This is a genomic window from Streptomyces sparsogenes subsp. cuspidosporus (assembly GCF_039532705.1).
Taxonomy (GTDB): Bacteria; Actinomycetota; Actinomycetes; order Streptomycetales; family Streptomycetaceae; genus Streptomyces; species Streptomyces sparsogenes.
The window spans coordinates 1-57,671 of sequence record NZ_BAAASD010000009.1; the positions used below are offsets into that span (position 1 = coordinate 1).

Genomic DNA, 57,671 nt, shown 5'->3' on the forward strand with positions numbered 1-57,671 from the left:
ATAGTGTTTCGGTGGTCATTGCGTTAGGGAAACGCCCGGTTACATTCCGAACCCGGAAGCTAAGCCTTTCAGCGCCGATGGTACTGCAGGGGGGACCCTGTGGGAGAGTAGGACGCCGCCGAACAATTTTTACAGAGAGCCCTGTCGGGAACTTCGGTTCCCGACAGGGCTCTCTTTTGTTGTGCTGCGGGCCACTCGGTGTTCATGTTGCCTGGGCACGATGCCAGCCATGGGGACTTCTGCGGACGAGCTGTTGCGAGAGCTCACCGGGTCGGGCGTGCGGCCGGGTGACGAGGTGGTGGTGCCGTCGTACGGGACCGCCGAGGCCGCGGAAGCGGTCCTGCTGGCCGGGGCCCGGCCGGTGTTCGTGGACATCGACGCCAACACCTTCTGCATAGATCCGGCCGCGGTGGCGGACGCGCTGACCCCCCGGACCGCCGCCGTCATCGCGGTGCACACCTTCGGGCATCCGGCCGACATGGCACGCCTCGGTGAGCTCGGCAGGCGGCACGGACTGGTCGTCATCGAGCACGGGGCACGGCCCGAGCCGGCCTCGGAGGTACTGCGGCGGCAGGCCAACGCGGCGTATCTGAACGGGAAATTGCGCGGCGTGGTCACCCCGTGGGTGGCGCCCGGCGCCCAGCACACCTATCAGCAGTACGTGGTGCGCGTCCCCGGCAATGGCAGGCCGGACCGTGACGCCTTCGCCCGTACGCTGCGTTCCCGCGGCGTCGTGTGCCATGTGCCCGTACAGACGCCGGCGCACCGCACCGCGCGTTTCCGGCGGGACATGTGGCTCGCGGAGACCGAACGGGCCGCGGACGAATGCCTTGCCCTGCCTGTCGACGCGGCGATGTCCCGGCGGGAGTTGCACCGCGTGGTGTCCGCCTGCAACGCGCTCGGCGGGGTGCTTCAGGCGGCGGCTTGAGCAGCGGCTCTCCGGGTGGGCCGCCGGGACAGTGGTACGGAGCACCCTGATCTTCGGGGTATGATTTATTCCGTCGACGCGCCCCAATAGCTCAGTCGGCAGAGCGTCTCCATGGTAAGGAGAAGGTCTACGGTTCGATTCCGTATTGGGGCTCTCTCCTTTTGACAGAAGTCTTTGTGACAGAAGTCGCGGCACAAGGCCCTCGCCCATCGGCGAGGGCCTTTGTCGTGCAGGCGACGGTCTGTGGATACGGCGACGGCCCCTCAGGAGTCCTGCGGCTCGGGGACACGCATGGCGAGGATCGCCATGTCGTCGGACGGCGGCTCGGCGGCGAACCGCTCGACCGCCCGCAGCACCCGGGAGGCCACCGCGCCCGCCGTCAGCCCGGTGCAGGTCGTCAGCACGTCGACGAGGCCGTCGTCGCCGAGCATCCGGGAGCCCTCGCGGCGCTCGGTCACGCCGTCGGTGACGCACAGCAGGACGTCCCCCGGGTCGAGGGTGACGGTCTGCTCGTACAGCTCCAGGTCCTCCATCACGCCCAGCAGCGGCTGGGGTTCGGCCGCGGGCTCCACGGAGCCGTCCTGGCGCAGCCGCAGCGGCAGCGGGTGGCCCGCGCACACGACCTTCAGCACGGCGCTGCCGTCCTCCTGCGGCCACAACTCCCCGTACAGCAGCGTCAGGAAGCGGCTGCGGGCACCCTCGTCGAGGATCGCGGCGTTGAGGCGCTCGAGGACCGCCGGGCCGCCGAAGCCCTCGCGGGCGAGCAGCCGCAGCGCGTGCCGGGCCAGGCCGGTGACCGCGGCGGCCTCCGGGCCGGTGCCGCAGACGTCGCCGATGGCGAAGCCGTACGCGCCGTCGCGGATCGGGAAGAGGTCGTAGAAGTCGCCGCCGACCTCGTTGCCCTCGCCCGCGGCGCGGTAGATGACCTCGACCTCCACGCCGGAGACGTCGGGCAGTTCGGGCGGCAGCAGGCTGCGCTGCAGGGACTGGCTGATGGCGGTGCGCTCGGAGTACAGCCGGGCGTTGTCGAGCGCGAGGGCCGCCCTGCGGGAGAGGTCTTCGGCGAGCTCCAGGTTCTCCTGGCGGAAGTGCCCGTCGGTGGACTTGCCGAGGGTGAGCATGCCGATGACGCGGTTGCGGGCGACCAGGGGCAGCACCACGGTCTCCCCGCCGACCGCCGAGGCGGTCGCGAGCGAGGCGCTGGGGCCGGAGGAGGGGCGGGCGGCGTCGCCGAGGCTGAGGCCGCGCAGGGAGGTGCGCAGCGACGCGGCGTGGGCGGTCTGGGCGGGGGCGGTCCACAGGCGGGCGCCGCCGGTACGGACCTGCTCGGGCGGGTCGATCCTCGTCAGGAGCGCCTTGAGGCCGTCGATGCGTTCCTCGTCCTCGTGCAGGACGTAGGACAGTTCGGGGTCGGACGCCGGGTCGGCGACCGTGTAGACGGCGCACCAGTTGGCCAGGGTGGGCACGGTCATCTGGGCCATGAGGGCGAGCGTCTGGTCGCGGTCGAGGGTGCCGGCGAGCAGGTCGGAGGCCTCGACGAGGAACGAGAGGGAGTTGCGGCGCAGCCGCTCCAACTCGGTGAGCCGGGCGCGTTCGACCGCGAGCGCGATGCGGTCGGCGGCGAACTGCAGCCGCAGCGCCTCCTCGTTGCTGTACCGGCCGGGGGCCTCGGCCGCGACGCCGAGCGAGCCGGTGAGCCGGCCCTCGACCTTCAGCGGGACGGTGACGACCGACCGCAGGCCGGTGTTGGCGAGCAGGGGGACGGCGCCGGGCACGATGGACAGGTCCTCGTGGACCGCGGGCATCCGGGCGGAGCCGTAGCGGCCGGTGCCGGCCTCGACGGGGACGCGGGCGAAGCGCTGGCGGGCGGAGGTGAGCCCGGTGGAGGCGCGGACCTCCAGCTCGGTCTCGTCGTCGGTGGCGAGCAGCAGATAGGCGGCGTCGCCGTCGAGCATGTCGCGGGCGCGCTCGACGGTGCGCTGCAGCAGGCCGTCGAGGTCGTCGGGGGCGGGCGAGCCGATGGAGACCTCGAAGGCGTCGCCGGCCGGGCCGCGCTCGGCGCCTTCCGCGGCGTCGGTCCCCGGGCCGCGCTGCGGGCTCTGGAGCACCGCGCGCTCCCGCTCGCGCACCAGCAGACAGACGGTGGACGGATCGCCGTCGGCGTCGCGGACGCGGAGGTGGGAGGCGTAGACGGGGACGACCCGCCCGTCGGCGCCCCTGATGCCGTACGAGCCCTCCCAGCGGGACAGCTGGAGGGCCTCGGCGACCCCGGTGCCGGTGCCGGGGGTGTGCGGCCAGGCGGCGAGGTCGGTGAGGGGCTTGCCGATGACCTGCTCCGCCGCGTAGCCGAACAGTTCCTGCGCGTCGTCGTTCCAGGCGGTGATGAGACCGGTGCGGTCGACTTGGGTGACGGCGACGCGGACCCGGGCGTCGGTGACGGGCAGGGCGTCGGTGGGGAGGGCGGGGCCGGCCGAGCGGGTGCCGGCCGGGCGGTCCGGGAAGTCCAGGTGGAACCAGACCTGCTTGTGGGTCGAGGTGTACTCGACGCCCCAGCGGGAGGCGAGCGCGGCGCACAGCAGCAGGCCGCGGCCGCCCTCGCGGTCGGGGTTGCCGATGGGGCGGCTGGTGGTCTGGAGCGGGAGCTCTCGCTCCGGGTAGCGATCGGTGACCTCGATGCGCACGCCGCTGTCGGCGCGGACGCACACCACGTCGGCGGTCGTGCCGGAGTGGACGACCGCGTTGGTGACCAGCTCGCTGGTGAGAACGACCGCGTCGTCGACGATGTCGGTCAGGCCCCACCCCTGGAGGGTGTCGCGGACAAAGGTACGGGCGGAGGCGACCGAGCGTCCCACCGGCTCGAAGGTGGCGGCTGCCCGCGCGGTGATCACAGGTCTCCTCATGCGTGTCTCGGCGATCTGCTCACCCATGTCGCAGCGCCCCTCCGATGCCTGGCCGGATGCCAGGTTACTTACCTCCACCGCTTCAGCGAATGCCGGTGGGGGCTGATTCCACCCCAGAGTGTGCTGTCGGCGGTATGCGATGCTGCCGAACTGTTATGGCCTGGTAGGACCATGGTGAAACACTGGGGAAGCTGGAAGAAGAACCCGAGGACGATGGTCAACCCTGCGGGAGGGACACGGTGGAGTCTGGCGCGGCGACGCGAGGCACGAGCACGCGCGCGAAGGGCGGACGGTCCCGGAGCAGTGGGACGACCGAAGTGGACACGGCGGCCCTGAACCGGCTGCTGGCGGCGATGACGGCGATGCGGGACGGGAACTTCCGCAAGCGCCTGACGGTCTCGGGCGAGGGCGTCATGTCCGAGATCGCGGCGATCTTCAACGAGGTCGCCGACCGTAATCTGCAGCTCACGGGCGAGCTGGCGCGGGTGCGCCGAGTGGTCGGGCGTGAGGGAAAGCTCACAGAGCGGCTGGAGATGGGGGCCTGCGAGGGCTCCTGGGCGGCGGCCATCGAGGCGTCCAACGCGCTGGTCGACGATCTCGTACGGCCGGTGTCCGAGGTGGGCCGGGTGCTCTCGGCGGTCGCCGAGGGCGACCTGGAACAGCGGATGGACCTGCGCTCGCAGGCGGCGGACGGCTCGGCGCATCCGCTGCGCGGGGAGTTCCTCAAGGTGGGCCGTACGGTCAACGGACTGGTGGACCAGCTGTCGGCGTTCACCGACGAGGTGACGCGGGTGGCCAGCGAGGTGGGCACCGAGGGCAAGCTGGGCGGCCAGGCCCGGGTGCGCGGGATGTCCGGTTCGTGGAAGGACCTCACGGAGTCCGTCAACACGATGGCGTCGCGGCTCACCGCCCAGGTACGGGACATCGCTCTGGTGACCACGGCGGTGGCCAAGGGTGATCTGTCCCGTAAGGTCACGGTCCACGTGGCCGGGGAGATGCTCGAACTGAAGAACACCGTCAACACGATGGTGGACCAGCTCTCCTCCTTCGCGGCGGAGGTCACGCGGGTCGCCCGCGAGGTGGGCACCGAGGGCGAGCTGGGCGGCCAGGCGAAGGTCCCCGGCGTCGCCGGGGTCTGGAAGGACCTCACCGACTCGGTCAACCTGATGGCCGGGAACCTGACCGCGCAGGTGCGCGGGATCGCCCAGGTCACGACGGCGGTCGCCAATGGCGATCTGTCGCAGAAGGTGACGGTGAGCGCGCGTGGCGAAGTCGCCCAGCTCGCCGAGACGATCAACACCATGACCGAGACGCTGCGCACCTTCGCCGACGAGGTGACGCGGGTGGCCAGCGAGGTCGGGGCCGAGGGCCTGCTGGGCGGTCAGGCGCAGGTGCCGGGTGCGGCGGGGACGTGGAAGGATCTCACCGACTCGGTGAACACCGCGTTCCGTAACCTCACCGCGCAGGTGCGTGACATCGCGCAGGTGACGACGGCGGTCGCCAACGGCGATCTGTCGCAGAAGGTCACCGTCGACGTGGCCGGGGAGATGCTGGAGCTGAAGAACACCGTCAACACGATGGTGGACCAGCTGCAGTCCTTCGGCGCCGAGGTGACCCGGGTGGCCCGGGAGATCGGCGTCGAGGGCGAGCTGGGCGGTCAGGCGCAGGTGCCGGGGGCGGCGGGGACGTGGAAGGATCTCACCGACTCGGTGAACACCGCGTTCCGTAACCTCACCGGACAGGTGCGCAACATCGCGCAGGTGACGACGGCGGTCGCCAACGGCGATCTGTCGCAGAAGGTCACCGTGGACGTCTCCGGCGAGATGCTCCAGCTGAAGAACACCGTCAACACCATGGTGGACCAGCTCTCCTCCTTCGCCGACCAGGTCACGCGGATGGCGCGGGACGTGGGCACCGAGGGCCGGCTGGGCGGTCAGGCCCGGGTGGACGGCGTCAGCGGCACCTGGAAGGACCTGACCGACTCCGTCAACTCGATGGCGGGGAATCTGACCTCGCAGGTGCGCGGGATCGCGCAGGTGACGACGGCGGTGGCGCGCGGCGATCTGTCGCAGAAGATCGAGGTGGACGCGCGCGGCGAGATCCTGGAGCTGAAGAACACCATCAACACGATGGTCGACCAGCTGTCGGACTTCGCCGAGCAGGTGACCCGGGTGGCCCGCGAGGTGGGTACGGAGGGCCGGCTGGGCGGCCAGGCCCGGGTGCCCGGCGTCGCGGGTGTCTGGCGCGACCTGACCGACTCGGTGAACAGCATGGCGGGCAACCTGACCGCCCAGGTCCGCAACATCGCGCAGGTCGCCACGGCGGTCGCCCGCGGTGATCTGTCGCAGAAGATCGACGTCGACGCGCGCGGCGAGATCCTGGAGCTGAAGAACACCCTCAACACCATGGTCGACCAGCTGTCCTCCTTCGCCGAGGAGGTCACCCGGGTGGCCCGTGAGGTGGGTACGGAGGGCCAGTTGGGCGGTCAGGCCGAGGTGCAGGGGGTCTCCGGCACCTGGAAGGACCTCACCCAGTCCGTGAACGGCATGGCCGACAACCTGACCTCCCAGGTGCGCAGTATCGCCGAGGTGACCACGGCGGTCGCCAAGGGCGATCTGTCGAAGAAGATCACGGTGGACGCCAAGGGCGAGATCCTCGAGCTCGTCACGACCGTGAACACGATGGTGGACCAGCTGTCGTCGTTCGCCGAGCAGGTGACCCGGGTGGCCCGTGAGGTGGGCACGGAGGGCCAGCTGGGCGGCCAGGCGCGGGTGCCCGGCGTGACCGGCATCTGGAAGGACCTGAGCAACAACGTCAACCTGATGGCCAACAACCTCACCATTCAGGTGCGCAACATCTCCCAGGTCTCGGCGGCGGTCGCCAACGGCGACCTGACCAAGAAGGTGACGGTCGAGGCCCGGGGCGAGGTCGCGGCGCTCGCCGACACCGTCAACACGATGGTGACGACGCTGTCGTCCTTCGCGGACGAGGTCACCCGCGTGGCGCGCGAGGTGGGCACCGACGGCATCCTGGGCGGTCAGGCCCGGGTGCCCGGCGTCTCGGGGACCTGGAAGGACCTGACCGAGTCCGTCAACTCGATGGCGTCCAACCTGACCGGGCAGGTCCGCAACATCGCCATGGTCACCACGGCGATCGCCCAGGGCGACCTGACCAAGAAGATCGACATCGAGGCGCGGGGCGAGATCCTCGAGCTCAAGACGACGATCAACACGATGGTCGACCAGCTGTCGTCGTTCGCCGACCAGGTGACCCGGGTGGCCCGTGAGGTGGGTACGGAGGGGCAGTTGGGCGGCCAGGCGCGGGTGCGGGACGTGGCCGGCACCTGGAAGGACCTGACCGAGTCGGTGAACGAGATGGCCGGCAACCTGACCCGGCAGGTGCGCGCCATCGCCGAGGTCGCCACCGCGGTGACCCGGGGCGATCTGAACCTGAAGATCGATGTGGATGCCGCGGGGGAGATCCAGGTCCTCCAGGACAACATCAACACCATGATCGCCAACCTGCGCGAGACGACGCTCGCCAACAAGGAGCAGGACTGGCTCAAGGGCAACCTGGCCCGTATCTCCGGTCTGATGCAGGGGCGCCGCGACCTGGAGGACGTCGCCCGGCTGATCATGAGCGAGCTGACCCCGGTGGTCTCCGCGCAGCACGGCGCGTTCTTCCTGGCGGTGCCGACCGACGAGGGCGTGGAGGCCGGCGCCGAGGTGGGCGGCGACGGCGACGAGGACGCGTACGAGCTGCGGCTGATCGGCAGCTACGGCTACTCCAAGGGCACCATGCCGACGACCTTCCGGCCGGGCGACTCGCTCATCGGCACGGTCGCGGTCGAGAAGCGCAGCATCCTGATGGAGCGGGTGCCGCCGAACTACCTGAAGATCTCCTCGGGTCTCGGCGAGGCTCCGCCGGCGAATGTGATCGTGCTGCCGGTGCTGTTCGAGGGCCAGCTGCTGGGTGTGATCGAGCTGGCCTCCTTCCAGCCGTTCACCCAGATCCAGAAGGACTTCCTCAACCAGATCGCCGAGATGATCGGCACCAGCGTCAACACCATCAGCGTCAACACCAAGACCGAGGTGCTGCTCAAGCAGTCGCAGGAGCTGACCGAGCAGCTGCGGGAGCGCTCGGCCGAACTGGAGAACCGGCAGAAGGCGCTCCAGGCCTCCAACGCGGAGCTGGAGGAGAAGGCGGCGCTGCTGGCCCGGCAGAACCGCGACATCGAGGTCAAGAACACCGAGATCGAAGAGGCCCGGCAGGTGCTGGAGGAGCGCGCCGAGCAACTCGCCGTCTCGATGCGCTACAAGAGCGAGTTCCTGGCGAACATGTCACACGAGCTGCGCACCCCGCTGAACTCGCTGCTGATCCTCGCCAAGCTGCTGGCCGACAACGCGGACGGCAATCTCTCGCCCAAGCAGGTGGAGTTCGCCGAGACCATCCACGGCGCGGGCTCGGACCTGCTGCAGCTGATCAACGACATCCTGGACCTGTCGAAGGTCGAGGCGGGCAAGATGGACGTCAGCCCGACCCGTATCGCCCTGATCCAGCTCGTCGACTACGTGGAGGCCACGTTCCGGCCGCTGACCGCGGAGAAGGGCCTGGACTTCTCCGTCCGGGTCTCCCCGGAGCTTCCGGCGACGCTGCACACCGACGAGCAGCGGCTGCTGCAGGTGCTGCGCAACCTGCTGTCCAACGCGGTGAAGTTCACCGACACCGGGGCCGTGGAGCTGGTCATCAGGCCGGCGGGCGCCGATGTGCCCGACGGCATCCGCGAACAGCTCCTGGAGCACGGCGCGCTGCGCGACCCGGACGCCGAGATGATCGCCTTCTCGGTCACCGACACCGGCATCGGGATCGCGGCCAGCAAGATGCGGGTGATCTTCGAGGCGTTCAAGCAGGCCGACGGCACCACCAGCCGCAAGTACGGCGGCACCGGCCTCGGCCTGTCCATCAGCCGGGAGATCGCCCGGCTGCTGGGCGGCGAGATCCACGCCGCCAGCGAGCCGGGTCGCGGCTCGACCTTCACGCTGTACCTGCCGCTCCACCCCAGCGAGTTGCCGCCCCAGGGCTACCCGCAGCTCGGCCCGGGCAGCGAGGGGGCGCCGGCCCTGGAGGCCGTGCTGGACACCGGCGCCGAGGGCGCGGCCGAGGAGGGCGCCCTGCCGCAGGAGTCCGCGCAGGACACCTCGGCGGCGCAGCATCGGGTGCGCGGCGCGGGGACCCTCGGGCGGCGTCGGCGGGCCCAGCGGGAGGCGGCGGACGGCGGGTCGTCCGTGGCCCGGTCGGGGCGCCGCCCGGCCCCGCGGTCGGCGGAGGCGCCCGAGCCCTGGCTGCTGGGCGGCCAGGACCTGGTGGTGCCGGAGCCGTCGGGCGGGTTCCACGGCGAGAAGGTGCTGATCGTCGACGACGACATCCGCAATGTGTTCGCCCTCACCAGCGTGCTGGAGCAGCACGGGCTGCAGGTGCTCTACGCCGAGAACGGCCGGGAGGGCATCGAGGTGTTGGAGCAGCACGACGACGTCGTCCTCGTGCTGATGGACATCATGATGCCGGAGATGGACGGGTACGCCACGACCGCCGCGATCCGCCGGATGCCGCAGTTCGCCGGGCTGCCGATCATCGCCCTCACCGCGAAGGCGATGAAGGGCGACCGGGAGAAGAGCATCGAGGCCGGCGCGTCGGATTATGTGACCAAGCCCGTGGACACGGATCATCTTCTCGCGGTGATGGAACAGTGGATGGGCGCGGAGTGACCGGTGAGAACGCGGCCCCGGCGGGGCTGCTGACGGAGTGTCGCCGAACACGTGTGGGAACACGGGATTCGGGGAACCTTCTGGTCTCTTACCGCGTTTCTGCTATGTGCACAGTGACATCGCGGTGACAGGGTGTGGCGAACAGCGGGGTGCGGCTACCATGACCGGCACAAGGACGGGCGGCGCAAGGGAGTCGTCCCCCGGGGCGGCGGCCGGCGCCTCCCCGAGCTCTTCGAGCAGGGGAGGCCCCATGCCGGGGCGAGGAGGACGGGCCATGGTGCAGAAGGCCAAGATCCTCCTGGTCGATGACCGGCCGGAGAATCTGCTGGCGCTGGAGGCCATTCTCTCCGCGCTCGATCAGACACTGGTACGGGCATCGTCAGGGGAGGAAGCGCTCAAGGCGCTGCTGACGGACGACTTCGCGGTGATCCTGCTGGACGTCCAGATGCCGGGGATGGACGGATTCGAGACCGCCGCGCACATCAAGCGGCGGGAGCGCACCCGCGACATCCCGATCATCTTTCTCACGGCGATCAACCACGGTCCGCACCACACCTTCCGCGGGTACGCGGCGGGCGCGGTCGACTACATCTCCAAGCCGTTCGACCCGTGGGTGCTGCGCGCGAAGGTCTCGGTGTTCGTCGACCTGTACATGAAGAACTGCCAGCTCCGGGAGCAGGCCTCCCTGTTGCGGCTGCAGCTCGAGGGCGGCCAGCCCGCCGCCGGGGAGGACGCCAAGGAGTCGGCCGGGCTGCTCGCCGAGCTGTCCGCGCGGCTGGCGGCGGTGGAGGAGCAGGCCGAGGCGCTGTCCAAACAGCTCGACGAGTCCGCGGACGCGGCCGCCGTGGCCACCGCCGCCCATCTGGAGCGCAAACTGACCGGGCTGCGGCGGGCGCTTGACGCGCTGGAGCCCGGCGCCGGCGGCGGAGCGGGCCAGGCGCCCTCACAGAACTGAACAGCTCGGAGCGGAGTGACGCCCCGTCGCCCTGACGTCCCGTCATCCCTTGTCCCGCTCCGCACGCCGCCGCGGGCGGCGCCGTCACGGGTGTGACGTGAGTGACGCCCGGCACCGCGGTATGCGTGCTCCGTACGGCGGACGCGGGTAATCTCGCCCCCATGGCCTCTCGTACGTCCGGCAAGGGTTCCCAGAGCACGGCGGGCACCTCGAAGAAGCGCGCCGGGCCGTCCGGGGGCGCGGCCAAGAAGGCGCCCGCGAAGAAGGCGGTCGCCAGGAAGGCGCCCGTCAAGAAGTCCGCCGCGCCCGTGAAGAAGGCCGCGCCGAGGAAGGCGGCGGCCAAGGCCGCGCCGCCCAAGCCGGCGCCGAGCCCCACCAGCGGGGTGTTCCGCGCGGCGCGGGCCGTCTGGATGGGGATGGCGCGCGGTGTCGCGGCACTGTTCCGCGGCATAGGGCGCGGCGCGAAGGGGCTGGATCCGGCCCACCGTAAAGACGGCAGCGCGCTGCTGCTGCTCGCCCTGGCCCTGATCGTCGCGGTCGGCACCTGGTCCAATCTGCGGGGCCCGGTGGGTGACCTGGTCGAGGTGCTGGTCACCGGCGCCTTCGGGCGGCTCGACCTGATCGTGCCGATACTGCTGGGCGCCATCGCGGTCCGGCTGATCCTCCACCCCGAGAAGCCGGAGGCGAACGGACGGATCGTCATCGGCCTTTCCGCGCTGGTGATCGGCGTGCTCGGGCAGGTCCACATCGCCTGCGGGGCGCCGGGGCGCGGCCAGGGCACCCAGGCCATCCAGGACGCGGGCGGCCTCATCGGCTGGGCGGCGTCCCGGCCGCTGATCGTCGCGATGGGCGAGGTGCTGGCCGTACCGCTGCTGGTGCTGCTGACCGTCTTCGGGCTGCTGGTCGTCACCGCCACGCCCGTCGCCGCGATCCCGCACCGGCTGCGGCTGCTCGGCATCCGGCTCGGCCTCGTCCGCGAACACCCCGTCGGCTACCAGGTCGACGACGACTACGCGGCCTACGAGCGGGACGACGCCGAGTACGCCCAGGAATGGCGCGAGACGCCCGCCAGGCGGCCTCGGCGGGCCTCCCTGGACAAGGGGGGCCCGCAGGGCGCGGACGACCCGGAGCGGGCCGAGGAGGAGGCGCTGCGCAAGCGTCGGCGGCCGCGCCGCGGTCGGTCCGCGCAGCCGCCGCTCGACCGCCCGATGGACGCCGTGGACGTGGCGGCCGCCGCGGCCGCGGCCCTGGACGGGGCGGTGCTGCACGGTGTCCAGCCCTCACCGCTGGTCGCCGGGCTCAGCAGCGGGATCTCCACCACCGACCGGATCCCCGGCTCCGACACCGGCGGGGTGCCGGGGGCGCGCGACGCCGAGCAGGCCGGCGCGCCGGGCGCCCCGGCGGGCAAGGGGAAGCGGCCCGGCCGGCCGAAGGCGTCCGAAGGGGCCGAAGGAGCCGAGGGGGCCGAGGGGGAGCGGACGGCCCTCGTCCCCGACCTGACCCGGCCCACGCCCGAGCCCTCCGAGCCGCTGCCGCCGCGCGCCGAGCAGCTGCAGCTCTCCGGCGACATCACCTACGCCCTGCCCTCGCTCGACCTGCTGGAGCGGGGCGGGCCGGGCAAGACCCGCAGTGCGGCCAACGACGCGGTCGTCGCCTCGCTGTCGACCGTCTTCTCCGAGTTCAAGGTGGACGCGTCCGTCACCGGCTTCACCCGCGGCCCGACGGTCACCCGCTACGAGGTGGAGCTGGGCCCGGCGGTGAAGGTCGAGCGGATCACGGCCCTGACGAAGAACATCGCCTACGCCGTCGCCAGCCCCGATGTGCGCATCATCAGCCCGATCCCCGGCAAGTCCGCCGTCGGCATCGAGATCCCCAACACCGACCGCGAGATGGTCCGGCTGGGCGATGTGCTGCGCTCGGCCGACGCCGTCGGCGACGACCACCCGATGATCGTCGCGCTCGGCAAGGACGTCGAGGGCGGCTATGTCTCGCACAACCTGGCGACCATGCCCCACGTGCTCGTGGCCGGCGCCACCGGCTCCGGAAAGTCGTCCTGCATCAACTGCCTGATCACCTCGGTCATGGTGCGCGCCACCCCGGACGACGTGCGGATGGTGCTGGTCGACCCCAAGCGCGTGGAGCTCACCGCGTACGAGGGCATCCCGCACCTGATCACCCCGATCATCACCAACCCCAAGCGGGCCGCCGAGGCCCTGCAGTGGGTCGTGCGGGAGATGGACCTGCGCTACGACGACCTCGCGGCGTTCGGCTTCCGGCACGTGGACGACTTCAACGCGGCGGTCCGGGCCGGCAAGGTGAAGCAGCCCGAGGGGAGCGAGCGGGAGCTCAAGCCCTACCCGTATCTGCTGGTGATCGTGGACGAGCTGGCGGACCTGATGATGGTCGCCCCCAGGGACGTCGAGGACTCGATCGTCCGCATCACCCAGCTGGCCCGCGCGGCGGGCATCCACCTGGTGCTGGCCACCCAGCGGCCGTCCGTGGACGTCGTCACCGGCCTGATCAAGGCGAACGTGCCCTCACGGCTCGCGTTCGCCACCTCCTCGCTGGCCGACAGCCGGGTGATCCTGGACCAGGCGGGCGCCGAAAAGCTGATCGGCAAGGGCGACAGCCTGTTCCTGCCGATGGGGGCGAGCAAGCCGGTCCGGATGCAGGGCGCCTTCGTCACGGAGGATGAGGTCGCCGCCGTCGTCGAGCACTGCAAGGCCCAGATGGCGCCCGTCTTCCGCGACGACGTCACCGTCGGGACGGCGAAGAAGAAGGAGATCGACGAGGACATCGGCGACGATCTGGATCTGCTGTGCCAGGCCGCTGAGCTGGTCGTCTCCACCCAGTTCGGGTCGACCTCGATGCTCCAGCGCAAGCTGCGGGTGGGCTTCGCCAAGGCGGGGCGGCTGATGGACCTCATGGAGTCGCGCGGGGTCGTCGGCCCGAGCGAGGGCTCCAAGGCGCGCGATGTACTGGTCAAACCGGAAGAATTGGATGGCGTGCTGGCCGTGATCCGCGGGGAGGCTCACTCATAAGGAATCGGCGGGCAACCGTTTCCCCTGCCGATACGTCAAGTTGAGGGAGGTGGCGGAGCGATGTCCCACGATCGCGGTCATACGGCAATCCTGATGGCGGACAAACTCCGCCCTCCCGCTTGCCCGACCCTTTCGCCCCACCCCTAGACTGAACCTCCAGCAGGTGGCTACACGCTCGAAAGGCGCCCCCGTGTCCATCGGCAACTCCCCCGGCAACTTCCCAGAGGACGAGCGGCCTTCCGTCGGCCGCGCCCTCCAGCAGGCCCGTATCGCCGCCGGGCTGACCGTCGACGAGGTCAGTACCACCACCCGGGTGCGTGTTCCCCTCGTGCGAGGCATCGAGCAGGACGACTACTCCCGATGCGGCGGCGACGTCTACGCCCGGGGCCACATCCGCGTGCTCGCCCGAGCGGTCGGCCTGGACGCGGACGCCCTGGTCGCCCAGTACGACGCCGAGCACGGAGGCCGCCCCGAGCCCACCCCCGCGGCGCCGCTCTTCGAGGCCGAGCGGATCCGCCCCGAGCCCCGGCGCCCCAACTGGACGGCCGCCATGGTCGCGGCCATCGTGGCGGTCGTCGGATTCGTCGGCTTCACGCTCTTCAGCGGCGGCACGGGGGACGACGGCTCCACGGTCGCCGAGGAGACCACCACGGCCAAGCCGTCCACCACCCCGCCCAGCACCAAGCCCGCCCCCACCAAGCCGACCGACCAGAAGCCCGAGCCCTCCGACAGCGCCATCGCGGGGGTCCCGGCGGACAAGGTCACGGTCAAGCTGACCGCGGAGGGCGGGCAGAGCTGGATCTCCGCCCAGGACCACAACGGACGGCTGATCCACGAGGGCCTGCTGCGCCAGGGCGACTCGAAGACCTTCAGGGACAGCGAGCGGATCGACCTGGTGCTCGGCAACGCCCAGGCCATCAAGCTGTTCGTGAACGGCAAGGAGGTCAAGAACCTGGCGGCCAACGGGCAGGTCCAGCGGCTGAGCTACACCAAGGGAGACCCCGAGGCGGGCTGACCCGGCGGCCGGACGGGAGCCCTGGCAGCGGGAGGTGTCGCTGCGACGAAGTAGTCTGAGCCCATGTCCGAACGCCGTACCGTCGCCCTTGTCACTCTTGGCTGCGCCCGTAACGAGGTGGACTCGGAGGAGCTCGCAGGCCGCTTGGCGGCGGACGGCTGGGAGCTCGTCGAGGAAGCCGCCGACGCCGACGTCGCAGTCGTCAACACCTGCGGATTCGTCGAAGCGGCCAAGAAGGACTCGGTCGACGCCCTGCTGGAGGCCAACGACCTGAAGGACCACGGCCGCACCCAGGCCGTGGTCGCCGTCGGCTGCATGGCCGAGCGGTACGGAAAGGAGCTGGCGGAAGCGCTGCCCGAGGCCGACGGGGTGCTCGGCTTCGACGACTACGTCCACATCTCGGACCGGCTGCGCACCATCCTGTCCGGCGGCGTCCACGCCTCCCACACTCCCCGGGACCGCCGCAAGCTGCTGCCCATCAGCCCGGCCGAGCGGCAGGAGGCAGCCGAGGTCGCCCTGCCGGGCCACGCGCAGGCCGAGGCCGCCCCCGCCCCCGAGGACCTGCCCGAGGGCGTGGCCCCCGCCTCCGGCCCCCGGGCCCCGCTGCGCCGCAGACTGGGCACCAGCCCGGTGGCCTCCGTCAAGCTGGCCTCCGGCTGCGACCGCCGGTGCTCCTTCTGCGCCATCCCGTCCTTCCGCGGGTCCTTCATCTCGCGCAGACCCTCCGATGTGCTGGGGGAGACCCGCTGGCTCGCCGAGCAGGGGGTGAAGGAGATCATGCTGGTCTCCGAGAACAACACCTCCTACGGCAAGGACCTCGGCGACATCCGGCTGCTGGAGACGCTGCTGCCCGAGCTCGCCGCGGTGGACGGCATCGAGCGGATCCGGGTCAGCTATCTGCAGCCCGCCGAGATGCGGCCCGGCCTGATCGACGTGCTGACCTCGACCGAGAAGGTCGCGCCGTACTTCGACCTGTCCTTCCAGCACTCCGCCCCCGCGGTGCTGCGCGCCATGCGCCGCTTCGGGGACACCGACCGCTTCCTCGAGCTGCTGGACCGCATCCGGGCCAAGGCGCCGCAGGCGGGCGTCCGGTCCAACTTCATCGTCGGCTTCCCCGGCGAGACCGAGGCCGACCTGGCCGAGCTGGAGCGGTTCCTCGGCGAGGCCCGGCTGGATGCCATCGGTGTCTTCGGGTACTCGGACGAGGACGGCACCGAGGCCGCGACGTACGAGGACAAGGTCGACCCGGACGAGGTCGCCGAGCGGCTGGCGCACATCTCGCGGCTGGCCGAGGAGCTCACCGCGCAGCGGGCCGAGGAGCGGCTGGGCGAGGTGGTCGAGGTGCTGGTCGAGGAGATCGGTGGCCCTTACGCCGAAGCCGACACCGAGGCCGGCGCCCGGGACGGCATCGAGGCCGGTGAGGGCGGGGGGTCCGTGGTGGGGCGCGGTGCCCACCAGGCGCCCGAGACCGACGGCCAGACGATGCTGACCCTGCCCGGGGCCGGCCCCCGGCCCGCCGTGGGCGACCTGGTCACGGCCAAGGTGGTGGCCGCGGAGGGCGTGGACCTGGTCGCGGAGGTGCTGCCGCGGGGCGAGCCGGCGCGGGCCGGCGCGTGTTCCGAGGAGGCGGCCAGATGAGCGGAGTCCCGGCCTCCGCCGCGGGGGGCCACCACCGCCCGGCCGCGGCCGTGCGGCCCGCCGGGCTGTGGAACATCGCCAACATCCTCACCATGGTCCGGCTGCTCCTGGTGCCCGCGTTCGTGCTGCTGATGCTGCACAACGGGGGGTACGACCCGGCCTGGCGCTCCTTCGCCTGGGCCGCGTTCGCCATCGCCATGATCACCGACCTCTTCGACGGGCACCTGGCGCGCCGGTACAACCTGGTCACCGACTTCGGCAAGATCGCCGACCCGATCGCCGACAAGGCGATCATGGGCGCCGCGCTGATCTGCCTGTCCGCCCTCTCCGACCTCCCGTGGTGGGTCACCGGAGTGATTCTCTTCCGCGAGATCGGCATCACCCTGATGCGCTTCTGGGTGATCAAGCACGGAGTGATCCCGGCCAGCCGGGGCGGGAAGATGAAGACGCTCGCCCAGGGCACCGCGGTGGGCATGTACATCCTGGCGCTCACCGGGCCGCTGGCCACCCTGCGGTTCTGGATGATGGCCGTGGCGGTGGCGCTCACCGTGCTCACCGGCATCGACTACGTCCGGCAGGCGGTCGTGCTGCGCCGGGCCGGTCTGGCCGCGGAGCGCGAGCGGGCGGGGCGGGAGTCCGTGGGGTGACCGGGGGGAGCGGGGGAGTGGCCGCCGAGGCGCTGGGGCTGCTGGCCGGGCGCGGGGAGACCGTGGCCGTCGCCGAGTCGCTGACCGGCGGGCTGCTGGCCGCCGAGCTGACCGCCGTGCCGGGCGCGTCCCGTTCGTTCCGCGGCTCGGTGACCGCGTACGCCACCGAGCTCAAGCGGGAGGTGCTGGGCGTGGACGGGGCCCTGCTCGACGCCCGCGGGGCCGTGGACCCGGGGGTCGCCCGGCAGATGGCCCAGGGTGTGCGGCGGGTGCTGGGCGCGGACTGGGGCGTGGCGACCACGGGTGTCGCGGGCCCCACACCGCAGGACGGACAGCCGGTGGGCACGGTGCACGTGGCCGTGGCGGGGCCGTCGGGGGCGGCCACCGGGGCCGCGCTGCATTTGGCCGGAGATCGCGCCGGAATCCGTGGACAGACGGTGGAGGCAGCGGTCAAGCTGCTGTTGAGGGAATTGATCGCGTCGTCGAGGGCACAGGATACGGAACAACACGGGGGGATTTGATGTTTGCAGCCCTGAGTGAACACGACATCGCTCCCCGCACGGGCGCAGCAAGAGGCGGTACGGTGGGGCGTGAAGGATCCGGATCCGAGGTCCGAGGAGGGAGCCAGCGATGATTCTGCTCCGTCGCCTGCTGGGTGACGTGCTGCGCCGGCAGCGCCAGCGCCAGGGCCGTACCCTGCGCGAGGTGTCCTCCTCCGCCCGGGTGTCCCTCGGCTATCTCTCAGAGGTGGAGCGCGGCCAGAAGGAGGCTTCCTCCGAGCTGCTGTCCGCGATCTGCGACGCGCTGGACGTCAGGATGTCCCAGGTCATGCGAGAGGTGAGCGACGAGTTGTCGCTCGCGGAGCTCGCGGAGTCGACAGCGGCGAGCGAGAAGGTGCCCGCACCCATGCGGCCCATGCTCAATTCGGTTTCCGTGACGTCCGTGACGGGTGTCCCGGAGGAGCGGGTGACCATCAAGGCGCCTACGGAGGCCGTGGACGTCGTGGCGGCCTGACGGTCGTCGTCGCAGCCTGACAGCGCAGAGCTTTCGAGCCCCGGTCGGTGTACCACCGACCGGGGCTCGACGTTTGCCAGGTTGTTTGCGGGACACACGTGGGAAGGTGGAGGGAGGGGTTCAATAGGCCCCAAATGGTTCAAAACGCATTCAAAGGTCAGTCAACAGGTCGAAAAGGAGGAGATGGATGTCTGTGGTGAAGAGCCCCCTCTCGGAGGAGAACCTCAAGGTCGTCGGTGATGCGCTGCAGGGCGCCCTCGTCGACCTCGTCGACCTGGCGCTCGTGGGCAAGCAGGTTCACTGGACCATCGTCGGCCCGCGCTTCCGTTCGGTCCATCTGCAGCTCGACGAGGTCGTCACCACCGCCAGGACGCACGCCGACACCGTGGCGGAGCGCGCCTCGGCGCTGGGGGTGCCGCCGGACGGCCGTGCCGCGACCGTGGCGGCGACCAGCGGCATCGAGACGGCCAAGAGCGGCTGGATCGAGGACACGGACGCGGTGCGGGCCCTGGTGGCCGGCCTCGGGGCCGTGATCACCCGGATGAGGGAGCGCATCGAGGCCACGGCCGAACCCGATCCGGTGACGCAGGACATTCTGATCGGGCTCACGCGGGACCTGGAGAAGCACCACTGGATGTTCCAGGCGGAGAACGTCAACGGTCGCTAGCCCGGTGCGGGCGGGGCCGGCGGCGGCCCCGGGGCGGGCGGGGGCGGCGTGACCTTGTCGGGGGCGGCGTGATCGGCAGGCTCAAGGGGCGTGGGATGTGTGATACGCGCCCGTGAGCCTCCCGTACGCCCTCCCGCCGCGAGTGAGCGGGCGTCTAGCGTCGGCCGAAGGAGGCAGTCGATGGCAGCCCTGGGAGGAGCCGGTAAACGGCACGACAAGCGGCGCCGGGGACCGGTCCGGTGGATGCTCGCGCTCGCGCTCGGTGGCGTCTGGTGGTGGGCGGTGTTACGGCTGGCCGCCGCGCCGGAGCAGACCGGGCCCGTCGAGGGCGCGTTCACGGCCGGCGGCTGGGGATTGAGCCTGCTGCCGGTTCATTGCGGCCCCTCCCCGGGGCGGGCGGTGCGCCGCCTGTGGTCGGGGCCGGGGTCGCGGCCGGGGTCACCAGGGCATGGCGACGCCGCCGTTCGGGCGCAGGATCTGGCCGGTCGTGAACGATGAGGCGTCGGACGCCAGGTGGAGCACCGCGTGTGCGACGTCCGCCGGCTCCCCCACCCGCCCCAGCGGAGCGCGCCGCGCCATCGGCTCTTCGGCCCGGCGCTGCTCCTCCCTACTGCCGCGCTCGGTCATCGGCGTGCGGATCCAGCCGGGGGCGACGGCGTTGACGCGGATGCCGTGGCGGCCCACCTCGGTGGCGAGGGTCTTGGTGAGCTGCACGACGGCGGCCTTCGCGACGCCGTAGCACAGCAGGCCGGGCGCCCCGGTGTCGATGGCGCCGGAGGCCATCGTGACGATGCTGCCTCCGCCGCCCTGCTCGATCATGGCGCGGGCGGCCTCCTGACAGCCGTACAGCACCCCTTTGAAGTTGACCGCGAGCACCCGGTCCAGGTCGGAGTCGGCCGTCTCCAGGACCGGGCTGCTGTGCATGATCCCCGCGATATTCGCCATGATGTCCAGCCTGCCTCCCGCGCGGACGGCGGCCACGGCGGCGGCGACCTGGGTCCGGTCGGCGACATCGAGGGTGTGGGGGTGGGCGCTCCCCCCGGACTCGTTGATCCGTTCGGCCGTCCGGCGCGCCCCCGCCCCGTCCAGGTCCGCGCAGTGGACGGTCGCGCCGGCCTCGGCGAGCAGGAGGGCGGCGGCCCGGCCTATTCCGCCGGCCGCGCCGGTGACCAGGGCGGTGCGGCCGGTGAGGTCGTACGCGATGACGGTCATGGCGCGACCGTATGACCGGATCTGACGGAGCGTCAATAAGTCTGGTCGGCCGGGGAGGCCGGGTCCGGTTGGCAGGCCGGGCACCAGTAGGTGAGCCGCTCCTGGCCGGAGGGGTCCAGGCCGTCGGTGCGCACCGGCGTGCCGCAGCGCAGACAGGGCTTGCCCGCCCGGCCGTAGACCCACAGCCGGCGGTCGGCTCGCGACTCGGCCGTGGTGATCCGCGCCGGACGGGCCTTGTTGGCCTCCAGCAGTCTCTTGGCGAGCGCCACCAGGCGCTGCGGGGACGGCACTTGGCCGACGGGCAGCCAGGGGGAGACGCGCATCAGGAAACACAGCTCCGACTTGTACACATTGCCGATCCCCGCCAGGTTGCGCTGGTCCAGCAGCGCCTCGCCGACGGGGCGGGCGGGATCGGCGAGCAGCCGGCGCAGGGCCTCCTGAGGGTCCCAGTCGGGGCCGAGGAGATCGGGGCCCAGGTGTCCGACGACCCGGTCCTCGTCCGCGGTGCGGAGCAGGTCGAGGACGGGGAGGCGGTAGCCGACGGCCGTGTGGTCGGCGGTGGACAGGACGGCGCGGACCTGGTGGAGCGGGCCGCCGCGCCACCGCTCGCCGGGGTCGTAGACCCGCCACGCCCCGTCCATCCGCAGATGTGAGTGGAGGGTCAGGCCGCCCTCGATGCGGGTGAGGAGGTGCTTCCCGCGCGCGGTGGCGTCCATGACCCGGCGCCCGGCGAGGTCGACCGTGGCCAGCCGGGGGACGCGCAGGTCGCAGCCGGTCAGCGGCCGGTCGGCCAGGGCCTGGTGCAGACGGCGGGCCGTCCGCCAGACGGTGTCTCCCTCGGGCATGGCTCCATGATGCCGCCCGGCGGCGCGGGGCGGGCCGGGGCCCGGGACGCCGGCCGCGTGGATTCCGGGGCGGTCAAGGGCGCAGGCGCAGGCCCCGGGGGGTGGGGTGGAAGCCGACGGCTTCCAGGGCGCGCCCGGTCGGGGAGGACAGCGCCGCCGCCCCGTTGACCCGCTCGACGGTCACCGTGCCCAGCGAGCCCGCCCGCGCGGCCTGGGCGAGCGCCTCGGCCGCCGCGTCGAGCCGGGCGTCGTCGTGCCAGGCGAGGAGCGTCTTGCCGCCGCGCTCCATGTAGAGAGTCAGCTCTCCGTCGACGAGGACCACCAGGGAGCCCGCCTTCCGGCCCGGCCGGTGGGTCGCGTCCCCTGGCGGATCGGGCCAGGGGAGGGCCGCTCCGTACGCGTTGGCCGGGTCGGCGGCGGCGAGGAGGACGGCGCGGCGGGCCGGGTCGCCGGTCTCGCGGGCCGTGGCCGCGGCGCGGAGCCGGTCGACCGCGCCGTCCATGGCGAACTGGGCGGCGCCGAGCCCTTCGACCACATAGCCGCGGCGGGCCTGGCCGTTGTCCTCGAAGGCGGACAGCACCCGGTAGGCGGCGGAGAAGCCGCCCTCGACGCCCTCGGCGGCGACCGCGCCGCGGGTGACCACGCCATGGCGGTCCAGTAGCGTGCGGGCCAGCGCGTGGGCGCGGTGGGTGGGCTCGGGCTCGCGCTCGGGGAGCAGGGACCAGCGGCCCGCCACGGTGGGCGGTCCGTTCCGCGAGGCGGTGGGGCGGGCGGTCAGGCCGCCGTAACGGCCCCGGGGGACCGCGCGCCTGGCGCGGTGGGCGGTGGAGCCGGCCGTACGGCCCGAGCCCATCAGGGCGCGCAGCGGGGCGAGGGTGTCGCCGGTGAGCCGGCCGGACCAGGCCAGGTCCCAGACGGCCTCCGCGAGCCGCGGGTCCTGCACGTCGTGTCCGGCGGCTCGGACCTGCTCGGCGATCTGGCGGAAGAACAGCCCGTAGCCGCCGGCCAGCGCGTCCAGTACCGCCTGGTGGAGGGGGCCGATCTCCAGCGGGTGCGGGGCGTGGAGCAGCAGCGGAGCGGACTCGGCGAGATGGAGGGTGACCCAGCCGTCCTTGCCGGGCAGGGCGCCCGCCCCGGCCCACACGACCTCCCCGCTCGCGGTGAGCTCGTCCAGCATGGTGGGGGTGTAGTCGCTGACCCGGGAGGGCAGGACCAGCTTCTCCAGGGCCGAGGCGGGCACCGGGGCGCCCTGGAGCTGCTCGACGGCGCGCACCAGGCCGTCGATCCCGCGCAGGCTGTGCGTGCCCAGGTGCTGCCAGCGGGGGAGGAAGGCGGCCAGCGCGGCCGGCGGGACGGGCTCCAGCTCATGGCGCAGCGCGGCCAGGGAGCGGCGGCGCAGCCGGCGCAGCACGGCGGCGTCGCACCACTCCTGGCCGGCCCCGGCGGGGGCGAACTCGCCCTGGACGATGCGGCCGCTCGCCGCGAGGCCGTGCAGCGCCCCCTCGGTGACCGCGGTGCCCAGGCCGAAGCGGGCCGCCGCCTGGGCGGAGGTGAAGGGGCCGTGGGTGCGGGCGAAGCGGGCCAGAAGATCGCCGAGCGGGTCCTTGACCGGCTCGGTGAACGCCTCGGGCACCCCCACGGGGAGCGCGGTGCCCAGCGCGTCCCGCAGCCGCCCCGCGTCCTCGACGGCCGCCCAGTGCTCCTGCCCGGCGATCCGGACGCGGAGGGCGCGGCGGGCCGCCGCCAGCTCCGGCGCCCACGCGGCCTCGGCGCCGCGCTCGGACAGCTCGGCGTCGGTGAGCGGGCCGAGGACGCGCAGCAGGTCGGCGACGCCCTCGACGTCCTTGATCCGCCGGTCGTCGGTGAGCCACTGCAGCTCGCGCTCCAGCTCGGCCAGCACATCCGCGTCGAGCAGCTCCCGCAGCTCGGCCTGGCCGAGGAGCTCCGCCAGCAGCCGGGAGTCCAGGGAGAGCGCCGCGGCCCGGCGCTCGGCCAGCGGCGAGTCGCCCTCGTACAGGAACTGCGCCACATAGCCGAAGAGCAGCGAGCGGGCGAACGGGGAGGGCTCGGGGGTGGTCACCTCCACCAGCCGGACCCGGCGGGACTCGATGTCGCCCATCAGCTCGGTCAGGCCCGGTACGTCGAAGACGTCCTGCAGACATTCGCGGACGGCTTCGAGCACGATCGGGAACGAACCGAACTCGCTCGCCACCTGGAGGAGCTGCGCGGCCCGCTGGCGCTGCTGCCACAAGGGGGTGCGCTTGCCCGGGTCGCGGCGGGGCAGCAGCAGGGCGCGGGCGGCGCACTCGCGGAAGCGGGAGGCGAACAGCGCCGAGCCGCCGACCTGGTCGGTGACGATCTGGCCGACCTCGTCCTTGTCGAAGGCGACATCGGCCGCCCCGACGGGGGATTGCTCGGCGTCGTACTCCCGCCCGGGGGCCATCGGGTCGCCGTCCAGCAGGTCCAGGCCCATCAGGTCCGCGTCGGGCAGGCGGAGCACGATGCCGTCGTCCGCGTGCATCGCCTGCGCATCGAGACCGAACCGCTCGGCCAGGCGCGCGCCCAGTGCCAGCGCCCAGGGCGCGTGGACCTGCGCGCCGAAGGGGGAGTGGATGACGACGCGCCAGTCGCCCAGCTCGTCCCGGAAGCGCTCCACGACGATCGTGCGGTCGTCCGGCACATGGCCGCAGGCGCGGCGCTGCTCGTCCAGATACGCCAGCACATTGTCCGCGGCCCAGGTGTCGAGTCCCGCGGCCAGCAGCCGCTCCCGGGCCGCCTCCGGGGCCAGGCCGCCGACCTCGCGGAGGAACGCGCCCAGCGCGCGGCCCAGCTCCAGCGGGCGGCCCAGCTGGTCGCCCTTCCAGAACGGGAGGCGCCCGGGGACGCCGGGGGCAGGGGTGACCACGACCCGGTCGCGGGTGATGTCCTCGATCCGCCACGAGGTGGTGCCGAGGGTGAACACATCGCCCACCCGCGACTCGTAGACCATCTCCTCGTCGAGCTCGCCGACCCGGCCCCCGCCCTTCTTGGGGTCCGAGCCCGCCAGGAAGACCCCGAACAGGCCGCGGTCGGGGATCGTGCCGCCCGAGGTGACGGCCAGCCGCTGCGCCCCCGGGCGCCCGGTGACGGTGCCCGCCACCCGGTCCCACACCAGGCGCGGCCGCAGCTCGGCGAAGGCGTCGGAGGGATAGCGGCCCGCGAGCATGTCGAGGACCGAGGTGAAGGCGGACTCCGGGAGCGCGGCGAAGGGCGCGGCGCGGCGCACCAGGGCCAGCAGCTCGTCCACGTCCCAGGTGTCCACGGCCACCATGGCGACCAGCTGCTGGGCCAGCACGTCCAGCGGGTTGGCGGGCACCCGCAGCGACTCGATGGCCCCCTCGCGCATCCGCTCGGTGACCACGGCCGCCTGCACCAGGTCGCCGCGGTACTTCGGGAAGACCACACCGGTGGAGACCGCCCCCACCTGATGGCCGGCGCGGCCCACCCGCTGCAGCCCGGAGGCCACCGAGGGCGGCGACTCGACCTGGACGACGAGGTCGACCGCGCCCATGTCGATGCCCAGCTCCAGGCTGGAGGTGGCCACCACGGCGGGCAGCCGGCCCGCCTTCAGGTCCTCCTCCACCAGCGCCCGCTGCTCCTTGGACACCGAGCCGTGGTGCGCGCGGGCCAGCAGCGCGGGCGCCCCCTTGGCGGCCCCCGACTCGGCCATCAGCTCGGCGGGGGAGTGGTCCTCGGGCAGCGCCTCGCCCGTGGCCCGCTCGTACGCGATCTCGTTGAGCCGGTTGCACAGGCGCTCGGCGAGGCGGCGGGAGTTGGCGAAGACGATGGTCGAGCGGTGGGCCTGCACCAGATCGGCGATCCGCTCCTCCACATGGGGCCAGATCGACGGCTTCTCGCCCGTGTCCCCGTCCTGGACGGGTGAGCCCCCCAGCTCGCCCAGGTCCTCGACCGGGACCACCACCGACAGGTCGAACTCCTTGCCCGAGGGCGGCTGGACGATCTCCACCCTGCGCCGCGGCGAGAGGAACCGCGCCACCTCGTCCACCGGCCGCACCGTGGCCGACAGGCCGATCCGCCGGGCCGGGCGGGCCAGCAGCTCGTCGAGCCGCTCCAGGGAGAGCGCGAGATGCGCCCCGCGCTTGGTCCCGGCGACGGCGTGCACCTCGTCCAGGATCACCGTCTCCACGCCGCGCAGCGCCTCCCGCGCGGACGAGGTGAGCATCAGGAACAGCGACTCGGGGGTGGTGATGAGGATGTCCGGCGGCCGGCTGACCAGCGCGCGGCGCTCGGCCGCCGGGGTGTCGCCGGAGCGCACGCCCACCCGGATCTCAGGCTCGGGCAGGCCGAGCCGGACGGACTCCTGGCGGATGCCGGTGAGCGGGCTGCGGAGGTTGCGCTCGACATCCACCGCCAGGGCCTTGAGCGGCGAGACGTACAGCACCCGGCAGCGCTTCCGGGTCTCGGCCGGCGGGGGCGTGCCGGCCAGCCGGTCGAGGGCGGCGAGAAAGGCCGCCAGGGTCTTGCCCGAGCCCGTCGGAGCCACGACCAGCACGTCCGAGCCCTCGCCGATCGCCCGCCAGGCGCCCTCCTGGGCGGCCGTGGGCGCGGTGAAGGCGCCCGTGAACCATCCGCGGGTCGCGGGGGAGAAACCGTCGAGTGCTGGACCTGCCATGCCCTCCATCGTGCACCGGGCCACTGACAACGGGCGGACCCGCAGGTCAGGGCCCCGGGGAGCGGCGCACAATGACCCCATGGACACCAAACGGCGGTCGGCGGAGTGGGCACGGCACTGGCGCTGGACCGCGCTGCCGGGCCTCGACCTGCTGCGGGCCCGCTACGTGGACCACAGCTTCCCCCTGCACTCGCACGACGGGTACGTCTTCGGCGCGGTCACCCGCGGGGTGGAGGAGGTCGGGCTGCCGGGCGGCACCGAGCGGGCCGGCCCCGGCACCGTCGTCATGATCAACCCCGAGGTGCCGCACACCGCGCGCGCCGGGGCCCCGGAGGGCTGGACCTACGCCACGCTCTACCCCTCCGCGTCGGTGATCGCCGAGATCGCGGCCGAGGCCACCACGGTCCGCGGCACCGTCGGGTTCCGCGAGGCCCTGGTCGAGGACGCACACGCCGCGCACCTCATCAGCGAGGTCCACCGGGCGGCCGAGGAAGGCAACGCGCTCGCCGCCGACGGCCTGCTGCGCGTCGCCGTCGCCCGGCTGCTGCGGCGCCACGGCGGCCCGCTCCCCGCACGTCCGGCGCGCACCGCGGGCGCGCGGGTGGCGGTGCGCGCCCGCGAGATCCTCGACGCGCGGATGGCGGACCCGCCCACCCTGGAGGCCCTGGCGGCCGAACTCGGTACGGGTCCCTTCGCCCTGCTGCGCGCCTTCCGCGCCGCCTACGGCATGCCGCCGTACACCTGGCTCACCGACGCGCGGGTGCGCCGGGCGCGCCGCCTGCTCGAGGGCGGGGCCGCCCCGGCCGAGGCCGCTGTCGCCGTCGGCTTCACCGATCAGCCCCATCTGAACCGCCACTTCACCCGGATCGTCGGAGTGCCACCGGGCGCCTACCGGCGCGAGCGTGCAAGAACGTACAAGACCGGATCCGGTCCGGTCTCCTAGCGTGCGGAGTGTGGCAGAACAGATCGACATACGTACCGGCTCCGGGGCCGGTCCCGGAGCCGACCGCGGCTCCGGAACCGAGCCCGTGACCGACTCCCCGCCCGGAGCGCCCAAGGCGAGCGCGGCCGTGGTCCGCGACGCGCTGGGCGTCGGGGTCGCGGTCGGGCTCTCCGGCTTCGCCTTCGGGGTGACGTCGGCGGGCGCGGGCCTCAGCGTCCCGCAGACCTGCGCGCTCAGCCTCCTCGTCTTCACCGGCGCCTCGCAGTTCGCCCTCGTGGGCGCGCTGGCGGCGGGCGGCAATCCGCTCACCGCCGCCGCGGGGGCGTTCTTCCTGGGCGTGCGCAACGCCTTCTACGGGTTGCGGCTGTCCGGCCTCCTCGCGCTGCCCCGTTCGGTGCGGCCCCTGGCCGCCCAGTGGGTCATCGACGAGACCTCCGCCGTCGCCCTGGCGCAGCCGGACCGGCGCAGAGCGCGGCTCGGCTTCACCGTCACGGGCCTGAGCCTGTACGTCCTGTGGAACCTCACCACGCTGATCGGCGCCCTCGGCGCGTCCGCGCTCGGCGACACCGCCGCCTGGGGGCTGGACGCCGCCGGCCCGGCGGTCTTCCTCGCCCTGCTGGCCCCCATGCTCCGCGGCACGGTCGAGCGGGCCGCGGCCGGCCTCGGGGCCCTGCTCGTCCTCGGCTGCCTGCCGGTGCTGCCCGCCGGCGTCCCCGTCCTGGTGGCGGCGCTCGCCGCGCCCGCCGTGCTGGCCGCGCACGGCCTGCGCGCCCGGCGCGCGACCGGGGAGGGGAGGGACCGTTGAGCACCTGGATCGCCATCGGTGTCACCGCGGCCGGGTGCTACCTGGTCAAACTGCTGGGCCTGTCGGTGCCCGCCGGCGCGCTCGAGCGCCCGCTCGTCCGGCGCCTGGCCGCGCTGCTCCCCGTCGCGCTGCTGGCCGCCCTCACCGCCCAGCAGACCTTCGGCGACGGCGGGCACCTGGTCCTCGACGCGCGGGCCGCCGGGCTCGGCGCGGCCGTGATCGCCTTGGTGGCGCGCGCTCCCTTCCTGGTGGTGGTCGCCGTCGCGGTGGCCGTCACCGCGGGCGTACGGGCGCTGTAGCCGCGGGCTCCCTCACAGGGCGCGGCCGTACGCGCGCAGCGTCAGCAGGGCCTCGATGGTCACGATCGGCCGCGACTCCAGGACCGCCCCGGGCGCCCGGGTGCTCCGGCGGAGGGGCCAGCCGCCGTCCTCGCACTGGGAGTCCGCGAGGAAGTCGAGCGACCGCTCCACTTCGGCGTCGGTGAACCACGCGCGGGCGGTGGAGCCGGGAGTGGGCGCCACCTCGTGGACGAAGATCCGCCGGCCCGGGGGGTGACCGTGCGGAGGCGGGGTGGCCCGGGCGGCTTCGGGGTCCAGCGCCACCAGCCCCTGCTTGCGCACCCGCCGGCCGAGCCGCTCCGCCGCCGCCAGCGCCCGGGAGCGGTCCGGCGCGCCGTCGAGGAAGGCGACGGCCGCCAGGACCTCCTCCGCACGGGGCGCCGCGCGCTCCTCCAGCGCCGCGACCGCCGCCCAGCAGAAGTCGGTGGCCCGGAACAGCCAGGCATGCCAGACGTCGTTGCGGTGCAGCAGCCCCACCACCGGGCCGGTGGTGAGCAGGTTCCCGGCCGGGCCGTCCGCCATCGGGCCCCCGAAGGCCGCCGGCCCCCCGGAGGCCACGGGGCTGCCCGGCGGCGCGGGGCGGTGCGCCGGGAGCGCGCCGTCCGGGGTGGTGATCTCCGTCAGATAGCGGCACAGGCCCTCCGCGCGCCGCCCCCCGCAGCGGCCGATCCCGTCCAGGACGCGCAGCGCGTGCGCGGCGTGCTGCGGTCGGCTGTGCGGGCCCCGCAGATCCGGCTCCAGGGCGTGGCCGTAGCCCCCGTCGTCCCCCAGGTACGCGGTCAGCGCGGTCTCGACCGGGTCGGCGCCCCCGCCCAGGAAGTGGTACGCGAATCTGCGCTGCTCGAGCACCCGGGCGGTCAGCCATACGAACTGCTCGGCGCGGGCCAGCGGGGAGGAGGGGACTGCTGCGGATCGGTCCATGGGCCGACCGTAGGCCGGAAAGCGCTGTCGCACGGCGGCTCGCGCCGGAGTGCACCCCCAGGAGCGCGATACTGGTCGCATGCGGTTGACGGACTTCTGGCGACGGATGGCGGACTACTTCGGAGAGGGGTACGCCGACTCCTTCGCGCGCGACCATGTGATGTCGGAGCTCGGCGGCCGCACCGTGCACCAGGCGCTGGACGCCGGCTGGGAGGCCAAGGACGTCTGGCGCGGGGTCTGCCGCGCGATGGAGATTCCGGCGGACCGGCGCTGACGAGCGCGGACACGCACGGACAAGTGCTGACAAGCACGGACAAGCACGGGCAGGCGCTGACAGGCGCTGACAGGCGCTGATCCGAGCGGTGAGCAAGGGCTGAACAAGCGCCGAGCAGGCGCCGCGCGGCCGCCGTTCCGCGGGCCCCGACTCGCGGGGTGGCCGGATGTCCGCCCCGGATGTACGCCACACTTGCCCAGTGGCCCCCGCAGAAGAGACCCTCCCGCCCGACGCCGACGGCGTCCCCGCCGCCCCCGAGGCCGCCGCCGCCCGCGAGGCGCGGCCCGACGGGCGCATGCCGCGCTGGCTCCCGCGCGCCATGGTGCTCGCGCTGGCCCTGGTGGCCTGTTTCCGCCTCGCCACCTGGGCCTTCGACCAGCTGACCGGACTGCTCCTCAACATCCTCATAGCGTTCTTCCTCGCGCTCGCCGTCGAACCGGCCGTGGACCGGATGGCGGCGCGCGGCGTGCGCCGGGGGCTGGCCACCGGGCTGGTCTTCCTCGGCATCCTGATCGGCGTCGCCGGGTTCTTCACCCTGCTCGGCTCGATGCTCGCCGACCAGATCGTGACCATGGTCGAGGAGTTCCCGAAGTATCTGGACCAGGTGGTCAGCTGGATCAACGAGACCTTCCACACCGAGCTGTCGCGGGTCGAGATCCAGGACAGCCTGCTCCACTCCGAGTGGCTGCAGAGCTACGTCAAGAACAGCGCGAACAACGTGCTGGACGTCTCGGCGCAGGTGCTCGGGGGGCTCTTCAAGGTCCTCACCGTGACCCTCTTCGCCTTCTACTTCGCCGCCGACGGCCCCCGGCTGCGCCGTGCCCTGTGCTCGGTGCTGCCGCCGAGCCGCCAGACCGAGGTGCTGCGCGCCTGGGAGATCGCGGTCGCCAAGACCGGCGGCTACATCTACTCGCGCGGCCTGATGGCGCTGATCTCCGGCATAGCGCACTACGTGCTGCTGGAGTGGCTGGGCGTGCCGTACGCCCCGGCGCTGGCCGTCTGGGTGGGGTTGATCTCGCAGTTCATCCCGACCATCGGCACCTATCTGGCGGGCGCCCTGCCGATGCTCATCGCGTTCACCGTCAACCCCTGGTACGCGCTGTGGGTGCTGGTCTTCGTGGTGGTCTACCAGCAGTTCGAGAACTACCTGCTGCAGCCGCGCATCACCGCCAGGACCGTGGACATCCACCCGGCCGTCTCCTTCGGCTCGGTCATCGCGGGCACCGCCCTGCTGGGCGCGGTGGGCGCGCTGATCGCGATCCCGGCGACCGCGACGCTGCAGGCGTTCCTCGGCGCGTACATCAAGCGGTACGACGTGACGGACGACCCGCGGGTCCAGGGCCGGACGCGGCGCCGGCGCGGCATGTCGGCGCTCGCGCGGGCCCGCGACGCGCTGAAGCGGCGCGGTTGACACGAAAATCGAACATCCATTCTCATGGTGGATCTCGGCTGAGTTATCCACAGGCGGAGGACGTCCGGGCCGCTTGTCAGTGGCAGGCGTTAGCGTCGTGGACGTGAAGCGATCGACACAAGCAAACCGGGTGGAACCCATGGCAGGAACCGACCGCGAGAAGGCGCTCGACGCCGCGCTCGCACAGATTGAACGGCAATTCGGCAAGGGCGCAGTGATGCGCATGGGGGAGCGGCCGAACGAGCCGGTCGAGGTCATCCCCACCGGATCGACGGCGCTCGACGTGGCCCTCGGCGTCGGCGGCCTGCCGCGCGGCCGTGTGGTGGAGGTCTTCGGTCCCGAGTCCTCCGGTAAGACCACCCTGACCCTCCACGCGGTGGCCAACGCCCAGCGGGCCGGAGGCACGGTCGCCTTCGTGGACGCGGAGCACGCCCTCGACCCGGACTACGCGCAGAAGCTGGGCGTCGACACCGACTCCCTGATCCTCTCCCAGCCGGACAACGGCGAGCAGGCGCTCGAGATCACCGACATGCTGATCCGCTCCGGCGCGCTCGACCTCATCGTCATCGACTCCGTCGCCGCCCTGGTGCCGCGCGCGGAGATCGAGGGCGAGATGGGCGACTCCCACGTCGGCCTCCAGGCCCGGCTGATGAGCCAGGCGCTCCGCAAGATCACCGGCGCGCTCAACCAGTCCAAGACCACCGCGATCTTCATCAACCAGCTCCGCGAGAAGGTCGGCGTCATGTTCGGCTCCCCGGAGACGACGACCGGTGGCCGGGCGCTGAAGTTCTACGCCTCGGTGCGCCTGGACATCCGCCGCATCGAGACGCTCAAGGACGGCACCGAAGCGGTCGGCAACCGCACCCGCGTCAAGGTCGTGAAGAACAAGGTCGCGCCGCCCTTCAAGCAGGCCGAGTTCGACATCCTGTACGGCCAGGGCATCAGCCGCGAGGGCGGCCTGATCGACATGGGCGTCGAGCACGGCTTCATCCGCAAGTCCGGCGCCTGGTACACGTACGAGGGCGACCAGCTCGGCCAGGGCAAGGAGAACGCCCGGAACTTTTTGAAGGACAACCCCGACCTGGCCAACGAGATCGAGAAGAAGATCAAGGAGAAGCTGGGCATCGGCGTCAAGCGGGAGGAGCCGGCCGTGGAGCCCGGCGCCGACGCGGGCGCCCCGGCCGCGGCCGCCGCCGCGCCGGTGAAGACGGCGCCCGCCACGGCGGCCAAGGCCGGAACGAAGGCGGCCAAGGCCGCCACGGCCAAGAGCTGACCGTGACGCGGCGGACCGACTGGCCGGACGGCCAAGGCCGTCCGGCCGGCCCGGACAGCGGCGTCCCCTCCTCGTCGAGGGCCGAGCAGGGGCCGCCGCGCGACCCGGAGGAGCAGGCGCGGGCGATCTGCCTGCGCCTGCTCACCGGGACCCCGCGCACCCGCCGACAGCTCGCGGACGCGCTGCGCACCCGCGGCATCCCCGACGAGGTGGCGCAGGAGGTGCTGTCCCGCTTCGAGGACGCGGGGCTGATCGACGACGCGGCGTTCGCCGACGCCTGGGTGGAGTCCCGCCACCACAGCCGGGGCCTCGCCCGCCGGGCGCTCGCGCGCGAGCTGCGCACCAAGGGGGTGGACCCGGCGCTGATCGACGAGGCCGTCGGGCAGCTCGACGCCGAGCAGGAGGAGCACACCGCCCGCGAGCTGGTGGAGCGCAAGCTGAGGGCCACCCGCGGCCTCGACCGGGAGAAGAGGCTGCGCCGGCTGGCCGGGATGCTCGCGCGCAAGGGCTATGCGGAGGGGCTGGCGCTGCGAGTGGTGCGGCGCGCGCTGGAAGAGGAGGGGGAGGACCCGGAGCTGCTGGAGCGGCATCTGCCCGAGGGGTGAGTCCGGTGCGGTCGGCGGCCCCGACCTGCCGGAGAGGGGGGTTAACCCGACCCTGAAGAGGCCGGTCGGCCGGAGCGCCCCCGCCCCCGGCCCCGTGGAATGGTGCGCTCATGACAGAGCACACCGCACGGCGAGCCATGATGTTGCGCTATGCGATACGGACCCTGCGCGCCCGCAAGGGCGGATTCATCGGCGCGCTGCTCGCCCTCTTCTGCGCCTCGGCGCTGATCACCGCCTGCGGCGTGCTGCTGGAGACCGGCCTGCGCGGCTCCATCGCCACCGAGCGCTATGCCGCGACCCCCGTCGTCGTCTCGGCCGACCAGTACGTGCACCAGGTCACGGTCAAGCACAAGAAGGGCAAGACGAAGGTCAAGCACAAGGCCAAGCCCCTCGCCGAGCACGCCTGGCTGCCGTACGGGACGGTGCGCACCGTCCAGCGGGTCCCCGGAGTGCGTCGTGCGGTCCCCGAAGTCACCTTCCCCGCCCACGCGGTGACGCCCGACGGCCGCGTCCTGTCCGGCCCCGACGGCACCCCCTCCTATGGCCACGCCTGGAGCTCCGCGCCGCTGACCCCCTTCGCCCTCACCCGCGGCAGCGCCCCGCGCCTCGCCGGAGACGTCGTCGTCGACCGCGCCCTCGCGGCCCGCGCCGGCCTCGAGCCCGGTGACCGGCTCACCGTCCAGTCCACCGCCGCCCCCCGCACCTACCGCGTCACCGGCATCGCCGCCCCGGCCGGCGGCGATCTGCGCCGGCAGACCAGCCTGTTCTTCACCGACTCCGAGGCCACCCGGCTCGCCGCCCACCCCGGCCGGGTCGCCGCCATCGGCGTACTGCCCGAGCCGGGCACCGACCCCGCCCGGTTGAAGCACGACCTCGCCACGGCCCTGACCGGCACCAAGGCGCGGATCCACACCGGCGGCGACCGCGGGCCCACCGAATTCCCCGACGCGGCGGCCGCCCGCACCCGCCTGGTCAGCATGGGCGGGGCCATGGGCGGCACCTCGCTCCTGGTCGCGGTCCTCGTCGTGGTCGGCACCTTCGCGCTCTCCATCCAGCAGCGACACCGCGAGATCGCGCTGCTCCGCGCCATCGCCGCCACCCCGCGCCAGATCCGCCGCCTGCTCGGCCGGGAGGCCCTGCTCGTCGGCCTGGTGGCGGGCGCCCTGGGCGCGCTCGCCGGACTGCCCCTCGCCCACTGGCTGTACGGCCGGTTCGTGGAGGTGGGAGCCGTCCCCGCCACCTTGCACCTGGCCGTCGGCTTCTTCCCGATGGGCGCGGCCGTGGCCACCACGCTGCTCGGCGCCTGGGCCGCGGCCCGGATCTCCGCCCGCCGGATCGTCCGCATCCGGCCCGCCGAGGCCCTGTCCGAGGCCGCGGCCCCGCGGCCCCGCCCGGCCCTGGGGCGGACGCTGGCCGGACTGGCGCTGCTGGCCGGCGGAGTGGTCCTGGTCGTGCTCCTCGGCCATCTGCACACCGAGCCCGCCTCGACCCCCGTCACCTACCTCGCCGTCGTCGTCCTCGCCGGAGCCGTCGCGCTGCTCGGCCCGCTGATCGTCCGTACGGCGGTGGCGGTCCTCGCGCTGCCGCTGCGCGCGGTACGGCCCTGGGGCCGGCTGGCCACCGCCAACCTCCGGGGGAACGCCACCCGGATGGCCACCGCCGTCACCCCGCTCGTGCTGCTCATCGGCATGGCCGCGACGGTGCTCTTCCTCCATCCCACGCTCGACGACGCCGCCCGGCGTCAGGCCAGGGACGGCAACCGCGCCGACTGGACGCTCGCGTCCCAGGGCCCCGGCGTGCCCGGGGCGGCGGCCGCCGCGGTCCGCCGGACGCCGGGGGTCACGGCGGCCACCGAGGTGGTGCGGACCACCGTGCGCGTCGGCCTCGACAAGTACCAGGCGCAGGGCGTGACCCCCCAGGGCCTGACCCGGACCTGGGACCCGGACGTCACCCGGGGCTCCCTGGCCCGCTTCGGTGCCGGCACCGCGGCCCTCAGCGAGGTCGCGGCCGACGACCTGGGACTGGCCCCCGGCGGCAGGCTGCGGCTCACCCTCGGGGACGGCACCCCCGCCACGCTCACGGTCGTCGCCGTCTACGCCCGCGGGCTGGGCTTCGGGGATCTGACCCTGCCCCACGACCTGGTGGCCCGGCACGTCGACAATCCGCTGGCCTCGTCGGTGCTCGTGGCCGCGGACCACGCCGCGCGGGCCCGGGTGGCGAAGGCCGTGCGGGGCTTCCCGGGGGTCCGGGTCCTCGACCCGGACCGGGTGGAGGAACTGCGCGCCGCGACCGCCCGGTCGAACGCGGAGGTCGACTACATCGCGATGGGCCTCATCGTGGCCTTCACCGCCATCGCCGTCGTCAACACCCTGGCCATGTCCACGGCCGAGCGCGGCCGGGAGTTCGCGAAGCTCAGGCTGGCCGGGGCCACGCGGCGCCAGGTGCTGCGGATGCTGCGACTCGAGACGGCGGGCCTGCTGCTGATCGCGGTCGTCCTGGGCACCGGGACGGCGCTGGCCGTCCTGACCGCGTTCAGCGTCGGCATGACCGGCGGCGCGGCGCCCACCGTCGTCCCGCTCACCTACGCCCTCGTGCTGGGTCTCGCGGCGCTGCTGGCCTTCGCGGCGACCGTGCTGCCCGGGCGGCTGGCCCTGTCGGCCCGGCCGGTGGACCTGGCCTCGGCCAAGGACTGAACCCAGGACTGAACCGCGCACCGGCCCCCTGGAACGGCAAAGGCTCAAGTCCGGGGGCCGGTCGGTCGGTTGCGGGCGGGGGCGCTCAGGAGTGGGGGCGCACCGGAAGGCCCGCCGCGCGCCACGCCTGGAAGCCGCCCACCAGGTCCGTGGCGCGGGACAGCCCGAGCTGTCGCAGCGAGACCGCCGCGAGGCTGGAGGCGTACCCCTCGTTGCACACCACCACGACCCGCAGGCCGTGGTCGGTGGCCTCCGGCAGCCGGTGGTCGCACAGCGGGTCGAGCCGCCACTCCAGTTCGTTGCGCTCGACGATCAGCGCCCCCGGTATCGTCCCGTCCCTCTCCCGCAGCGCCGCGTACCGTATGTCCACCAGCAGCCCGCCCTCGGCGTGCGCCGCGGCGGCTTCCTCGGGCCCGAGGCGGTCGAGTCCGGCACGGGCCTCGGCCAGCAGGTCGTCGATGCTCCGCTTCTCGCTCACCGGGTCACTCCCATTCGGCCGGCCGCTCGACCTGCTCCAGCCGCAGCACCGCTCCGGTGCGGCTGTACCGGCGGATCAGCGGCAGCGGCGGGTAGTAGGCGTGCACCGACACGGCGTGCCGGTCCGTGGAGGTGTTGAGCACCTCGTGCACGTGGTGCGGCCCGAAGGCGCGGCCCTGTCCGGCGGCGACCCGCCGCTCGCGGTCGACGTCGTCGGCCAGCTCCAGGGTCTTCCAGCCCTCGGTGGGCAGGCGCGCCGCGAGTGACTGTTCCCAGAGCTCTCCGGCCGCCGTCACGAACGCGCCGTGCGAGCCGCCGTGGTCGTGCCAGCCGGTGCCGGTGCCGGGTGGCCAGCCGATCAGCCATGCCTCGCTGCCGCCCGGCCCCTCGAGCCGCAGCCAGGTGCGGCCCTCCGGGTCGAGGGGGAGCGAGTCGACGAGGGCGGTGTCGGCCGCCGTCCGGCGGACGAATTCCAGGAGTTCCGCCGGGGTGGGCGCGGCGTCGCCGGAGGGCCGGGCGGAACCCGCGGGCAGGGTGGGCGAGGAAGTGCTTGTGTCGGGCACGGAGACCGTCCTGAGTGATCGCAAAGGGGCGCGGTCCGAGCCGCGCGGGAAAGAAGTCGATCAACAGGAGGGGCAACAGACGCAGCCCGCGTAGCGGACGAGGTCCACATGGACCCTCCGCCAGAAGCGCGGCAACCGGGCGTCAGTCACGCGGCGTACTCAACCACGCCCCGGAACCCAAGGTCAACTACTCCCGTCCACCCCTCGGACGCGTCCCGTACGCCTCCTGGTGGCACGCCGGAGGCGCCACCTGACGCCCACTCCGGTGCGCGCGGCGTGCGCGCCGCGCGCACCGCCCTATCGGCGCGCCGTCGCCTCCGCCTCCACCGCGGGCCCCTCGTCCGCGTCCCGTCCGGCCCGCCCGCCCAGCGCCGCGTCCACGCACGCGTACAGCTCCGCCGGGCGCACCCCGGCCAGCGCCGCGACGAGATGCCCGTCGGGCCGTACCAGCAGCACGGTGTGGGCCGGGGCTCCCGGGTACTCCTCGGCCACCAGCAGCTCGGCCCCCACCGGGAGCGCCGAGATCGCCGCCGCGAGCCGTGGCATCAGCCCGGCGCGCAGCCAGTGGCGGCGGTCCCACACGCCCGTCCCGGGGGCGACGAGGACGACCAGAGGCTCCCGCCCGAGCCGCGCCCACAGCCGGGTGAGCGACCCGTCCGGGGCGGTCACCGGCACATCGGCCGCGAGGGCGCCGATCTCGGTGTCGACGGCGACCGAGCCCTCGGGGGCCGCCGCGGGCGTCAGGGGCGAGCGGCCGTGGACCGGCGGCTCGCCCAGTGGGCCGCGCCCCAGGTGACCGTCGGTGAGCAGCGCGTCGTGGGCGCGCACCGCGCCGGGCAGTACGGAGCGCCGCACCGCGTGCCAGCCGCCGGCCGCCCGCACCAGCGGCAGCGCCTGGTCCGCGGCGCGCAGCCGGGCTCCCATCGCGCCGCGCCGCTCGGCCTGGTAGCTGTCGAGCAGCGCCTCCGTCGCCCCGTGGTGCCAGGCCAGGGACAGCTTCCAGGAGAGGTTGCCGACGTCGCGCAGCCCCTCGTCGAGCCCCTGGGTGCCGAGCGCGCCGACCAGGTGGGCGGCGTCCCCGGCGAGGAAGACACGGCCGACGCGCCAGCGGCGCGCGAGCCGGTGGTGCACGGTGTGCACGCCGGTGTCCAGAAGCTCATGGGGGGGCGCGGGATCGCCGCACCACCCCGTGAGGGTGTCGCGCACCCGCGCGAGGAGCGCCTCCGGCGTGACCAGGTCCCGGCCCGGGGGCAGCAGCCAGTCCAGCCGCCAGACGCCGCGCGGCAGCGGCCGGGCCAGCACCTCCGCGTCGGCCGCGCGCCACGGCGGGGAGCGGTGCAGTACCGCCTCGCCGGGCCAGGGGAGTTCGGCGCGCAGCGCGGCGACCGCGTGCCGTTCCACCGCGGTGCGGCCGGGGAAGCGCACGCCCAGGAGCTTGCGGACGGTGGACCGCGGCCCGTCGCAGCCGATCAGGTAGGCGCCCCGCCACCAGGTGCTCTGGGCGCCGCGGGTGTGGACGGTGACGCCCCGGGCGTCCTGCTCCAGGGTGTCGACGCGGGTGCCCTGGACGATCCGCACCAGGTCCTCGCCCGGGACCGCGGCCAGCGCGGCGCGCAGGGCACGGGTGAGCTCGTGCTGGGGCAGGTGCAGCGGCGACGGCGGAACCGCCTCCGTCTCCTCGTCCGCGGGCCGGCCGCCGCGGCCGTCCGGCGGGCCACTGTCCAGGTGGGCCCCGTCGGGGGCCAGGGCCAGCTGCCGGACCACCTGCCGGCGCCGCAGGGTGCGCCAGCCGGTCCACGGCTCGGCCGCGTCTGCGGCCCGGCAGCCGAGCCGCTCCAGCAGGGCGGCGGTGTCGGGGCGCAGCACGACCGTACGGGCGGGCCGGGGCTCGTCGCCGCCCTGGCTCTCGTCCAACAGGATGACGGGCACTTCGGAGCGCGCGAGCGCGAGGGCCAGGGCGAGGCCGACCGGGCCCGCCCCGGCGACGATCACCGGGTCCACGGCGCGGTTCCCGTGTCCCTGCGTGGCGTACGTGACAGACGAAAACTGGCAGCTGAAACCCGGTGCGCGATCACACAAAGTATGCAACCCACTGCGGGTCCCCGCGTCAAGCGACGGGGGCGGTGGCGCCTGCGCGCCACCGCCCCCGTCGGACCGGATATCGGATTTCGGTATACGGTCAGTTCTTCGTCGCCGTGCCGGCCGGGCCGGCGATCTCGGAGTGATCGACGACGTCCAGAGCGTCTCCCGCCGCGACCGGCTGCTCGGCCGGGGCGACCGCGATGCCGCTCTTGGCGCGCCGGCCGCGCCGCTCGATCCAGGTGGCCAGGGCCGACAGCGCCATACACAGGGCCACGTAGATGGCACCGCCGACGATGATCAACGGGACGTACGGGTTGTCGTCGTTGACAACCGTGTTCCCGGCGATCTGCTGGATCTGGTACAGCAGCTCCGCGTACGTGATCACGTAGCCGAGCGAGGTGTCCTTCAGGGTGACCACCAGCTGGCTGATGATGGTCGGCAGCATCGCGCGGACGCCCTGCGGAATCAGAACCGTCATCATGACCTGGGTCTTGCGCATACCCAGGGCGTAGGCGGCCTCGCGCTGCCCCTTGGGCACCGAGTTGATGCCCGCGCGCAACACCTCGGCCTGCACCGAGCCGTTGTAGACCGTCAGGCCGACGACCAGGGCCCAGAACTCCGTCCCGTCACCGGTGAACCCCAGGTCGTTCTTGTAGGTGAGGAAGAGTACCCACAGGGCGTAGATGGTGATCAGCAGCGGGATGGCCCGGAACAGCTCGATGAAGCCGGTCGCGAGCCAGCGGACCGCCTTGTGCTCCGAGAGCCGGCCCACGGCCAGCACCACGCCGAGCACCAGCGACAGCACCGCGGCCACCACGAACACCTGGAGGGTGGTCAACAGGCCGTCGACGATGTCGTTGCGGATACCCGCGTAGTTGAAGATGTCCCACATCTCCGGCGCGAACTGACCCTTTTCGTTCAGCCGCACGACGATGAAGGCGATCAGGCCGAGCACGGCGAGAGTGCCGATGACCGAGTACACGCGGTTGCGGATACGGGCCTTGGGACCGGGTGCGTCGTACAGGACGCTTGCGCTCATCGGGCCACCTCCATGCGGCGCTCCAGCAGCCGGAAGAGCCCGCTGATGGAGAAAGTGATGACCAGGTAGGCGAGCGCGATCCACAGGAAGATCCAGCCGATCGCGTACCCCTTGTCACTCAGCAGCTTCGAGACGCTGAACAGCTCGGTGTTGCTGAAGGCGCCCGCGATCGCGGAGTTCTTGGTGAGCGCGATGAATATGCTGCTCAGCGGCGGGATCACGGTCCGGGTGGCCTGCGGCAGGACGATCATCCGCAGGGTCTGGAAGAAGGTCATACCCAGGGACCGGGCCGCCTCGGCCTGCCCGATCGGCACCGTGCTGATGCCGGATCGGACAGCCTCGCAGACGAACGTCGAGGTGTAGCAGCCCAGCGCCCCCACGGCGAGCTTGTAGGGGCTCGTCCCGGGGAAGAGGATCTGCGGGATCACGAAGAACGTGATCAGGAACAGCAGGGTCAGCGGGGTGTTCCGCAGCAGGGTGACCCAGGCGGTGCCGAAGGCACGCAGCGGCGGAATGGGGGACACCCTGAAGCCGGCCATGACGATGCCGAGGATGAGGGCGAGCGCCGCGCTGGCCGCGGTCAGCGACAGGGTTCCGAGGAACCCTTCGCGGAACTCAGGGAAGTAATCGAAGAGTAGATTCATCTGTTCTCCGCGCTAGCGGTCAGGTCAGCGCGACGGATCGCACCGGCTTCAGGGCGTACGGGGAGAACCGGCTCAGTAGCGCGGCAGGGGCGTCTCGGGGGCGACGTAGGCGGAGCCGGACTTGCCGAGCGTGCCCTCGTACGCCTTCTTGTAGTCGCCGTTCTTGATGTGCTTCTCGAGCGCGTCGGTGATCGCGTCGCGCAGCGCCTTGTCGTCCTTGTTCATGCCGATGCCGTAGGGCTCCTTGGTGAACGGCTTGCCGACGACCTTGAGCTTGCTCGGGCGCTGGGCGGCGTAGCCCTTGAGAATCGCGTCATCCGTGGTGACCGCGTCCACCTGGCCGTCCAGCAGCTGCTTGACGCACAGCGAGTACTTGCCGAGCTCGGTGGTCTTGGCGCCGTACTTCGACTTCTTGATCTCCTGGAGCGGAGTGGAGCCGACGATGGAACAGACCTTCTTGCCCTTGACCGAGTCCGGGCCGGTGATGCCCTTCTCGTCCTTGCGCACCAGCAGGTCCGCGCCGGCCACGTAGTACGGGCCCGCGAAGCCGACCTGCTTCTTGCGCTCGTCGTTGATCGTGTAGGTGCCGACGTAGTAGTCGACCTGGCCCTTGGAGATGGAGGTCTCGCGGACGTTGGAGTCGACCGTCTTGAACTCGATCTGGTCCTCGGAGAAGCCCAGGTCGGCGGCGACCATCTTGGCGATCTCGATGTCGAAGCCGGAGCGCTTGCCGGTGGTGTCCTCGAAGCCGAGGTAGGGCTGGTCGGCCTTGGCGCCGATGATGAGCTTGCCGCGCTTCTGCGCCGCCTTGAGGGTCGGCGAGTCCAGCTTCACGTCCTTGGCGACGGTGTACTTGCCGCTGATGACCTCGCCGCCCTTGGGCTTGTCACCGGCGTTCCCCTCCTTGCCACCGCAGGCAGCGGTCGCAGCCAGAGCCAGAACCACCGAAGCCGCAGCGGCCGTCTTACGAATACTCATCGTGCATCCCTCAGGTTGTTGTGCGTGCAGACGTGGGTGAGCCGTGCGGGGCTCAGTGGTGACGTGGGGGGGATCGGTGCTGAGGTGGGGCTCAGTGGTGAAGGATCTTGGACAGGAAGTCCTTGGCCCGCTCGCTGCGGGGGTTGTTGAAGAACTCCTCGGGCTTGGCCTCTTCGACGATCCGGCCGTCGGCCATGAAGACCACCCGGTTCGCCGCGGAGCGGGCGAAGCCCATCTCGTGGGTGACGACGACCATCGTCATGCCGTCCCGGGCGAGCTGCTGCATGACGTCCAGCACCTCGTTGATCATCTCCGGGTCGAGCGCGGAGGTCGGCTCGTCGAACAGGATCGCCTTCGGGTCCATGGCGAGCGCCCGGGCGATGGCCACGCGCTGCTGCTGACCGCCGGACATCTGCGCGGGGTACTTGTCCGCCTGCTTGCCCACGCCCACCCGGTCGAGCAGGGTGCGGGCCTTCTCCTCTGCGGCCTTCTTGTCGACCTTGCGCACCTTCAGCTGGCCCAGCATCACGTTCTCGAGCACGGTCTTGTGCGCGAAGAGGTTGAACGACTGGAAGACCATGCCGACGTCGGCACGCAGCCGGGCCAGCTCCCTGCCCTCTTGAGGCAGTGGCTTGCCGTCGATCGTGATGGTGCCGGAGTCGATCGTCTCCAGGCGGTTGATGGTGCGGCAGAGGGTCGACTTGCCGGACCCGGAAGGGCCGATCACGACGACCACTTCGCCCCGGGCGATGTTCAGGTTGATGTCCTGGAGCACATGCAGCGCGCCGAAGTGCTTGTTGACTCCTGACAGCGCAACCAACGCGTCCGCAACAGGCGTTGCGTCCTTGGTCACCGGTACTTCGCTCATTCGGCGTTTCGCTCCGTCCTCCTCGGTTGGGAGGACCTTAGGGGGCCGCCGAGACCAGCGTCATCACATCTGAGCGGAAATTGAGGATAACGATATGACAGCGGGCCGACACTCTGTGTATCCGTGATCCGCTGCTGTCGTACCGGCTACATAACGGAAACCCAAGTGTGACTGAATGCGTCTTGACGAGCACGCGTCCACTGGGCGTGGATGCCCTGTGGCCATGTTGTCGAAACACATGCGCCACTTTCCGAAAGGTGGTGGAGAGGTCGGTGCGACTGCTGCTCGTCGAGGACGACAACCATGTCGCCGCGGCGTTGTCCGCGGTGCTCGCGAGGCACGGTTTCGATGTCACGCACGCTCGCAGCGGCGAGGAGGCGCTCAGAGCGCTGCTGCCCGACTCGGGGCCGCCGTTCGGCGTGGTGCTGCTCGACCTCGGTCTGCCGGATCAGGACGGCTTCCAGGTGTGCGGCCGCATCCGCAAGCGGACCACCACTCCCGTGATCATGGTGACCGCGCGGGCGGACGTACGATCCCGCATCCATGGCCTCAACCTCGGCGCCGACGACTACGTGGTCAAACCCTACGACACCATGGAGTTGCTCGCCCGGATCCACGCTGTGAGTCGGCGCACGCTTCCGGCCGAGCCCGCGGCGGGCCCCGAGGAGACCACCGACGGCCGCCAGCCGCCGCTGCGGATCGGCCCCGTCACCCTCGATCTGCCCACCCGGCAGGTCGCGGTGGACGGCACCACCATCTCCCTCACCCGCAAGGAATTCGACCTGCTCGCGCTGCTCGCCCAGCGCCCCGGCGTCGTCTTCCGCCGCGAACAGATCATCAGCGAGGTCTGGCGCACCAGTTGGGAGGGGACCGGGCGCACCCTCGAGGTGCACATCGCCTCGCTCCGTTCCAAACTCCGCATGCCCGCCCTGATCGAGACGGTCCGCGGCGTCGGGTACCGCCTGGTGTCACCGGCCGTCTGAGGACCCGCGAGACTTCTCCCCGTGCGCACCCGACTTCTCCCGCTCCTCATCGTCCTCATGGCCGGCGTGCTGCTGGCGCTCGGCTTCCCGCTCGCCGGCAGCGTGGCCGCCCGCGAGCAGCAGCGCGTGGTCGTCGACCGGATCGACGACACCGCGCGGTTCGCCGCGCTCGCCCAGTTCGTCACGGCCGGGCCGGCGGCCGCCGCCACCGCGGAGGACGACGAACGGCTGAGCACCCTGAGGGCCGAGCTCCGGCGCTACCACGAGCTGTACGGCATCCGGGGCGGCGTCTTCTACCGGAACGGCAGTCCCATGGCCCAGGCGCCCGGCGACTGGCGGCTGCCCGAAGACGGGGACGGCGCCGAGGCCTTCGACGAGGCCCTCCAGGGCCGTCGCAGCCACGACCCGGACCAGGTCTGGCCCTGGCAGGAGGGCCGGCTCACCGTCGCCTCCCCGGTGGTGCGCGACGGCGACGTGGTGGCCGTCGTCGTCACCGACTCGCCCACCGGGCAGATGCGCTCGCGCATCATCCACGGCTGGCTGCTGATCGGCGCGGGGGAGGCGGCCGCGATGCTCCTGGCGGTCGGCGCGGCCTTCCGGCTCACCGGCTGGGTGCTGCGCCCGGTACGGATCCTCGACACCGCCACCCACGACATCGCCACCGGGCGGCTGCAGTCGCGCGTCGCGGCCGCCTCCGGGCCTCCCGAGCTGCGCCGGCTGGCCCGCTCCTTCAACGAGATGGCCGACAACGTCGAAGAGGTCCTGGAACAACAGCGGGCGTTCGTCGCCGACGCCTCCCACCAGCTGCGCAACCCGCTGTCCGCGCTGCTGCTGCGCATCGAGCTGCTGGCCCTCGAACTGCCCGACGGCCATGAGGAGATCGCCTCGGTGCGCACCGAGGGCAAGCGCCTCGCCCAGGTCCTGGACGACCTCCTCGACCTGGCCCTGGCCGAGCACTCCACCACCGACCTGGGGCTCACCGACATCGCCGAACTCGCCACCGACCGCGTGGACGCCTGGCTCCCGGTCGCCGAGCGCAAAGGCGTCCGCCTGTCATACCAGGGCCCGACGGCCGTCACCGGCTGGGCCGACCCGGTGGCGCTGTCCAGCGCCCTGGACGCGGTCGTGGACAACGCCGTGAAGTTCACTCCCGCCGGGGCTGACGTGGTGGTCTCCGCCCAGCCGGACGGGGACACGGTCGCGATCGTCGTCGCCGACGGGGGCCCCGGCCTCACCGAGGACGAACTCGCCCGCGTCGGCGACCGCTTCTGGCGCAGCAGCCGCCACCAGAACATCTCCGGCTCGGGCCTGGGGCTGTCGATCTCCAGGGCGCTGCTCGCCGCGGGCGGCGCCACCATCGCGTACGCCCCCAACGAGCCGTGCGGGCTGCGGGTGACCATCACCCTGCCGCGCACGGCGCCGCAGTGATCAGCGCTACGGCTTGACCGAGCGGCGCTACGGCTTGACCGAGCGGCGCTACGGCCTGGCCGAACGGCGCTACGGCTTGACCGAGCGGTAGTAGCGGGCCGCGCCCGTGTGCAGGTCCAGCGGGTCGGTGAAGATCGCGGTGCGCAGGTCCACCTTCTGCGCCGCGTGCACCTTGACCCCGATGCGGTCCCGGTTCTCTATCACGGTCCGGGTGACGGCCTCCGCGAGCGCGGGGTCCACCCGGTCCGTGGTGACCAGCAGGTTCGGCACGGCGATCGTCTTGATGGCGTCCTGCTGACCCATGTCCTCGTACGCGTCGGCGGGCACCGAGGCCGCCCGGTAGTAGCGGGTCACGCCGCCCTGGCGGTGCAGCGGGCCGATGAGGTCGCCGAGTTGGACCAGCCGGATCGGGAAGTCGTGGGCGAGGGTGCGCACCGCGGTCGTGGGAAGCCCACCGGACCAGAAGAACGCGTCCAGCTTCCCGGCCTTCAGCAGAGCCGGCATCTGGTCGATGCCCTTCCGTACGGCGTGGACGTCCCGGTCCATGTCGAGCCCGGCGGCCTTGAGCAACGACTTGGCGATCAGCTGCACACCCGAGTCGTCCTCGCCGACCCCGACCCGCAGCCCCTTGAGGTCCCGGGCGGACCGCACCTTGGAGCCCTTGGCCACCACGAGCTGCATGTAGTCGTCGTACAGCCGCGCGCAGGCGCGCAGCCGGTCGGCGTGGGCCCCGCCCTGCTCCTGGTAGGCGGCGACCGCGTCACTGGCGGCGATGGCGAACGTGGCCCGGCCCTCCGCGAGCCGCCGGACGTTGTCCGGAGAGCCCTTGGAGCGCTGAAGCGTCACATGCAGGCCGGGGAGGTCCCGCGCGAGATCGCGCCGCAGCATCTTGCCGTACGTCTCGTAGACCCCGGTGGGCACGCCCGTCGCGAAGGTCACCCGGCCTCGCGGGGACTCGTCGCCCCCCATCGGCAGCAGCCACCACAGCAGAAGTGCGAGCGCGAGGGCACCGGCGCCGGCGGACAGCAGCGCGCGGCGCCGGCCAAGGCGCGGAAGACGGACGGCCATGGCCGAGATCCTGCCAGCCCCCGGGGGCGAAGGGGGAGGCGGGGGACGCCCGCGGGCGGCCGAAGGCGTGGGAGCGCGGGGACGAGGCCCTCCGCGGACCGCCTACCCTTGGACGCATGACCAGCAGCGACCGGAGCACGGCGGTGGATGTCCGCTCATCTAAGACATATGAGATCCGCACCTACGGGTGTCAGATGAACGTCCACGACTCCGAGCGGCTCTCCGGCCTCTTGGAGGAGGCCGGCTACGTCCGCGCGCCCGAGGGGGCGGGCGAGGGCGACGAGGCCTTCGCGGACATCGTCGTGTTCAACACCTGCGCGGTGCGGGAGAACGCCGACAACAGGCTGTACGGCAACCTCGGCAGGCTGGCGCCGGTCAAGGCCAGGCGCCCCGGCATGCAGATCGCCGTCGGCGGGTGCCTGGCCCAGAAGGACCGCGACACCATCGTCAAGAAGGCCCCCTGGGTCGACGTGGTCTTCGGCACCCACAACATCGGCAGCCTGCCGGTGCTGCTGGAGCGCGCCCGGATCCAGGAAGAGGCCCAGGTCGAGATCGCCGAATCCCTGGAGGCATTCCCCTCCACCCTCCCGACGCGGCGGGAGTCGGCCTACGCAGCCTGGGTCTCCATCTCCGTCGGCTGCAACAACACCTGCACCTTCTGCATCGTCCCGGCGCTGCGCGGCAAGGAGAAGGACCGCCGCCCGGGCGACATCCTCGCCGAGGTGGAGGCCCTCGTCGCCGAGGGCGTCAGCGAGATCACCCTGCTCGGCCAGAACGTCAACGCGTACGGGTCGGACATCGGCGACCGCGAGGCGTTCAGCAAGCTGCTGCGCGCCTGCGGGAAGGTGGCGGGCCTGGAGCGGGTCCGCTTCACCTCGCCCCACCCCCGCGACTTCACGGACGACGTGATCGCCGCCATGGCCGAGACCGACAACGTGATGCCCCAGCTCCACATGCCGCTCCAGTCCGGCTCCGACGCCGTACTGAAGGCGATGCGCCGCTCCTACCGGCAGGAGCGCTACCTGGGGATCATCGAGAAGGTGCGCGCCGCCATGCCCGACGCCGCCATCTCGACCGACATCATCGTCGGCTTCCCCGGCGAGACCGACGCCGACTTCGAGCAGACCCTGCACGTGGTGCGCGAGGCGCGCTTCGCCCAGGCCTTCACCTTCCAGTACTCCAAGCGGCCCGGCACCCCGGCCGCCGAGATGGACGGCCAGGTGCCGAAGGCCGTCGTGCAGGAGCGGTACGAGCGGCTGGTCGCCCTCCAGGAGGAGATCTCCTGGGAGGAGAACAAGAAGCAGGTCGGCCGGACCGTGGAGGTGCTGGTCGCCGAGGGCGAGGGCCGCAAGGACGGCGCGACGCGGCGGCTGTCCGGCCGCGCCCCCGACAACCGGCTGGTCCACTTCACGCGGCCCGAGGAGAGCGTCCGCCCGGGCGATGTCGTCACCGTGGACATCACCTACGCCGCTCCGCACCACCTGCTCGCCGAGGGCCCGGCCCGGGGCGTGCGGCGCACCCGCGCGGGCGACGCCTGGGAGCGGCGCAACGCGGCCGAGGCGAAGAAGACCGCGGGCGTGATGCTGGGCCTGCCGACCGTCGGCGCTCCGCCGCCGGTCGCCGTGCCCGCCGCGGGCTGCGGCTGCGACTGACACGACCGGCCGATCTCCACGGGGGGACGGCGTGACGGGGGAGACGGCATGGCATGGGGGGCGGCGTGACGGGGGGAACGGCATGACGGGGGAGGACGCGCCGGGAGCCGGCCCGGCGACGTGGTGGGGCCTGATCGTCGAGTGGCACTTTTCGGCGGTCGCCCTGGACCACATCAGAGGCACCCGGGAGGAGGCGCTGGAGGCGCTGCGCGAGCGCGCCCTGCGCTACCAGCCGAAGCACCCGGCCCATCCGACCCGCCGGCTGGTGTACCGGGACGGCGACACCTTTCTGCTGATCCTGGAGACCTTCGGCGACAACTACCGCTTCCGGTTCCGGGTGGCCGAACTGCTGTGGGACTCCGCGCCCCGGCCCGGGTCCCCCGGATAGGCTGGCGATCATGCTGATCGCCGCCGCCGTGTGTCCCTGTCCGCCGCTGCTGGTGCCCGAGGTCGCCGCCGGGGCGGCCGGTGAGCTGGACACGCTGCGCGCGGCGTGCCTGGACGCGGTCGGCGTGCTGGCCGCGGCGCGGCCCGATCGGCTGATCGTCGTCGGGCCCGCTGAGCGCGACGGGCGCGGACCGCACCCGCAGGGCACGCCCGGCTCCTTCGGCGGCTTCGGGGTGGACCTGGCCGTACGGCTCGGCGACTGGGACGAGCCCGCGGGCGAGGCGTCCGAGCGGGCGCTGCCGCCCTCGCTGGCCGTGGCCGCGTGGCTGCTGGAGCGCGCACGGTGGCAGGCGGCGCCGGTCGAGGGGCTGGGGGTGGGGGAACCTCTGGCCGCCGAGCGGTGTAGAGAAGTCGGGAGGGAGCTTGCGGCGCAGGCCGAGCGGGTCGCGCTGCTGGTGATGGGCGACGGCAGCGCGTGCCGGACGGTGAAGGCCCCGGGCTATCTCGACGAGCGGGCGGCCGCCTTCGACGAGGCGGTGGCGCGGGCGCTGGGCGCGGCGGACATCGGCGCGCTCGCCGAGCTGGACGAGCAGCTGGCGGCCGAGCTGAAGGCGGCGGGCCGGGCGCCGTTGCAGGTGCTCGCGGGCGCGGGCGAAGGGGCCGCGCTGAAGGGGGAGTTGCGGTATGAGGGGGCGCCGTACGGCGTGGGGTATTTCATCGCGATGTGGTCGTAGCGGGCGCGGGCGCAGGCCCGGCCCGCGGGGTGCCGGGTGGCGGTCCGGGAGCGGGTACGGGCGGCGGGGTGCCGGGTGGCGGTCCGGGAGCGGGTACGGGCGCGGCCGCGGAGCGGGTGCTCCGCGGCCGTTCACCGATCGGGGTTCAGGCGTCGTGCCGACCGTGGCCCGGCCGGCCCTTGGCCCTGCCTTTGCCCTCGGGCGTCTGGGAGAAGCGGTTGAGGGCGTCCTTGGCCTTGTCCGCACCGGTCTCGAGTTTGTCGCGGTACTTGCCCTTGGTCTTGGCGTCGACCGTCCTGACGGCCTTGTCCAGGCCCCGCTCGATCCGGGACTCATGCTGCCGCGTGAAGCCGACGGCCTTGTCCTTCATGGCTCCGGCCTTGGCCTTGAGGTTGTCCAGCGCGCTCATGGGCCACCTTCCCTCGGTCAATGACTATCTCCGGGCGCTCTCACCGGTTCCGCTGCCCGCGGCGCCGTCCAAGGAGTCCTGCGAAGCCTCCGGAGCCGGCTCCGGCTCGGGCTTCGGCTCGGCCTCCCGCGCGGCCTCGACCTCCTGCTTGGACTGCTGCTTCGGGATGCCGACGCCGTCACCCGCCAAGGCCGCGGCCCCGGCGGGCGGTCCCGGCTCCGTGACGTCCGCCGCGCCGACCGTCACTCCGGCCGTGTCCCCGGACGCGCCGGCCGTGTCCCCGGACGCGTCGGATGTCGCTCCGGTCGTTTCGGCCGTCACTCCGGCTGACACTCCGGCCGCTTCCCCGGCCGTCTCCCCGGCCGCCTCCCCAGGCGCCGACGTGTCATCGGGAGCGTGCTCGGTTGACGCCTCGGGCGGTCGACTCGCCTCCTTTGAGGCTCGGCGAAACCAGTCAAAAACACCCATTTGTATCTCCATACCCTACTCGTGTGGGCGATATCGCGTGCCGCTCAGGCAACGACCCCTGAGGGTTTCCGTCACGTCGCTCATTCGAGTAGCCCGTCCGGCGTTTGCGAGACTGGTCCGGTGAATACAGCAGGCCCCCCACCCCGCGTCATCGCCGTCGTCGGCCCCACCGCGGCCGGAAAGTCGGACCTGGGCGTCGCGCTCGCCCACCACCTCGGCGGCGAGGTGGTCAACGCCGACTCCATGCAGCTCTACCGGGGCATGGACATCGGCACCGCCAAGCTGACCGAGGAGGAGCGCCAAGGCGTGCCCCACCGGCTGCTGGACATCTGGGACGTCACCGAGACGGCAAGCGTCGCCGAGTACCAGCGGCTGGCCCGCGCCGAGATCGACCGGCTGCTGGCGGAAGGCCGCACCCCCGTCCTGGTCGGCGGCTCGGGGCTGTACATCCGCGGCGCGATCGACGCCCTGGAGTTCCCCGGCACGGACCCGGCCGTCCGTGCCCGCCTGGAGGCCGAGCTGGCGGAGCTGGGCCCCGGGGCCCTGCACACCCGGCTCGCCGCAGCCGACCCGGAGGCGGCCCGCGCGATCCTGCCCAGCAACGGCCGGCGGGTGGTGCGGGCGCTGGAGGTCATCGAGATCACCGGCCGCCCCTTCACCGCCAACCTGCCGGGCCACGAGGCCGTCTACGACACCCTGCAGATCGGCGTGGACGTCGAGCGCCCCGAGCTCGACGAGCGCATCGCCCGGCGCGTGGACCGCATGTGGGAGGCCGGGCTCGTGGACGAGGTGCGGCGGCTGGAGGGCGCCGGGCTGCGCGCCGGCCGCACCGCCTCCCGCGCGCTGGGCTATCAGCAGGTGCTCGCCGCGCTCGCCGGGGAGTACGGCGAGGACCAGGCGCGCGCCGAGACCGTGCGGGCCACCAAACGGTTCGCGCGCCGCCAGGACTCCTGGTTCCGGCGCGACCCGCGCGTCCACTGGCTCAGCGGCGCGGCCGACCGCCGCGAGCGGCTTCTGCCGGACGCGCTGGCGTTGGTCGACCGGGCGGTCACAGCCTGATCACGTGATGGCATCGGGACGCTCCGTATGCCATAACGGCCCCTGCGGGCGTGCCATCATCGAGCTCCGATCGTGCTGTTGTTCAGGAGTTGGGAGGGCGGGTGGCGATGGAGGCCGGCCCTCGCGACGCATCGCAGCAGTCGCCCCACGGCGACCCCGGACCGCTCACCTCCGACAGCCCGGACCTCGCCTCCGACGGCCCCGACGACGATCCGGTCTCCGGCGAACCGGGCACCCCGGCGATCGACGACGGCACCGAGGGACTCCCCGCCTCCGGCGAGTCCTTCAGCGACCTGCGGCCGCCGCGCCGGCTGCGGATCTGGCAGCTCGCGCCGATCGTCGGCCTGGCCATCCTCGGCTCCCTGATGTTCGCCTTCCCGCTCGCCTTCGAATTCGGCGACGGCGGGGCGGTGGTCGCCATGCTCGGGCTGCTGCTCAGTTGCTGTGCCGCCGGGTGGGGCCTGACGGCCGCCCGCCGCGTCGGCTACACCTGGCCCGGGCTGCCGCCCCGGGGCTCCGGGCGCCGCCCCGACTGGCGCTTCGTCGTCCTGTACGTGGTGGTGGTGGCCCTGCTGGCCGCCCTCACCATCTGGCGCGTCGCCCGGCTCCGCTAGCTCCTCCGCGAGCCCCTCCGTGAGCCCCGTCCGGCGGCTCCTGAGCGGGCCCCGCCGGCGCTCCCATGGCCCCCGCGGTGGGCGGGCCCCGTCCCGGCGGTTGTCCCCGGCGCCCCGTAAGATCGAGGGATGAGCGACGCCCCCCGGCCGGCCTTCCTCAAGGGCCACGGCACCGAGAACGACTTCGTCATCGTCCCCGACCCGGACGGTCGGCTGGAGCTGTCCCCGGCCGCCGTCGCCCGCATCTGCGACCGGCGGGCCGGGATCGGCGGTGACGGGCTGATCCGTGTCGTGCGGTCCTCGGCGCACCCGGAGGCGCGGGGCATGGCCGACGAGGCCGAGTGGTTCATGGACTACCGCAACAGCGACGGCAGCGTCGCCGAGATGTGCGGCAACGGCGTTCGCGTCTTCGCCCGCTACCTGCAGCGGGCCGGGCTCGTCGAGCCGGGCGATCTCGCGGTCGCCACCCGGGCCGGGGTGCGGCGCGTCCACATCGCCAAGGACGGGCCCGGCGGCGCGGACGGCCCCGGCGGGGCGATCACCGTCGGGATGGGCAAGGCCCTGCTGCCCGAGCCCGGCCCCGGGGGCCCGGTCACGGTCACGGTCGGCGAGCACAGCTGGCCCGCCCGCCACGTGGACATGGGCAACCCGCACGCGGTCGCGTTCGTCGACGACCTCGCGCAGGCGGGCCGCCTGCTCGACGCTCCCGCCGTGACCCCCCGCTCCGCGTACCCCCACGGCACCAACGTCGAGTTCGTGGTCGACCGCGGCCCGCGCCATGTGGCGATGCGGGTGCACGAGCGCGGCTCCGGCGAGACCCGCTCCTGCGGCACCGGCGCCTGCGCCGTGATGGTCGCCGCCGCCCGCAGGGACGGGGCCGAGCCGGCGGTCGACGGCCGGCCCGTCACCTACACCGTGGACGTCCCCGGCGGACGCCTGGTGATCAGCGAGCTTCCGGACGGGACGGTGGAGATGACCGGCCCGGCGGTGATCGTCGCCGAGGGCGAGCTCGACCCCGACTGGCTGGACACGGCCCTCGGCTGACAGTTCACCCCAATGGGTGATCCATTTCACTCTGGGCGAGAGCCGGTCGGCCGTGCGTGATGGGCTCGGTAGCATCAAGCACCGGCCCAGGGGGAGTGCCCATGCCGGTTGACGCTCGACGCCGCCGGAGGTGCCCATGAGCGCAGAGGCCACCGACCACGCCGCGCTTGGCCGCAGGCGCGGCCTCCCGCGCATCGACCTGCGCAATCTCCGCAGGTTCAGCAGGACCGCCCTGTTGGGGCCGGCCTCCCGCGGCCGCCTGCCGGACGCGATCGAGCACGTGGCCAAGGTGCACAGGGCCCACCATCCCGGAGCCGATCTCGACGTGCTGCGCAAGGCCTATGTGCTCGCCGAGTCCTCCCACCGCGGCCAGATGCGCAAGAGCGGCGAGCCGTACATCACCCATCCGCTCGCCGTCACCCTCATTCTCGCGGAACTGGGCGCCGAGACCACGACATTGACCGCCTCGCTACTCCACGACACGGTCGAGGACACCGAGGTGACCCTGGATCAGGTCGGCGAGCAGTTCGGCGAGGAGGTCCGCTATCTCGTCGACGGCGTCACCAAGTTGGAGAAGGTCGACTACGGCGCGGCGGCCGAGCCCGAGACCTTCCGCAAGATGCTGGTCGCGACGGGCAACGACGTACGGGTGATGTCCATCAAGCTCGCCGACCGCCTGCACAACATGCGCACCCTGGGCGTGATGCGCCCCGAGAAACAGGCCCGCATCGCGAAGGTCACCCGCGATGTGCTGATCCCGCTCGCCGAGCGGCTGGGCGTGCAGGCCCTCAAGACCGAGCTGGAGGACCTGGTCTTCGCCATCCTCCACCCCGCGGAATACGCCCGCACCCGCGAGCTCCTGCTGGACCACGCGCGCCGCCCGGACCCGCTCGCCCGCGCCGCCGAGGACGTACGCGCCGTGCTGCACGAGGCGGGCATCGCCGCCGAAGTCCTCGTCCGGCCCCGGCACTTCGTGTCCGTCTACCGGGTGGGCCTCAAGCGCGGCGAGCTGACCGGCTCCGACCTCGGCCGGCTGCTCGTCCTCGTCTCGGAGGACGCCGACTGCTACGCGGTCCTCGGCGAGCTGCACACCTGCTTCACCCCGGTCATCTCGGAGTTCAAGGACTTCATCGCGGTCCCCAAGTTCAACCTTTACCAGTCGCTGCACACGGCGGTGGCCGGGCGCGACGGCGAGGTCGCCGAGGTCCTCATCCGCACCCACCAGATGCACCGGGTGGCGGAGGCCGGAGTGATCGCCCTCGGCAATCCGTACGCGACCACCACCGCACCGCACGCGCCGCTGGAGGCCGCCGCCGACGCCCCCGACGGCGAGCGCGCCGACCCCACCCGCCCCGGCTGGCTGTCGCGGCTGCTGGCCTGGCAGAGCGCGGCCCCCGACCCCGACACCTTCTGGTCCTCGCTGCGCGCCGAGCTCGCCCAGGACCGGGAGATCACCGTCTTCCGGGCCGACGGCGGCACACTGGGCCTGCCCGCGGGCGCGAGCTGTGTGGACGCCGCGTACGCCCAGTACGGGGAGGGGGCCCACGACTGCATCGGGGCCCGGGTCAACGGCCGCATCGCGACGCTGAGCACCGTGCTGCGCGACGGCGACATGCTCCAGTTGCTCATGGCCCGCGACAGCCGGGACGCCTCATCCTCCGGCCCCTCGCCCGAGTGGCTCGACCATGCCCGTACCCCGGCCGCGCGCATCGCCATCAGCCGCTGGCTGGCGGCCCACCCGGAGCGGCAGCAGCCTCCGTCGGCCGCCACCGCCCCGGCCGCCGAACCGGATCCCGCCCAGGCCGGGGGCGCCGGATCCGGTGCGCCCGGCGGGGGCGGCGCCTCCGGCGCGGCCGCGGTCCGGCAGGCCGCGGCGCCCGCCATCGCCGCGGACCTGCCCGGCGCGGCTGTGCGGCTGGCCGGGTGTTGCACCCCCGTGCCCCCGGACGCGGTCATCGGCTTCGCGGTGCGCGGCGGGGCCGTCATCACGGTGCACCGCGAGCGGTGCCCCGCCGTGTCCCGGATGACGGCGGCCGGGCGCGCCACGGTCGGGGTGCGCTGGCTGGACGGGGAGGAGGGCGACGCGGGCGACTACCGCGTGACCCTGGTGGCCGAGGCCTTCAGCAGGCCGCATCTGCTGGCCGACCTCACCGAGGCCATCGCCGCCGAGGGCGTGGCCGTCGTCTCGGCCGCCGTCGAGCCGCCCCACGAGCAGCGCGTCCGCCACACCTACACGCTCCAACTGCCCGACCCGGGCCGGCTGCCGGCCCTGATGCGCGCCATGCGCGATGTGCCCGGCGTCTACGACGTGACGCGTGCGGGCCGTGAGATGGCGGCGGCGCGGCCCTGACCCCGGCCCGGCCCCGACGCGCGGTTGCCCCGTACGAGTGGACTTGAGCCGTGCCGCCGTCCGCTTGCGACCGGGCGTTGATAGCCGTAGGGCATGCTGCCTTCCCCGAGGGGCCGCCCCTCGTCAGCCCGGCGCGCCCGACGCCGCAGGACCGCCGCCGCGGCCGCCGCGATGACCGCCGCCCTCGTCGCGTTCTGCCCTTCCTCCGCCGCGGGGCCGGTGACCGCGGCCGACCCGCCGCCCCCGGTCCCCCGGGGCATCGGCGACCGGCTCTTCCCGTACCTCGGCAACCCGGGCTACGACGTCACGGCGTACGACATCGCCCTGCGCTACCACGACAACGACCGGCCGCTGGACGCCGTCACCACCCTCAGGGCCCGGGCCACCGCCCCGCTGAGTACCTTCAACCTCGACTTCGCGCACGGCACCGTGCGCTCGCTGCGGGTCGACGGCAGGCCCGCTCGGTTCGCCCGCGCGGGGGAGGACCTCGTCGTCACCCCGGCCCGCCCCGTACGGGACGGCGCTCCCTTCGTCGTCACCGTCGCGCACACCAGTGACCCGAGCGGCAGCGGCGGCGGCTGGGTCCGCACCCGCGACGGGCTGGCGATGGCCAACCAGGCCGACGCCGCCCACCGCGTCTTCCCCTGCAACGACCACCCCTCCGACAAGGCGCGTTTCACCTTCCGCGTCACCGCCCCCGCGAACCTCACCGTGGTCGCGGGCGGCACCCCCCTGGGGCGCACCCGCGAGGGCGGCGGCATCACCTGGCGATACCGGCTGGCCCACCCCATGGCCACCGAACTGGCGCAGATCTCCATCGGCCGTTCGGCCGTACTGCACCGCACCGGCCCCGGCGGGCTGCCGGTGCGCGACGTGGTGCCGGCGGCGGACCGTGAGCGCCTGGCCACGTGGCTCCGGCGCACACCGGGCCAGTTGGAGTGGATGGAGAAGAAGGTCGGCCCCTACCCCTTCGAGACGTACGGGGTGCTGATCGCCAGGGCCAGGACCGGCTTCGAGCTGGAGACCCAGACGCTCTCCCTCTTCGAGAGCGGCCTGTTCACCACCTCGGGGATGCCCTCGTGGTACATCGAGTCGATCATGGTGCACGAGCTGGCGCACCAGTGGTTCGGAGACAGCGTCAGCCCGCGCCGCTGGACCGACCTGTGGCTCAACGAGGGCCACGCCACCTGGTACGAGGCGCTGTACGGGGACGAGCGCGGGAAGATGCCGCTCGAGAGGCGGATGCGCCTCGCCTACCAGCAGTCCGACGCCTGGCGCGCCGCCGGCGGCCCGCCCGCCGCCCCCGCGCCCGCCGACCCCGACCAGCAGATCGGTATCTTCCGCCCGATCATGTACGACGGCAGCGCCCTGGTGCTGTACGCGCTGCGGCAGCGGATCGGGCCCGCCGCGTTCGAGCGGCTGGAGCGCCGATGGGTGCGGCGGTACCACGACGGCGTGGCCTCGACCGCCGACTTCGTCCGACTGGCGTCCCAGGTGGCGGGCCGCGATCTGAACGGCTTCCTGCGGCCGTGGCTGTACGGGAGGACGACGCCGAGGATGCCGGGGCACCCCGGCTGGAAGCCCGAGGCCGCCCCCTCCGGGCAGGGCGTGACGGAAGCCGGCGGAAAGGCCGGTGGAGGGGCCGACGGAAAAGCCGACGGAAAGGCGGACGGGAAACCCGGGTGACGGCCCGGCCGCCGCGTGCGACCATCGTCAGGTCGGCGCCGCGGCCGGTGGCCGGGAATGCTCCGGGCCCGCCGCGCGTTGCCGAAGTGACGGAACCCAACGACGTAAGGATCGATTTGACCCACTCCTCTTCCCTTCCGCAGGACCGGCAGCGCTTCGCCTTCGCCGAGAGCCTTCGGGCCGACGCCCTGATGGAAGAGGACGTCGCCTGGAGTCACGAGATCGACGAGGAGCGTGACGGCGACCAGTACGACCGCTCCGAGCGTGCCGCGCTGCGGCGCGTCGTGGGCCTGTCCACCGAGCTCGAGGACGTCACCGAGGTCGAGTACCGGCAGCTGCGCCTGGAGCGCGTGGTGCTGGTCGGCGTCTGGACGTCCGGCACGGTGCAGGACGCGGAGAACTCCCTGGCGGAGCTGGCCGCGCTCGCGGAGACCGCCGGCGCCCTCGTGCTCGACGGGGTCATCCAGCGGCGCGACAAGCCGGACCCGGCCACGTACATCGGTTCCGGCAAGGCCCAGGAGCTGCGCGACATCGTGATCGAGACCGGTGCGGACACCGTCGTGTGCGACGGTGAGCTGAGCCCCGGCCAGCTGATCCACCTGGAGGACGTCGTCAAGGTCAAGGTGGTGGACCGCACCGCCCTGATCCTCGACATCTTCGCCCAGCACGCCAAGTCCCGAGAGGGCAAGGCGCAGGTCTCCCTGGCCCAGATGCAGTACATGCTGCCGCGGCTGCGCGGCTGGGGTCAGTCGCTCTCCCGGCAGATGGGTGGCGGTGGCTCCGGCGCGGCGGGCGGCGGGATGGCCACTCGCGGACCCGGTGAGACCAAGATCGAGACCGACCGGCGCCGCATCCGCGAGAAGATGGCGAAGATGCGCCGGGAGATCGCGGACATGAAGACCGGCCGCGACATCAAGCGGCAGGAGCGCAAGCGCCACAAGGTGCCCTCGGTCGCCATCGCCGGATACACCAACGCGGGCAAGTCCTCGCTGCTCAACCGACTGACCGGCGCGGGCGTGCTGGTGGAGAACGCGCTGTTCGCCACCCTTGACCCGACCGTGCGCCGGGCCGAGACGCCCAGCGGGCGGCTGTACACCCTCGCGGACACCGTCGGCTTTGTGCGGCACCTGCCGCACCACCTGGTCGAGGCGTTCCGCTCCACCATGGAGGAGGTCGGCGACGCCGATCTGATCCTCCACGTGGTGGACGGCTCCCACCCGAACCCGGAGGAGCAGCTGGCCGCCGTTCGTGAGGTGATCCGGGATGTCGGCGCGGTCGCCGTGCCGGAGATCGTCGTGATCAACAAGGCGGACATGGCGGACCCGCTGGTGCTGCAGCGGCTGCTGCGCGTCGAGCAGCGCGCCATCGCGGTGTCGGCCCGCACCGGGCAGGGCATCGATGAGCTGCTCGGGCTGATCGACGCCGAGTTGCCGCGGCCGCAGGTCGAGATCGAGGCGCTGCTGCCGTACACGCAGGGCAAGCTCGTCGCGCGCACCCACGCCGACGGCGAGGTGATCTCCGAGGAGCACACCCCGGAGGGCACCCTGCTCAAGGCGCGGGTCCACGAGGAGCTGGCCGCCGAGCTGCGGCGGTTCGTACCGGCCGCCGCCCCGGCGCAGAGCTAGCGACCAACCCCTTCCACGGCGAAGGCCCGCCCCCGGGAGACCGGGGGCGGGCCTTCGCCATCTGCGCCCTACTGGTTGGCGAACTTCTTGCTGACCGCGTTGTACACGGCCTTGGCCTCGGGGCCGAGGTGCGGACCCGCCAGCCAGGTGGCGTTGGACGGGCCGATCGAGGTGTTCGACACCAGCGCCGGCTTGCCGGCGGAGCCGGTCGCGACCCAGCCGCCGCCGGACGAGCCCGCGGTCATGGTGCAGCCGATGCGGTACATGGTCGGCTGCTTGGCGTCCAGCGAGAGCCTGCCCGGCTTGTCCGTGCACTGGTTCATCTTCTGGCCGTCGAACGGCGGGGCGGCCGGGTAGCCCGTGGCCGTGATCTCGCTGATGGACTTCATCGCCGGGGCGTTGAAGTTGACCGGCAGCGCGCCGCCGACCGTCTCCTCGAGCGACTTGCCGCCGGCGGTCTCCGGCTTCACGTGCAGCACCGCGAAGTCGTACGGGGCGCCCTTGCCGCCGATGGCCGCGCCGTTGTCTATCCACTGCGAGGAGGTCTGTGCCCAGTCGGCCCACCAGACACCCTTCGGCGCCAGCTGCTCCTTGGTGGCGTTCTCCAGCTCGGCGGCCGACTTGCCGGCGTCGTTGTACGACGGGACGAACATCAGGTTCTTGTACCAGCCGCCGCCCTTGCCCGCGTGGACGCAGTGGCCCGCGGTCCACACCAGGTTGGACTTGCCCGGGTGTGCAGGGTCCTGCACGACGGTGGCGGAACAGACCATCGAGCCCTCGGGGCCGTCGAAGAAGACCTTGCCCGCCTCCGGCACGCTGGTGCTGTAGGGGCTCGCGACCTCCTTGGCCTTGACCGGCTGGGGGTCGGGGTCGGTGACGCCCTGGTCGCCCGAGATGTCGTTGTCGTCGACCGGGGTGTCGGGCTCCTGAGCCTCCTTCATCCGGTCCGGC

45 protein-coding genes, 1 tRNA gene, 1 rRNA gene and 1 pseudogene (1 of these 48 running past the window's edge) are annotated in these 57,671 nt (G+C 72.8%); 31 read left to right on the plus strand and 17 right to left on the minus strand.

Going from position 1 to position 57,671, the window contains the following annotated elements:
• Window positions 1-7: 7 nt before the first annotated feature.
• From rrf to ABFY07_RS13680, 3 genes are all read left to right on the plus strand, one after another.
• Window positions 8-124: ribosomal RNA gene (gene rrf / locus ABFY07_RS13670) — 5S ribosomal RNA — on the plus strand.
• Window positions 125-229: 105 nt separating this feature from the next.
• Window positions 230-928, plus strand: a complete 699-nt coding sequence (locus ABFY07_RS13675; protein WP_346174761.1) for a DegT/DnrJ/EryC1/StrS family aminotransferase — start codon at window positions 230-232, stop codon at window positions 926-928.
• An 80-nt stretch (window positions 929-1,008) separates the two neighbouring features.
• Window positions 1,009-1,081, plus strand: a tRNA-Thr gene (locus ABFY07_RS13680).
• Window positions 1,082-1,191: 110 nt separating this feature from the next.
• Here ABFY07_RS13680 and ABFY07_RS13685 read toward each other — a convergent pair.
• Entirely contained in the window at window positions 1,192-3,816 is a 2,625-nt protein-coding gene (locus ABFY07_RS13685; protein WP_346174908.1) for a SpoIIE family protein phosphatase, read from the minus strand.
• A 251-nt stretch (window positions 3,817-4,067) separates the two neighbouring features.
• On the opposite strand from ABFY07_RS13685, the gene ABFY07_RS13690 reads away from it, so the two are divergent.
• From ABFY07_RS13690 to ABFY07_RS13730, 9 genes are all read left to right on the plus strand, one after another.
• A complete protein-coding gene (locus ABFY07_RS13690) occupies window positions 4,068-9,593 on the plus strand; it encodes a HAMP domain-containing protein (protein ID WP_346174762.1) in 5,526 nt (1,841 codons plus the stop codon).
• A gap of 274 nt (window positions 9,594-9,867) precedes the next feature.
• A complete protein-coding gene (locus tag ABFY07_RS13695; RefSeq protein WP_065965304.1) occupies window positions 9,868-10,548 on the plus strand; it encodes a response regulator in 681 nt (226 codons plus the stop codon).
• 161 nt (window positions 10,549-10,709) lie between these two features.
• Entirely contained in the window at window positions 10,710-13,589 is a 2,880-nt protein-coding gene (locus ABFY07_RS13700; RefSeq protein ID WP_346174763.1) for a DNA translocase FtsK, read from the plus strand.
• A 190-nt stretch (window positions 13,590-13,779) separates the two neighbouring features.
• A complete protein-coding gene (locus tag ABFY07_RS13705) occupies window positions 13,780-14,604 on the plus strand; it encodes a helix-turn-helix domain-containing protein (protein WP_346174764.1) in 825 nt (274 codons plus the stop codon).
• A gap of 63 nt (window positions 14,605-14,667) precedes the next feature.
• Window positions 14,668-16,242 carry a 30S ribosomal protein S12 methylthiotransferase RimO gene (rimO, locus tag ABFY07_RS13710; protein WP_346174765.1) on the plus strand — a complete coding sequence of 525 codons (1,575 nt, stop codon included), beginning with the start codon at window positions 14,668-14,670 and terminating at the stop codon, window positions 16,240-16,242.
• On the plus strand, window positions 16,239-16,889 hold the full coding sequence (gene pgsA / locus ABFY07_RS13715; protein ID WP_346174766.1) for a CDP-diacylglycerol--glycerol-3-phosphate 3-phosphatidyltransferase: 651 nt from the start codon (window positions 16,239-16,241) through the stop codon (window positions 16,887-16,889). The genes rimO and pgsA overlap by 4 nt, the downstream gene beginning before the upstream one ends.
• The gene (locus ABFY07_RS13720; protein ID WP_346174767.1) at window positions 16,886-17,410 is read left to right on the plus strand and encodes a CinA family protein; all 525 of its coding nucleotides are present in this window, start codon (window positions 16,886-16,888) and stop codon (window positions 17,408-17,410) included. Before pgsA ends, ABFY07_RS13720 begins: the two co-directional genes overlap by 4 nt.
• A gap of 109 nt (window positions 17,411-17,519) precedes the next feature.
• The gene (locus tag ABFY07_RS13725; protein ID WP_065965310.1) at window positions 17,520-17,903 is read left to right on the plus strand and encodes a helix-turn-helix domain-containing protein; all 384 of its coding nucleotides are present in this window, start codon (window positions 17,520-17,522) and stop codon (window positions 17,901-17,903) included.
• Window positions 17,904-18,090: 187 nt separating this feature from the next.
• The gene (locus ABFY07_RS13730) at window positions 18,091-18,570 is read left to right on the plus strand and encodes a Dps family protein (protein WP_346174768.1); all 480 of its coding nucleotides are present in this window, start codon (window positions 18,091-18,093) and stop codon (window positions 18,568-18,570) included.
• Window positions 18,571-19,008: 438 nt separating this feature from the next.
• Here the strand turns inward: ABFY07_RS13730 and ABFY07_RS13735 are convergent, their stop codons facing one another.
• From ABFY07_RS13735 to ABFY07_RS13745, 3 genes are all read right to left on the minus strand, one after another.
• Window positions 19,009-19,782: an SDR family NAD(P)-dependent oxidoreductase gene (locus ABFY07_RS13735; RefSeq protein WP_346174769.1), complete on the minus strand. Its 774-nt coding sequence runs from the start codon at window positions 19,780-19,782 to the stop codon at window positions 19,009-19,011.
• A gap of 32 nt (window positions 19,783-19,814) precedes the next feature.
• Window positions 19,815-20,627: an Fpg/Nei family DNA glycosylase gene (locus ABFY07_RS13740; RefSeq protein WP_346174770.1), complete on the minus strand. Its 813-nt coding sequence runs from the start codon at window positions 20,625-20,627 to the stop codon at window positions 19,815-19,817.
• A gap of 73 nt (window positions 20,628-20,700) precedes the next feature.
• Window positions 20,701-25,299, minus strand: coding sequence for an ATP-dependent helicase (locus ABFY07_RS13745; protein ID WP_346174771.1), 4,599 nt, complete (start codon window positions 25,297-25,299; stop codon window positions 20,701-20,703).
• A gap of 79 nt (window positions 25,300-25,378) precedes the next feature.
• On the opposite strand from ABFY07_RS13745, the gene ABFY07_RS13750 reads away from it, so the two are divergent.
• The 3 genes from ABFY07_RS13750 to ABFY07_RS13760 all read left to right on the plus strand — a co-directional run bounded on the left by ABFY07_RS13750 (window position 25,379) and on the right by ABFY07_RS13760 (window position 27,346).
• Window positions 25,379-26,242 (plus strand): AraC family transcriptional regulator, encoded by an 864-nt coding sequence (locus tag ABFY07_RS13750; RefSeq protein WP_346174772.1) that lies wholly within the window; start codon window positions 25,379-25,381, stop codon window positions 26,240-26,242.
• An 85-nt stretch (window positions 26,243-26,327) separates the two neighbouring features.
• On the plus strand, window positions 26,328-27,047 hold the full coding sequence (locus ABFY07_RS13755; RefSeq protein ID WP_346174909.1) for an AzlC family ABC transporter permease: 720 nt from the start codon (window positions 26,328-26,330) through the stop codon (window positions 27,045-27,047).
• Window positions 27,044-27,346, plus strand: a complete 303-nt coding sequence (locus ABFY07_RS13760; protein WP_065965316.1) for an AzlD domain-containing protein — start codon at window positions 27,044-27,046, stop codon at window positions 27,344-27,346. Before ABFY07_RS13755 ends, ABFY07_RS13760 begins: the two co-directional genes overlap by 4 nt.
• A gap of 12 nt (window positions 27,347-27,358) precedes the next feature.
• On the opposite strand, the gene ABFY07_RS13765 is transcribed toward ABFY07_RS13760, so the two are convergent.
• Window positions 27,359-28,306 (minus strand): hypothetical protein, encoded by a 948-nt coding sequence (locus ABFY07_RS13765; RefSeq protein WP_346174773.1) that lies wholly within the window; start codon window positions 28,304-28,306, stop codon window positions 27,359-27,361.
• A 79-nt stretch (window positions 28,307-28,385) separates the two neighbouring features.
• On the opposite strand from ABFY07_RS13765, the gene ABFY07_RS13770 reads away from it, so the two are divergent.
• From ABFY07_RS13770 to ABFY07_RS13790, 5 genes and pseudogenes are all read left to right on the plus strand, one after another.
• Window positions 28,386-28,580 carry a DUF3046 domain-containing protein gene (locus ABFY07_RS13770; RefSeq protein WP_065965318.1) on the plus strand — a complete coding sequence of 65 codons (195 nt, stop codon included), beginning with the start codon at window positions 28,386-28,388 and terminating at the stop codon, window positions 28,578-28,580.
• Between the two features lie 199 nt (window positions 28,581-28,779).
• A complete protein-coding gene (locus ABFY07_RS13775; RefSeq protein WP_346174774.1) occupies window positions 28,780-29,991 on the plus strand; it encodes an AI-2E family transporter in 1,212 nt (403 codons plus the stop codon).
• A gap of 139 nt (window positions 29,992-30,130) precedes the next feature.
• The gene (recA, locus tag ABFY07_RS13780) at window positions 30,131-31,264 is read left to right on the plus strand and encodes a recombinase RecA (RefSeq protein ID WP_346174775.1); all 1,134 of its coding nucleotides are present in this window, start codon (window positions 30,131-30,133) and stop codon (window positions 31,262-31,264) included.
• Window positions 31,147-31,869, plus strand: a pseudogene (gene recX, locus ABFY07_RS13785) (recombination regulator RecX); the annotation flags it as partial. The gene recA and the pseudogene recX, both read left to right, overlap by 118 nt.
• Before the next feature lie 137 nt (window positions 31,870-32,006).
• Window positions 32,007-34,562 carry an FtsX-like permease family protein gene (locus ABFY07_RS13790; RefSeq protein WP_346174910.1) on the plus strand — a complete coding sequence of 852 codons (2,556 nt, stop codon included), beginning with the start codon at window positions 32,007-32,009 and terminating at the stop codon, window positions 34,560-34,562.
• Between the two features lie 85 nt (window positions 34,563-34,647).
• Here the strand turns inward: ABFY07_RS13790 and ABFY07_RS13795 are convergent, their stop codons facing one another.
• The 8 genes from ABFY07_RS13795 to ABFY07_RS13825 form a co-directional block, all read right to left on the minus strand.
• Window positions 34,648-35,040 carry a rhodanese-like domain-containing protein gene (locus ABFY07_RS13795; RefSeq protein WP_346174776.1) on the minus strand — a complete coding sequence of 131 codons (393 nt, stop codon included), beginning with the start codon at window positions 35,038-35,040 and terminating at the stop codon, window positions 34,648-34,650.
• A gap of 4 nt (window positions 35,041-35,044) precedes the next feature.
• Window positions 35,045-35,602 (minus strand): cupin domain-containing protein, encoded by a 558-nt coding sequence (locus tag ABFY07_RS13800; RefSeq protein ID WP_428836922.1) that lies wholly within the window; start codon window positions 35,600-35,602, stop codon window positions 35,045-35,047.
• A gap of 60 nt (window positions 35,603-35,662) precedes the next feature.
• Window positions 35,663-35,752 (minus strand): putative leader peptide, encoded by a 90-nt coding sequence (locus ABFY07_RS43135; protein ID WP_352140523.1) that lies wholly within the window; start codon window positions 35,750-35,752, stop codon window positions 35,663-35,665.
• Between the two features lie 147 nt (window positions 35,753-35,899).
• Window positions 35,900-37,603 carry an FAD-dependent monooxygenase gene (locus ABFY07_RS13805; RefSeq protein ID WP_346174777.1) on the minus strand — a complete coding sequence of 568 codons (1,704 nt, stop codon included), beginning with the start codon at window positions 37,601-37,603 and terminating at the stop codon, window positions 35,900-35,902.
• A gap of 178 nt (window positions 37,604-37,781) precedes the next feature.
• Window positions 37,782-38,723 (minus strand): amino acid ABC transporter permease, encoded by a 942-nt coding sequence (locus ABFY07_RS13810; protein ID WP_346174778.1) that lies wholly within the window; start codon window positions 38,721-38,723, stop codon window positions 37,782-37,784.
• The gene (locus ABFY07_RS13815) at window positions 38,720-39,367 is read right to left on the minus strand and encodes an amino acid ABC transporter permease (RefSeq protein WP_346174779.1); all 648 of its coding nucleotides are present in this window, start codon (window positions 39,365-39,367) and stop codon (window positions 38,720-38,722) included. Before ABFY07_RS13815 ends, ABFY07_RS13810 begins: the two co-directional genes overlap by 4 nt.
• Window positions 39,368-39,439: 72 nt before the next feature.
• Window positions 39,440-40,345, minus strand: coding sequence for a glutamate ABC transporter substrate-binding protein (locus tag ABFY07_RS13820; RefSeq protein WP_346174780.1), 906 nt, complete (start codon window positions 40,343-40,345; stop codon window positions 39,440-39,442).
• A gap of 91 nt (window positions 40,346-40,436) precedes the next feature.
• Window positions 40,437-41,213, minus strand: a complete 777-nt coding sequence (locus tag ABFY07_RS13825) for an amino acid ABC transporter ATP-binding protein (RefSeq protein ID WP_065965328.1) — start codon at window positions 41,211-41,213, stop codon at window positions 40,437-40,439.
• A gap of 272 nt (window positions 41,214-41,485) precedes the next feature.
• Between ABFY07_RS13825 and ABFY07_RS13830 the strand changes: the two genes are divergently transcribed.
• Both ABFY07_RS13830 and ABFY07_RS13835 read left to right on the plus strand, forming a co-directional pair.
• Window positions 41,486-42,196 (plus strand): response regulator transcription factor, encoded by a 711-nt coding sequence (locus ABFY07_RS13830; RefSeq protein WP_346174781.1) that lies wholly within the window; start codon window positions 41,486-41,488, stop codon window positions 42,194-42,196.
• 21 nt (window positions 42,197-42,217) lie between these two features.
• A complete protein-coding gene (locus tag ABFY07_RS13835) occupies window positions 42,218-43,624 on the plus strand; it encodes a sensor histidine kinase (protein ID WP_346174782.1) in 1,407 nt (468 codons plus the stop codon).
• A gap of 69 nt (window positions 43,625-43,693) precedes the next feature.
• On the opposite strand, the gene ABFY07_RS13840 is transcribed toward ABFY07_RS13835, so the two are convergent.
• Window positions 43,694-44,692 carry a TAXI family TRAP transporter solute-binding subunit gene (locus tag ABFY07_RS13840; RefSeq protein ID WP_346174783.1) on the minus strand — a complete coding sequence of 333 codons (999 nt, stop codon included), beginning with the start codon at window positions 44,690-44,692 and terminating at the stop codon, window positions 43,694-43,696.
• 116 nt (window positions 44,693-44,808) lie between these two features.
• Between ABFY07_RS13840 and miaB the strand changes: the two genes are divergently transcribed.
• From miaB to ABFY07_RS13855, 3 genes are all read left to right on the plus strand, one after another.
• Window positions 44,809-46,344: a tRNA (N6-isopentenyl adenosine(37)-C2)-methylthiotransferase MiaB gene (gene miaB / locus ABFY07_RS13845; RefSeq protein WP_346174784.1), complete on the plus strand. Its 1,536-nt coding sequence runs from the start codon at window positions 44,809-44,811 to the stop codon at window positions 46,342-46,344.
• 82 nt (window positions 46,345-46,426) lie between these two features.
• A complete protein-coding gene (locus ABFY07_RS13850) occupies window positions 46,427-46,732 on the plus strand; it encodes a hypothetical protein (protein WP_346174785.1) in 306 nt (101 codons plus the stop codon).
• Between the two features lie 10 nt (window positions 46,733-46,742).
• Window positions 46,743-47,465: a class III extradiol dioxygenase subunit B-like domain-containing protein gene (locus tag ABFY07_RS13855; RefSeq protein ID WP_346174786.1), complete on the plus strand. Its 723-nt coding sequence runs from the start codon at window positions 46,743-46,745 to the stop codon at window positions 47,463-47,465.
• Window positions 47,466-47,610: 145 nt separating this feature from the next.
• Here ABFY07_RS13855 and ABFY07_RS13860 read toward each other — a convergent pair whose 3' ends face one another.
• Entirely contained in the window at window positions 47,611-47,874 is a 264-nt protein-coding gene (locus ABFY07_RS13860; RefSeq protein WP_346174787.1) for an antitoxin, read from the minus strand.
• 24 nt (window positions 47,875-47,898) lie between these two features.
• Complete coding sequence (locus ABFY07_RS13865; protein ID WP_346174788.1) at window positions 47,899-48,195, minus strand: hypothetical protein; 297 nt, start codon at window positions 48,193-48,195, stop codon at window positions 47,899-47,901.
• A gap of 267 nt (window positions 48,196-48,462) precedes the next feature.
• Here ABFY07_RS13865 and miaA point away from each other — a divergent pair, with 267 nt between their 5' ends.
• From miaA to hflX, 6 genes are all read left to right on the plus strand, one after another.
• The gene (gene miaA / locus ABFY07_RS13870; RefSeq protein WP_346174789.1) at window positions 48,463-49,401 is read left to right on the plus strand and encodes a tRNA (adenosine(37)-N6)-dimethylallyltransferase MiaA; all 939 of its coding nucleotides are present in this window, start codon (window positions 48,463-48,465) and stop codon (window positions 49,399-49,401) included.
• Between the two features lie 107 nt (window positions 49,402-49,508).
• Window positions 49,509-50,015 carry a hypothetical protein gene (locus ABFY07_RS13875; RefSeq protein ID WP_346174790.1) on the plus strand — a complete coding sequence of 169 codons (507 nt, stop codon included), beginning with the start codon at window positions 49,509-49,511 and terminating at the stop codon, window positions 50,013-50,015.
• 129 nt (window positions 50,016-50,144) lie between these two features.
• Window positions 50,145-51,059 (plus strand): diaminopimelate epimerase, encoded by a 915-nt coding sequence (gene dapF, locus ABFY07_RS13880; protein ID WP_346174791.1) that lies wholly within the window; start codon window positions 50,145-50,147, stop codon window positions 51,057-51,059.
• A gap of 136 nt (window positions 51,060-51,195) precedes the next feature.
• Window positions 51,196-53,409, plus strand: a complete 2,214-nt coding sequence (locus ABFY07_RS13885) for a RelA/SpoT family protein (RefSeq protein WP_346174792.1) — start codon at window positions 51,196-51,198, stop codon at window positions 53,407-53,409.
• Between the two features lie 93 nt (window positions 53,410-53,502).
• The gene (locus ABFY07_RS13890; protein WP_346174793.1) at window positions 53,503-55,095 is read left to right on the plus strand and encodes a M1 family metallopeptidase; all 1,593 of its coding nucleotides are present in this window, start codon (window positions 53,503-53,505) and stop codon (window positions 55,093-55,095) included.
• A 116-nt stretch (window positions 55,096-55,211) separates the two neighbouring features.
• Window positions 55,212-56,720, plus strand: coding sequence for a GTPase HflX (hflX, locus tag ABFY07_RS13895; RefSeq protein ID WP_346174794.1), 1,509 nt, complete (start codon window positions 55,212-55,214; stop codon window positions 56,718-56,720).
• A gap of 68 nt (window positions 56,721-56,788) precedes the next feature.
• Here the strand turns inward: hflX and ABFY07_RS13900 are convergent, their stop codons facing one another.
• Window positions 56,789-57,671: the 3' portion of a trypsin-like serine peptidase gene (locus ABFY07_RS13900; protein ID WP_346174795.1), read on the minus strand. It continues 344 nt past the right edge of the window; 883 of the gene's 1,227 nt are visible here — the last part of the coding sequence; the start codon falls outside the window, past its right edge — the gene reads right to left on this strand; it ends in the stop codon at window positions 56,789-56,791.

Excerpts from the sequence above, each read along its gene's own strand:
- ABFY07_RS13840 (WP_346174783.1), bottom strand. The coding sequence starts at position 44,692 with ATGGCCGTCCGTCTTCCGCGCCTTGGCCGGCGCCGCGCGCTGCTGTCC.
- miaB (WP_346174784.1), top strand. The coding sequence starts at position 44,809 with ATGACCAGCAGCGACCGGAGCACGGCGGTGGATGTCCGCTCATCTAAG.
- ABFY07_RS13745 (WP_346174771.1), bottom strand. The coding sequence starts at position 25,299 with ATGGCAGGTCCAGCACTCGACGGTTTCTCCCCCGCGACCCGCGGATGG.
- ABFY07_RS13790 (WP_346174910.1), top strand. The coding sequence starts at position 32,007 with ATGATGTTGCGCTATGCGATACGGACCCTGCGCGCCCGCAAGGGCGGA.
- ABFY07_RS13820 (WP_346174780.1), bottom strand. The coding sequence starts at position 40,345 with ATGAGTATTCGTAAGACGGCCGCTGCGGCTTCGGTGGTTCTGGCTCTG.
- ABFY07_RS13695 (WP_065965304.1), top strand. The coding sequence starts at position 9,868 with ATGGTGCAGAAGGCCAAGATCCTCCTGGTCGATGACCGGCCGGAGAAT.
- ABFY07_RS13740 (WP_346174770.1), bottom strand. The coding sequence starts at position 20,627 with ATGCCCGAGGGAGACACCGTCTGGCGGACGGCCCGCCGTCTGCACCAG.
- ABFY07_RS13730 (WP_346174768.1), top strand. The coding sequence starts at position 18,091 with ATGTCTGTGGTGAAGAGCCCCCTCTCGGAGGAGAACCTCAAGGTCGTC.
- ABFY07_RS13735 (WP_346174769.1), bottom strand. The coding sequence starts at position 19,782 with ATGACCGTCATCGCGTACGACCTCACCGGCCGCACCGCCCTGGTCACC.
- ABFY07_RS13815 (WP_346174779.1), bottom strand. The coding sequence starts at position 39,367 with ATGAATCTACTCTTCGATTACTTCCCTGAGTTCCGCGAAGGGTTCCTC.
- ABFY07_RS13700 (WP_346174763.1), top strand. The coding sequence starts at position 10,710 with ATGGCCTCTCGTACGTCCGGCAAGGGTTCCCAGAGCACGGCGGGCACC.
- rimO (WP_346174765.1), top strand. The coding sequence starts at position 14,668 with ATGTCCGAACGCCGTACCGTCGCCCTTGTCACTCTTGGCTGCGCCCGT.
- dapF (WP_346174791.1), top strand. The coding sequence starts at position 50,145 with ATGAGCGACGCCCCCCGGCCGGCCTTCCTCAAGGGCCACGGCACCGAG.
- ABFY07_RS13855 (WP_346174786.1), top strand. The coding sequence starts at position 46,743 with ATGCTGATCGCCGCCGCCGTGTGTCCCTGTCCGCCGCTGCTGGTGCCC.
- ABFY07_RS13825 (WP_065965328.1), bottom strand. The coding sequence starts at position 41,213 with ATGAGCGAAGTACCGGTGACCAAGGACGCAACGCCTGTTGCGGACGCG.
- ABFY07_RS13765 (WP_346174773.1), bottom strand. The coding sequence starts at position 28,306 with ATGGACCGATCCGCAGCAGTCCCCTCCTCCCCGCTGGCCCGCGCCGAG.
- pgsA (WP_346174766.1), top strand. The coding sequence starts at position 16,239 with ATGAGCGGAGTCCCGGCCTCCGCCGCGGGGGGCCACCACCGCCCGGCC.
- ABFY07_RS13770 (WP_065965318.1), top strand. The coding sequence starts at position 28,386 with ATGCGGTTGACGGACTTCTGGCGACGGATGGCGGACTACTTCGGAGAG.
- ABFY07_RS13885 (WP_346174792.1), top strand. The coding sequence starts at position 51,196 with ATGAGCGCAGAGGCCACCGACCACGCCGCGCTTGGCCGCAGGCGCGGC.
- ABFY07_RS13890 (WP_346174793.1), top strand. The coding sequence starts at position 53,503 with ATGCTGCCTTCCCCGAGGGGCCGCCCCTCGTCAGCCCGGCGCGCCCGA.
- ABFY07_RS13675 (WP_346174761.1), top strand. The coding sequence starts at position 230 with ATGGGGACTTCTGCGGACGAGCTGTTGCGAGAGCTCACCGGGTCGGGC.
- ABFY07_RS13850 (WP_346174785.1), top strand. The coding sequence starts at position 46,427 with ATGACGGGGGAGGACGCGCCGGGAGCCGGCCCGGCGACGTGGTGGGGC.
- ABFY07_RS13810 (WP_346174778.1), bottom strand. The coding sequence starts at position 38,723 with ATGAGCGCAAGCGTCCTGTACGACGCACCCGGTCCCAAGGCCCGTATC.
- ABFY07_RS13725 (WP_065965310.1), top strand. The coding sequence starts at position 17,520 with ATGATTCTGCTCCGTCGCCTGCTGGGTGACGTGCTGCGCCGGCAGCGC.
- ABFY07_RS13875 (WP_346174790.1), top strand. The coding sequence starts at position 49,509 with ATGGAGGCCGGCCCTCGCGACGCATCGCAGCAGTCGCCCCACGGCGAC.
- recA (WP_346174775.1), top strand. The coding sequence starts at position 30,131 with ATGGCAGGAACCGACCGCGAGAAGGCGCTCGACGCCGCGCTCGCACAG.
- ABFY07_RS13860 (WP_346174787.1), bottom strand. The coding sequence starts at position 47,874 with ATGAGCGCGCTGGACAACCTCAAGGCCAAGGCCGGAGCCATGAAGGAC.
- ABFY07_RS13750 (WP_346174772.1), top strand. The coding sequence starts at position 25,379 with ATGGACACCAAACGGCGGTCGGCGGAGTGGGCACGGCACTGGCGCTGG.